At 62.2% G+C, this 57,671-nt stretch carries 48 protein-coding genes, 2 tRNA genes and 1 riboswitch (2 of these 51 running past the window's edge); of the genes, 25 read left to right on the top strand and 25 right to left on the bottom strand.

Annotated features, from left to right (window positions below):
- From GYH35_RS08675 to GYH35_RS08700, 6 genes are all read left to right on the top strand, one after another.
- Window positions 1-589, top strand: the 3' end of a protein-coding gene (locus GYH35_RS08675; protein WP_161828189.1) for an alpha-N-arabinofuranosidase. Its footprint begins 962 nt before the window's first position; the window shows 589 of its 1,551 coding nt (coding positions 963-1,551); its start codon lies beyond the left edge, outside the window; it ends in the stop codon at window positions 587-589.
- Window positions 590-592: 3 nt separating this feature from the next.
- Window positions 593-916 (top strand): L-rhamnose mutarotase, encoded by a 324-nt coding sequence (locus tag GYH35_RS08680; protein ID WP_161828190.1) that lies wholly within the window; start codon window positions 593-595, stop codon window positions 914-916.
- 12 nt (window positions 917-928) lie between these two features.
- Entirely contained in the window at window positions 929-2,035 is a 1,107-nt protein-coding gene (bglB, locus tag GYH35_RS08685; RefSeq protein WP_161814952.1) for a beta-galactosidase BglB, read from the top strand.
- A gap of 5 nt (window positions 2,036-2,040) precedes the next feature.
- A complete protein-coding gene (locus tag GYH35_RS08690; protein ID WP_161828191.1) occupies window positions 2,041-3,558 on the top strand; it encodes an MFS transporter in 1,518 nt (505 codons plus the stop codon).
- 64 nt (window positions 3,559-3,622) lie between these two features.
- Window positions 3,623-4,480 carry a MerR family transcriptional regulator gene (locus GYH35_RS08695; RefSeq protein WP_161828192.1) on the top strand — a complete coding sequence of 286 codons (858 nt, stop codon included), beginning with the start codon at window positions 3,623-3,625 and terminating at the stop codon, window positions 4,478-4,480.
- Complete coding sequence (locus GYH35_RS08700) at window positions 4,477-5,547, top strand: alpha/beta hydrolase (RefSeq protein WP_161828193.1); 1,071 nt, start codon at window positions 4,477-4,479, stop codon at window positions 5,545-5,547. The genes GYH35_RS08695 and GYH35_RS08700 overlap by 4 nt, the downstream gene beginning before the upstream one ends.
- 385 nt (window positions 5,548-5,932) lie before the next feature.
- On the opposite strand, the gene GYH35_RS08705 is transcribed toward GYH35_RS08700, so the two are convergent.
- The 9 genes from GYH35_RS08705 to GYH35_RS08745 all read right to left on the bottom strand — a co-directional run bounded on the left by GYH35_RS08705 (window position 5,933) and on the right by GYH35_RS08745 (window position 17,029).
- Window positions 5,933-6,006: transfer RNA gene (locus GYH35_RS08705), tRNA-Cys, on the bottom strand.
- A 91-nt stretch (window positions 6,007-6,097) separates the two neighbouring features.
- Window positions 6,098-6,173, bottom strand: a tRNA-Gly gene (locus tag GYH35_RS08710).
- A 90-nt stretch (window positions 6,174-6,263) separates the two neighbouring features.
- Entirely contained in the window at window positions 6,264-6,908 is a 645-nt protein-coding gene (gene pgsA / locus GYH35_RS08715) for a CDP-diacylglycerol--glycerol-3-phosphate 3-phosphatidyltransferase (protein WP_161815329.1), read from the bottom strand.
- A complete protein-coding gene (gene uvrC, locus GYH35_RS08720; RefSeq protein WP_161828194.1) occupies window positions 6,883-8,715 on the bottom strand; it encodes an excinuclease ABC subunit UvrC in 1,833 nt (610 codons plus the stop codon). Before uvrC ends, pgsA begins: the two co-directional genes overlap by 26 nt.
- A 56-nt stretch (window positions 8,716-8,771) precedes the next feature.
- Window positions 8,772-10,466, bottom strand: coding sequence for a carboxylesterase/lipase family protein (locus GYH35_RS08725; protein WP_161828195.1), 1,695 nt, complete (start codon window positions 10,464-10,466; stop codon window positions 8,772-8,774).
- Window positions 10,463-12,736: a beta-glucosidase gene (locus GYH35_RS08730; RefSeq protein WP_202624172.1), complete on the bottom strand. Its 2,274-nt coding sequence runs from the start codon at window positions 12,734-12,736 to the stop codon at window positions 10,463-10,465. Before GYH35_RS08730 ends, GYH35_RS08725 begins: the two co-directional genes overlap by 4 nt.
- A 3-nt stretch (window positions 12,737-12,739) precedes the next feature.
- A complete protein-coding gene (locus GYH35_RS08735) occupies window positions 12,740-13,414 on the bottom strand; it encodes a TetR/AcrR family transcriptional regulator (RefSeq protein WP_161814945.1) in 675 nt (224 codons plus the stop codon).
- Window positions 13,415-13,422: 8 nt separating this feature from the next.
- Window positions 13,423-14,733, bottom strand: coding sequence for a glycoside hydrolase family 1 protein (locus GYH35_RS08740; RefSeq protein ID WP_202624173.1), 1,311 nt, complete (start codon window positions 14,731-14,733; stop codon window positions 13,423-13,425).
- A gap of 10 nt (window positions 14,734-14,743) precedes the next feature.
- On the bottom strand, window positions 14,744-17,029 hold the full coding sequence (locus GYH35_RS08745; RefSeq protein ID WP_161814944.1) for a TonB-dependent receptor: 2,286 nt from the start codon (window positions 17,027-17,029) through the stop codon (window positions 14,744-14,746).
- 163 nt (window positions 17,030-17,192) lie between these two features.
- Here GYH35_RS08745 and GYH35_RS08750 point away from each other — a divergent pair, with 163 nt between their 5' ends.
- Window positions 17,193-20,144, top strand: a complete 2,952-nt coding sequence (locus tag GYH35_RS08750) for a family 20 glycosylhydrolase (protein WP_161814943.1) — start codon at window positions 17,193-17,195, stop codon at window positions 20,142-20,144.
- On the opposite strand, the gene GYH35_RS08755 is transcribed toward GYH35_RS08750, so the two are convergent.
- The 4 genes from GYH35_RS08755 to aceB all read right to left on the bottom strand — a co-directional run bounded on the left by GYH35_RS08755 (window position 20,128) and on the right by aceB (window position 24,861).
- Window positions 20,128-20,778 carry a uracil-DNA glycosylase gene (locus GYH35_RS08755; RefSeq protein ID WP_407700202.1) on the bottom strand — a complete coding sequence of 217 codons (651 nt, stop codon included), beginning with the start codon at window positions 20,776-20,778 and terminating at the stop codon, window positions 20,128-20,130. The genes GYH35_RS08750 and GYH35_RS08755 overlap by 17 nt on opposite strands.
- A 178-nt stretch (window positions 20,779-20,956) precedes the next feature.
- Window positions 20,957-21,751, bottom strand: coding sequence for a PEP-CTERM sorting domain-containing protein (locus tag GYH35_RS34555; protein WP_202624174.1), 795 nt, complete (start codon window positions 21,749-21,751; stop codon window positions 20,957-20,959).
- Between the two features lie 196 nt (window positions 21,752-21,947).
- Window positions 21,948-23,234, bottom strand: a complete 1,287-nt coding sequence (gene aceA / locus GYH35_RS08765; RefSeq protein ID WP_161814941.1) for an isocitrate lyase — start codon at window positions 23,232-23,234, stop codon at window positions 21,948-21,950.
- Between the two features lie 22 nt (window positions 23,235-23,256).
- Window positions 23,257-24,861 carry a malate synthase A gene (gene aceB / locus GYH35_RS08770; RefSeq protein ID WP_161828196.1) on the bottom strand — a complete coding sequence of 535 codons (1,605 nt, stop codon included), beginning with the start codon at window positions 24,859-24,861 and terminating at the stop codon, window positions 23,257-23,259.
- A 101-nt stretch (window positions 24,862-24,962) separates the two neighbouring features.
- On the opposite strand from aceB, the gene GYH35_RS08775 reads away from it, so the two are divergent.
- Window positions 24,963-25,877 carry a LysR substrate-binding domain-containing protein gene (locus GYH35_RS08775; protein ID WP_161814939.1) on the top strand — a complete coding sequence of 305 codons (915 nt, stop codon included), beginning with the start codon at window positions 24,963-24,965 and terminating at the stop codon, window positions 25,875-25,877.
- Window positions 25,810-26,496, top strand: a complete 687-nt coding sequence (locus GYH35_RS08780; protein ID WP_407700195.1) for a pseudouridine synthase — start codon at window positions 25,810-25,812, stop codon at window positions 26,494-26,496. Before GYH35_RS08775 ends, GYH35_RS08780 begins: the two co-directional genes overlap by 68 nt.
- A gap of 5 nt (window positions 26,497-26,501) precedes the next feature.
- Here GYH35_RS08780 and GYH35_RS08785 read toward each other — a convergent pair whose 3' ends face one another.
- The gene (locus tag GYH35_RS08785; protein ID WP_161814937.1) at window positions 26,502-27,413 is read right to left on the bottom strand and encodes a DMT family transporter; all 912 of its coding nucleotides are present in this window, start codon (window positions 27,411-27,413) and stop codon (window positions 26,502-26,504) included.
- 3 nt (window positions 27,414-27,416) lie between these two features.
- A complete protein-coding gene (locus GYH35_RS08790) occupies window positions 27,417-28,826 on the bottom strand; it encodes a leucyl aminopeptidase family protein (protein WP_202624175.1) in 1,410 nt (469 codons plus the stop codon).
- 394 nt (window positions 28,827-29,220) lie between these two features.
- Between GYH35_RS08790 and ilvC the strand changes: the two genes are divergently transcribed.
- The 5 genes from ilvC (at window position 29,221) to leuB (ending at window position 34,477) form a co-directional block, all read left to right on the top strand.
- Window positions 29,221-30,219 (top strand): ketol-acid reductoisomerase, encoded by a 999-nt coding sequence (gene ilvC, locus GYH35_RS08795; RefSeq protein WP_161814936.1) that lies wholly within the window; start codon window positions 29,221-29,223, stop codon window positions 30,217-30,219.
- A gap of 80 nt (window positions 30,220-30,299) precedes the next feature.
- Window positions 30,300-31,256, top strand: a complete 957-nt coding sequence (locus GYH35_RS08800; protein WP_161828198.1) for a branched-chain amino acid transaminase — start codon at window positions 30,300-30,302, stop codon at window positions 31,254-31,256.
- A 141-nt stretch (window positions 31,257-31,397) separates the two neighbouring features.
- Window positions 31,398-32,804 (top strand): 3-isopropylmalate dehydratase large subunit, encoded by a 1,407-nt coding sequence (gene leuC, locus GYH35_RS08805; protein WP_161814934.1) that lies wholly within the window; start codon window positions 31,398-31,400, stop codon window positions 32,802-32,804.
- Between the two features lie 10 nt (window positions 32,805-32,814).
- Window positions 32,815-33,393 carry a 3-isopropylmalate dehydratase small subunit gene (gene leuD / locus GYH35_RS08810; RefSeq protein ID WP_161814933.1) on the top strand — a complete coding sequence of 193 codons (579 nt, stop codon included), beginning with the start codon at window positions 32,815-32,817 and terminating at the stop codon, window positions 33,391-33,393.
- 19 nt (window positions 33,394-33,412) lie between these two features.
- The gene (gene leuB / locus GYH35_RS08815) at window positions 33,413-34,477 is read left to right on the top strand and encodes a 3-isopropylmalate dehydrogenase (RefSeq protein WP_161828199.1); all 1,065 of its coding nucleotides are present in this window, start codon (window positions 33,413-33,415) and stop codon (window positions 34,475-34,477) included.
- A 309-nt stretch (window positions 34,478-34,786) separates the two neighbouring features.
- On the opposite strand, the gene GYH35_RS08820 is transcribed toward leuB, so the two are convergent.
- The 4 genes from GYH35_RS08820 to metX all read right to left on the bottom strand — a co-directional run bounded on the left by GYH35_RS08820 (window position 34,787) and on the right by metX (window position 38,893).
- Window positions 34,787-35,674 carry a crotonase/enoyl-CoA hydratase family protein gene (locus GYH35_RS08820; protein WP_161828200.1) on the bottom strand — a complete coding sequence of 296 codons (888 nt, stop codon included), beginning with the start codon at window positions 35,672-35,674 and terminating at the stop codon, window positions 34,787-34,789.
- A 7-nt stretch (window positions 35,675-35,681) separates the two neighbouring features.
- A complete protein-coding gene (locus GYH35_RS08825; protein ID WP_161814931.1) occupies window positions 35,682-36,650 on the bottom strand; it encodes an NAD(P)H-dependent flavin oxidoreductase in 969 nt (322 codons plus the stop codon).
- Window positions 36,651-36,713: 63 nt separating this feature from the next.
- Window positions 36,714-37,880: a cystathionine gamma-synthase gene (gene metB, locus GYH35_RS08830; protein WP_161828201.1), complete on the bottom strand. Its 1,167-nt coding sequence runs from the start codon at window positions 37,878-37,880 to the stop codon at window positions 36,714-36,716.
- Complete coding sequence (gene metX / locus GYH35_RS08835) at window positions 37,877-38,893, bottom strand: homoserine O-succinyltransferase MetX (RefSeq protein ID WP_161814929.1); 1,017 nt, start codon at window positions 38,891-38,893, stop codon at window positions 37,877-37,879. Before metX ends, metB begins: the two co-directional genes overlap by 4 nt.
- Window positions 38,894-39,008: 115 nt before the next feature.
- Window positions 39,009-39,130: riboswitch (SAM riboswitch) on the bottom strand.
- A gap of 206 nt (window positions 39,131-39,336) precedes the next feature.
- Here metX and GYH35_RS08840 point away from each other — a divergent pair.
- Genes GYH35_RS08840 through hisIE form a run of 9 tightly spaced genes read left to right on the top strand, consistent with a single transcriptional unit; the run spans window position 39,337 to window position 46,803 of the window.
- Window positions 39,337-39,684 (top strand): YerC/YecD family TrpR-related protein, encoded by a 348-nt coding sequence (locus GYH35_RS08840; RefSeq protein ID WP_129648703.1) that lies wholly within the window; start codon window positions 39,337-39,339, stop codon window positions 39,682-39,684.
- Entirely contained in the window at window positions 39,684-40,583 is a 900-nt protein-coding gene (gene hisG / locus GYH35_RS08845) for an ATP phosphoribosyltransferase (protein ID WP_244319046.1), read from the top strand. The genes GYH35_RS08840 and hisG overlap by 1 nt, the downstream gene beginning before the upstream one ends.
- 40 nt (window positions 40,584-40,623) lie before the next feature.
- Entirely contained in the window at window positions 40,624-41,931 is a 1,308-nt protein-coding gene (hisD, locus tag GYH35_RS08850; RefSeq protein WP_161815325.1) for a histidinol dehydrogenase, read from the top strand.
- The gene (gene hisC / locus GYH35_RS08855) at window positions 41,928-43,004 is read left to right on the top strand and encodes a histidinol-phosphate transaminase (RefSeq protein WP_161814927.1); all 1,077 of its coding nucleotides are present in this window, start codon (window positions 41,928-41,930) and stop codon (window positions 43,002-43,004) included. The genes hisD and hisC overlap by 4 nt, the downstream gene beginning before the upstream one ends.
- Complete coding sequence (hisB, locus tag GYH35_RS08860; RefSeq protein WP_161814926.1) at window positions 43,001-44,077, top strand: bifunctional histidinol-phosphatase/imidazoleglycerol-phosphate dehydratase HisB; 1,077 nt, start codon at window positions 43,001-43,003, stop codon at window positions 44,075-44,077. The genes hisC and hisB overlap by 4 nt, the downstream gene beginning before the upstream one ends.
- The gene (gene hisH / locus GYH35_RS08865; protein ID WP_161814925.1) at window positions 44,077-44,682 is read left to right on the top strand and encodes an imidazole glycerol phosphate synthase subunit HisH; all 606 of its coding nucleotides are present in this window, start codon (window positions 44,077-44,079) and stop codon (window positions 44,680-44,682) included. The genes hisB and hisH overlap by 1 nt, the downstream gene beginning before the upstream one ends.
- A gap of 5 nt (window positions 44,683-44,687) precedes the next feature.
- Complete coding sequence (hisA, locus tag GYH35_RS08870) at window positions 44,688-45,446, top strand: 1-(5-phosphoribosyl)-5-[(5-phosphoribosylamino)methylideneamino]imidazole-4-carboxamide isomerase (protein ID WP_161814924.1); 759 nt, start codon at window positions 44,688-44,690, stop codon at window positions 45,444-45,446.
- Entirely contained in the window at window positions 45,410-46,177 is a 768-nt protein-coding gene (gene hisF, locus GYH35_RS08875; RefSeq protein WP_161815324.1) for an imidazole glycerol phosphate synthase subunit HisF, read from the top strand. The genes hisA and hisF overlap by 37 nt, the downstream gene beginning before the upstream one ends.
- Window positions 46,174-46,803: a bifunctional phosphoribosyl-AMP cyclohydrolase/phosphoribosyl-ATP diphosphatase HisIE gene (gene hisIE / locus GYH35_RS08880; protein ID WP_161814923.1), complete on the top strand. Its 630-nt coding sequence runs from the start codon at window positions 46,174-46,176 to the stop codon at window positions 46,801-46,803. Before hisF ends, hisIE begins: the two co-directional genes overlap by 4 nt.
- 40 nt (window positions 46,804-46,843) lie before the next feature.
- Here hisIE and GYH35_RS08885 read toward each other — a convergent pair whose 3' ends face one another.
- The 6 genes from GYH35_RS08885 to GYH35_RS08910 all read right to left on the bottom strand — a co-directional run bounded on the left by GYH35_RS08885 (window position 46,844) and on the right by GYH35_RS08910 (window position 54,411).
- Window positions 46,844-47,632 carry a DUF4198 domain-containing protein gene (locus GYH35_RS08885; protein ID WP_202624177.1) on the bottom strand — a complete coding sequence of 263 codons (789 nt, stop codon included), beginning with the start codon at window positions 47,630-47,632 and terminating at the stop codon, window positions 46,844-46,846.
- 73 nt (window positions 47,633-47,705) lie between these two features.
- Window positions 47,706-50,027 (bottom strand): TonB-dependent hemoglobin/transferrin/lactoferrin family receptor, encoded by a 2,322-nt coding sequence (locus GYH35_RS08890; protein WP_161828202.1) that lies wholly within the window; start codon window positions 50,025-50,027, stop codon window positions 47,706-47,708.
- A gap of 89 nt (window positions 50,028-50,116) precedes the next feature.
- The gene (locus GYH35_RS08895; protein ID WP_161828203.1) at window positions 50,117-51,061 is read right to left on the bottom strand and encodes a CREC-EF hand family protein; all 945 of its coding nucleotides are present in this window, start codon (window positions 51,059-51,061) and stop codon (window positions 50,117-50,119) included.
- A 184-nt stretch (window positions 51,062-51,245) separates the two neighbouring features.
- Entirely contained in the window at window positions 51,246-52,082 is an 837-nt protein-coding gene (locus GYH35_RS08900; protein ID WP_161828204.1) for a copper resistance protein B, read from the bottom strand.
- Entirely contained in the window at window positions 52,079-53,911 is a 1,833-nt protein-coding gene (locus tag GYH35_RS08905) for a copper resistance system multicopper oxidase (protein WP_308683782.1), read from the bottom strand. The genes GYH35_RS08900 and GYH35_RS08905 overlap by 4 nt, the downstream gene beginning before the upstream one ends.
- An 86-nt stretch (window positions 53,912-53,997) precedes the next feature.
- Window positions 53,998-54,411, bottom strand: a complete 414-nt coding sequence (locus tag GYH35_RS08910) for a CopL family metal-binding regulatory protein (RefSeq protein WP_161814919.1) — start codon at window positions 54,409-54,411, stop codon at window positions 53,998-54,000.
- A gap of 154 nt (window positions 54,412-54,565) precedes the next feature.
- Between GYH35_RS08910 and GYH35_RS08915 the strand changes: the two genes are divergently transcribed.
- Window positions 54,566-55,093 (top strand): EF-hand domain-containing protein, encoded by a 528-nt coding sequence (locus tag GYH35_RS08915; RefSeq protein ID WP_161814918.1) that lies wholly within the window; start codon window positions 54,566-54,568, stop codon window positions 55,091-55,093.
- Window positions 55,094-55,287: 194 nt separating this feature from the next.
- Window positions 55,288-57,671 carry the 5' portion of a serine/threonine-protein kinase gene (locus GYH35_RS08920; RefSeq protein WP_161828205.1) on the top strand. It continues 115 nt past the right edge of the window, so only the first 2,384 of its 2,499 coding nucleotides appear in the window; the start codon lies at window positions 55,288-55,290; its stop codon lies beyond the right edge, outside the window.

The following is a 57,671-nucleotide window of genomic DNA, read 5'->3' on the forward strand; positions in this document are numbered from 1 at the left end:
GGGCACCTGGTATGACGTCGAGCCCGGCACCAACGAGGGCTTCCTGTATCAGCAGAACAGCCTGCGCGACGCACTGGTCGCGGCGATCAACTTCAACATCTTCCATCGTCACGCGGCGCGCGTGCGCATGACGAACATCGCGCAGATGGTGAACGTGCTCCAGGCCATGATTCTCACCGACGGGCCGAAGATGGTGAAGACCGCGACTTATCACGCCTTCGCCCTGTACAAGCCATTCCGAGGTGCCACTCATGTTCCGGTGGAAGTATCGACGGCCGAGTACAAGCTTGACGCTGAGAGTGTTCCGGCCGTGCATGCCACAGCCGCGCGAGATCAAGCCGGTGCCCTGCATATCGCGCTCACGAATCTGGACCCTCATCGGGCCGCCACGGTCGAGCTGCGCTTGCCGGGCCAGACGATCAAGGCGCTACAAGGGCAGATCTTGACCGCCGCCAGCACCGATGCGATCAATACCTTCGAGGCGCCCGATGCCGTGCGCCCGGCTCCATTCAAAGTCCCACGGGCTCGCGGCGATCGGCTGCAGCTCGAGGTGCCCGCGAAAGCGCTGCTCGTATTGAGTCAGAGGTAACTCATGAGCAAACCCAATACCATCGCCTTCCGCATGCAGCTGAAGCCTGGCAGAGTCGACGAATACCGGCGGCGCCACGACGAGCTGTGGCCGGAGCTGGCCGAAACGCTGCGTGAGGCGGGGATCTACGACTATTCCATTTTCCTCGACCCGAAAACGCTGCAACTGTTCGCGGTGCTCAAGCTGCGCCCGGGGCATCGCCGTGAAGAGCTGCCCGAGCATCCCGTGATGAAACGCTGGTGGCTGTACATGGCGGAGCTGATGGAGACCGAGCCCGATCTGCGACCGCGCGAGTGGCCCCTCGTGCCCATGTTTCATTTGGATTGAAGGTAACGTTTCATGCCCGTTCAGCTTCGCGATTACGACACGGCACGCCTGCATCGCACCGTCCAGCTGCTGATTTCCAATCTGGTCGACCTGAAAGATTCCTCCGGCGAATTCCTGCTGCGGCTCGACGACGGCCGCGTCATCGACACCAAGGGCTGGAACGATTGGGAGTGGACGCACGGCATCGGGCTGTACGGCATTCAGCAGTATTTCCAGCTCACCGGCGAGCCGCGCTGCCTGCAAATCATCAAGGACTGGTTCCGCGATCGCTTCGCCGCCGGCACGCCGACCAAGAACGTCAACACCATGGCGCCGTTCCTGACGCTGGCCAATCTTTACGAGCAGTACCGCGATCCGACCTATGTGCCCTACCTGGACACCTGGGCCGAGTGGGTCATGCACGACATGCCTCGCACCGAAGAGGACGGTCTGCAACACATCGTTTTCAATTCCGAGAATCCGCAGCAGTTGTGGGATGACACGCTGATGATGTGCGTGCTGCCGCTGGCGCGCATCGGTCAGGTATTGGGTCGCCCTCAGTATCTGGAAGAAGCGCGCCGGCAGTTCCTGATCCACATCAAGTATCTTTACGATCGTCGCACGGGTTTGTGGTTTCACGGCTGGACGTTCGACGGCCGGCACAACTTCGCCGAGGCGCTGTGGGCGCGCGGCAATTGCTGGGTCACCATCGCGATTCCCGAGTTCATCGAGATGTTGAACCTGCAGCCGGGCGACGCGCTGCGCGAGTTCCTGATCGATACATTGAAAGCCCAAGTCCGCACGCTGCAGAAACATCAGGATGCGAGCGGGCTGTGGCACACGCTGATCGATGACCCCTCGTCTTACCTGGAAGCCTCCGCGACGGCCGGTTTCGCCTACGGCATTTTGAAAGCAGTCCGCCGGCGCTACCTGCCCGAGAAATATCTGGACACTGCCCTGCGCGCCGTCGCGGGCGTGCTCGAGAACATCAGCGATACCGGCGAGCTGCGCAATGTTTCTTTCGGCACCGCCATGGGCTCGGACCTGGACTTCTATCGCAAGATCCCGCTGACGCCCATGCCCTATGGCCAGGCCATGGCCATGCTGTGCCTGGGTGAATACCTGCGCACACGTATCTGATCGCCATGGCCACCCGCACGGTTCGATTCGGCCACTACCTCGCCTACGGGAGCAATGATTTCCTCGGCGCCGGGGCGATGTCGGTCATCAGTGGCTGGATCCTGTTCTTCTATACGACCTTTTGTGGCCTTACCGCCGTGCAAGCCGCCGCGATCTTCGCGATCGCGCGGCTCTTCGATGCCGTGGTCAGCCCGCTGATCGGCTACATCTCCGATCATTTCCATCGCACCGCCCTCGGCCGGCGCTTCGGCCGTCGGCGGTTCTTTGTCTTGCTGGCCGTGCCGCTGCTGCCGAGCTTCGCGCTGATGTGGATCGACGGCATGAGCTTCTGGTACTACCTCGTCACCTACGTGTTCTTCGAGGTCGTGTACGCGATGGAGCTGATTCCATACGAAACGCTGGCCGCGGAGATGTCGCCGGACTACAAGGTCAAAGCGAAATTCGCCGGCGCTCGCATTCTATGCGGCCAGGTTGCTGCGATCCTGGCTGGCGTTCTGCCCGGCCGCATCATCGAGGCGTTCGGCAAGAGCTCGGCCGAGACGTTCTTCTATCTCGGCGTGATCTTCTCGGTGATCTTCATGCTGGTCGCGCTGATCGTGTTCACGTTCACCTGGGAGCGGCCACGCGAGGAGATCGAAAGCATCGCTGTGGATCATGGCGATCAGTCGCCGCTGCGGCGGCTGACGCAGCTCTACTCCGATCTGATCGCCACGCTGCGGATTCGCGCGTTTCGGCTGCACCTCGGCATGTACCTCGGCGGCTACATCAGCCAGGACATCTTCAATGCCGTGTTCACCTACTTCATCGTGTTCGCCATCGGCGGCAGTGTCGTCATGGCGTCGAACATGATGGGAACGATGGCATTCGCCCAGTTGCTCGCCGTGGCCGTGTTCATTCCGATGTGCCTGCGGCTGCATCCGGCGCCGTCGTATCGGATCGCAGTCAGTTTGTACGCCGCCTCCGTGTTGGGTTTCGTCGCGCTCTATCAGATGCACCCCGTGCCGACGTGGTGGATTTACGCGCCCGTGTTGCTCGCGGGCTTGGGCCGCGGCGGGCTCAATTACATTCCCTGGAATACCTATAACTACATGGCCGATGTCGATGAGATCGTCACTGGCCGCCGTCGTGAAGGCGCGTTCGCAGGCGTCATGACGTTCATTCGCAAGACATCGCAGGCCGCGGCGGTCATGGGCGTCGGCTTCGTGCTGCAGGCCGGCGGATTCATTTCCGGGAACACGACTCAATCGGCTGAGGCCGTGCAGACCATCGTGCTGATGCTGGCCCTGGGGACGCTGACTCTGCTCGCGTTCGGTTGGATCGTGTCTCTGCGCTTCAGGCTCGATCGCGACACGCATGCGGTACTGATGCGGGAGATCGTCCGGTTCAAGCAGGAACCCGATCCTGTACCCGACGCCGAAAGCCGACGGATCGTCGAAGATCTCACCGGCTGGCGCTACGAGGAGCTTTGGGGGCGGCCGCGCAAAGGCGATGCGCAGCAGCCTGACGCGGCGGCCACGCTTTAGAAAACCGTTGACTCTCCTGCTACGTCAGGGTGCAAGCTAGCCGCCTGGCAGTTTCGAGGCGGTCATGTTCCGGATCGGCGATTTCTCGCGGCTGGCGCGGGTCACGATAAAGACCCTGCATCACTACGATGAGGCAGGGCTGTTGCAGCCGAGCCATGTGGACCGGCACAGCGGCTATCGCTACTACGACGCTTCGCAACTGCAGACGCTCCACCGCATCCTGCTGTTGAGGGATCTCGGCTTCTCCCTCGAGCAAATCCATGAACTGCTGCGCGCGGATGCCCGATCTTTGGCTGCGACGCTGGAGACGCGCCAGCAGGAACTTGCCGAGAGCATCGCCGCCGATCAGGCGCGTTTGCGTCGGCTGGAAGCCTTGCGGACGACGCTCGATCCACGAGGTCCTGCAAATCAACCGCCCGTGTTGCTGAGAGACTCACCGGCGATCGAAGTGTACTCGGTGCGCGAACGCGTTCCTCATTTCGGTGCGCCGATGCAGCGGCTGTTCGAAGAGGCCGAGTCCGTTGTAGCGGCCGAGCACGCGCGCGGCCCCGCCAGTCCGTTCACGATCTTTCATGACCCGGATTACCGTGAACAGGATGTAGACGTCGAGATCTGCATTCCGGTGAAGCACAGCGTCACAAAGCTCAGCACGCATCTGCTGCCGCGTTGTGAAGCAAGCGCGTCGGTCACCTATCACGGCCCTTATGAGCAGACGCCACTCGCCTATTCTCAGCTGCTCGAATGGATGAGCCGCAGCGGCATGCGCCTGGCTGGGCCGCTGCGCGAGATCTATCACCGCTACGGCGCGGACCAGATCGGCTACTCCCTGCCGGCTGCGGTGCTGGCGAAACGCAGCGCAGATTTCGTTACTGAGCTGCAGGCGCCCGTGGTGCCGAACTCATCACAGGAGACGCCGGTATGACCTGTCGAATCATTGCAGCACTGTTAGTCACCGCCGCGCTCCTGGCTCATCGGAGCGCAATCGCCGACGAGATGCGCGAGACGCATCCGAATATCGATACATCCTATGGAACGCTTACGCTCCGCGATGGCGTGAAGCTACAAACAATCGTCACGAAACCTGCGGCTGCGACCGGTCGGCTGCCTGCGATTCTGTTCGTGCAATGGCTCTCCTGCGACACCATCGCGATCTCGGACAACCCGCGCGACGGCTGGTCCGCCATGCTGAAAGAAGTCGTCCGGCGCTCGAATGCACTGGTGTGGAGAACGGAAAAGCGCGGCGTCGGCGCGAGTGAAGGCAATTGCGCAACGATGGATTACGACACGGAGCTCGACGATCATCGCCAAGCTCTGGAACAACTGCGACTGCGGGATGACGTCGATCCCAAACGCATCGTGATCTTCGGGGGCAGCATCGGCGGCACGTACGCCCCGCTCCTCGCCGCCAACCAACCTGTCGCCGGCGTGATGATCTGGGGCGCCGGCGCCACGACTTGGGCGGAGCGCATGTTGAAGTTCGAACGCAATGCGCTGGAGCTGAAGGGCTCGCCACCCGATCAGCTCGCGCGCGAGATGACGCTGCGTCTGCAGTTCTTCGATCGCTACCTGATTCATCGCCAGACACCCGCCCAGATCGCCGCTGCCGACGCGACGCTCGGCGCCGTCTGGCCTCGCATCGTCGGCACGACTGCGAACGATCACTACGGCCGCCCCTTCGCTTTCCACCAACAGGCTCAGCAGGCCGACTGGGCCGCCGCGTGGTCAAAGGTAGACGCGCCGGTACTCGCTCTCTACGGCGAATACGATTGGTTCGAATCTCGCGACGCTACCTTACTCATCGCACGCATCGCCAACGCAAAGTCACCAGGCCGTGGCACCTTCGCCGAGATCCCGCGCATGAACCATCACTTCGCGCAGTATCCGAACGCGACGGCGGCGTTTGCGGAAAAGGAGGGACAGGTGAATCCAGAGCCGGCGGTCAGTGTGATGCTGGAGTGGCTGAAGAAAATCCTGGGCTCGCCAAGCTAAGCGCCCCAAGAGAGCATTCGCTCAGTTAATCGATTCTCCGTGGTCATGCGCTCCATGCAGAGCCGTACACCGCCATAAGATGTCGCATACCAAGTCGAATTGCGTGCCTCAATCGAGCGAGGCCTGACTGATGCCAACGCTGGGCGCTTGATTCCAGTGGAAGATCCGATGAAGGAATTCGGTATCGAAGAATGAGGGTCTACTGGACCCCAGAAGCTCGAGCACGGCTACGCGAGGTTCACTGGTATGTCCCATCGTTGCCGCGGAAGTGACGGCGCGCACACTGCGTCGCTCACAGCAGCTTGCGACGGCTCCGCTGTTAGCGCGGGCGTCTACTGCCGGCGAAAGGTAGGCATCGATAGAAACTTACTTGGCGACAACGGATTGGAGGCTCGGGCCGGAATCGAACCGGCGTAGACGGCTTTGCAGGCCGCTGCATAACCACTTTGCTACCGAGCCGTAGGAGTGGGTAGGAGTGGTCAACCCTAGCTCCTGCCGGTGCCGCCGGACCCTTATTGGCGTTCTTAAGTTGCTGGCGGCACTGAAGAATTGGAGCGGGAAACGAGGCTCGAACTCGCGACCTTAACCTTGGCAAGGTTACGCTCTACCAACTGAGCTATTCCCGCGTCGCGCCCGGTGGACGTGGCCACCGGAGAGGCCGCTATTCTAGGGTCGAGTCCGAAACTGTCAAGGCAAGTTGTGCATTTCCCACAGAATTATTTCACGCCTGACCGCATCAAGTCCGGCCAGGCGGCGCGTAGGTAAACCACCATGGACCACAGCGTCAGCGCCGCGGCGGCCACGAGGCAGTAAAAGCCCAGCTCGAATGCGGGGATGAACCACACATCTTCCCGGAACAGCATCATCGACAGGCCGGTCATCTGGAAGATGGTCTTGACCTTGCCGATCGACGACACGGCCACCTTGCCTCGCGCGCCCACCTCCGCCATCCATTCTCGGAGCGCGGAAATGGTGATCTCGCGGCCGACGATCACCGCGGCAGTCAGCGTGATCAAGGTGTGCGGATCGAACTTGATGAACTCCAGCATCGGCGGGTCATAGCTGACCAGCAGGATCAGCGCGACCGCGACCATCAGCTTGTCCGCCACCGGATCGAGGAACGCGCCGAGCGCCGACATCTGGCCGAGCTTGCGCGCCAGATAGCCGTCGAGCGAATCGGTGACGGCCGCAAGGATGAAGATCCAACCCGTGGCCGCCTTGGCCCAGTGTTGGTCCATATAGAAGAGGACGACCACCAGCGGAATCATGATGATCCGCGCTACGGTCAGGATGTTCGCGATAGGAAAAGTCACTGGGGCGAATTGTAAGGACTTTTCAGCCGTTCGCGTGCAATGTGTCATAGATCGATTGCGCCAGTTTACGACCGATGCCGTGGACTTTGGCCAAATCGTCGATTCCCGCACGGCTCACCCCCTGCAGACCGCCAAATTGCCGCAGCAGTTCCCTACGTTTGCGCGGCCCCAACCCGGGAACGGTCTCTAGCACGGACTGGGTGCGCGCCTTGCCCCGGCGCGCCCGGTGGCCAGTGATGGCGAACCGATGCGCCTCATCGCGCACGCGCTGGATCAAGTGCAGCGCCGGCGAATCCGGCGGCAGCAGGGTCGGCAGCTCGTGCCCCGGCAGGAACAACCGTTCCTGTCCCGGCCTGCGGTCCGCACCCTTCGCGACGCCCGCGATCAACACATTATCGATCTCCAACTGCTGCAACACTTCCGTAGCCTGGGCAAGCTGCCCCGGTCCGCCGTCGATCAGCAGCACGTCGGGCGTCGGCGCCTCGCCCTTCTTGATGCGGGCATAGCGCCGCGACAGCGCCTGGCGCATGGCGCCGTAGTCGTCACCGCCCGCGATGCCTTCGATGTTGAAGCGCCGATAGTCGCTCTTGATCGGACCGTCCGGGCCGAACACGACGCACGAGGCCACGGTGCGCTCACCCATCGTGTGACTGATGTCGAAGCACTCTATACGCGCCGGCGGATTCGGCAGATTGAACACTTCCTGCATCGCTTGCAGTTGTTCGACACTCGTCGCCTCGGTGGCACGGCGCATCTTTACGCCCAACTCGGCATTGGTGCGCGCCATTTCAAGCCAGCGCGCGCGAACGCCCCGGACGTTCGGGCGGATGCGCACCGACCGCTCCATGCGCTCGCTCAACGCCTGCTCGAGCGTGTCCGCGTCTTCGATCTGTTCGTTGATCAGAATCTCGCCCGGCGCTTCGCGCCCCAGGTAGTACTGCGCCAGGAAGCCCGAGAGCAACTCCCCCGCTTCTGCAATGCCTGGCTTGGGAAAAAAGTTGCTGCTGCCGAGATTGCGCCCGCCGCGCACGAACACGATCGAGACGCAGTGATCGCTGCCGTGAGAGACGAGCGCGACGGCGTCGATGTCCTCGGTGGCATTGCGTGTGACCGACTGAGTCGAGTGAATGGCCTTGATGCCATTGATCTGATCGCGCAAGCGCGCCGCCTTTTCGAACTCCAGCTCCTGCGAGGCCTGTTCCATGCGCTGGGCCAGGTCGTCGATCAGCTCGGCGCCCTTGCCTTCCAGCACCTTGATCGCATCGTTCAGGTCCTGCCGGTACTCCTCCGGCGAGATCAGCCGCACGCACGGCCCCGAGCAGCGCTTGATCTGGTGTTGCAGGCACGGGCGCGAGCGATTGGCGAAGAACGAGTCGCTGCAGGGGCGCAGCAGGAACAACTTCTGCAATAGCAGAATCGTCTCGCGCGTCGCCCTTGCATTGGGATATGGGCCGAAGAAGCGGCCCGGCAGCTTGCGACTGCCCCGGTAGAAGCTGATGCGCGGATATTCGTCCTCGGTCGTGACGTAGAGGTACGGAAAGCTCTTGTCGTCGCGCAGAGTGACGTTGAAGCGCGGCCGATGGCGCTTGATCAAGTTGTACTCGAGCAGCAGCGCCTCGGTTTCCGACGCCGTCACCGTCACTTCGACATTGGCCACCTGCGAGACCATCGCCATGGTCTTGGCCGCCTGCGCCTTGCCCACGAAGTAGGTCGTGAGCCGATTCTTGAGATTGCGCGCCTTGCCGACGTACAGCACCTCGCCATCGGCGCCTATCATGCGATAGACGCCGGGGCGCTGGCTCACGTTGGCCAGGAACAGCTTGGAGTCGAAGGGGACGCTCGAAGGACCGGTCATGGCGCCATTTTAGTGGATGTACCCGGTCAACGCTGGTCAGGCATTGCCCCGCCGCTTCAGCGTGCGTTCAGTCGCTCCATCAGATCGAGCCGGGCTCGCCAGGGATCGGGGGCGGCGATCGGGGCGCCGCTCGATGAGAAGTCGAGGATGGCATCGGCCGCGGCGTTGTAGGCCGGCCAGGTCGGACGACTTGCGCCATTCGGATTGCCGGTTCGTGCAAAGGCTACCCAGTAATCGCACATCGCCGCGGCGATTCGTCCGTCCGCGGGCGAAACGATATCGCCATGGACTGCGCTCAGCAGATCGAAGGCATACGGAACGTCGGTCGCATGCTGAGCGCCATACGGAGAGCCGCTGCGCTTCGCTTCGAGCACATACGAGAATCGAAATGCGTAGACCCGGCGCAATTGGCTCATCGAGCGAGCGATGAAGCGCGCGGGCTCGACCATGGCTCGATCCGAGCCGATCGCGTTGTTGATTCGCTTCAGATCGCCGTCCCCGGTCGGATCGTAGGCCGAGCGAGCTGTGCCGGCATCCGCGCCGAAGATGGCGAACGCATCCTCGACACTCTTCGCATAGCTGAGACTGAGATCCGAACTGGTCGCGCCGACAATGAGGGGCACCGGATGTTGACGACCGGCTGCATAGGCCTCTTCCGGCGACTCGACGAACAGCTTCCCATCGATCACGGGACCGCTGAACAGCGCCCTGTCGGGCACCAGCAGGCCGACCATGTTGAGTCCGGACGTGACTGCGTCGGCGCTGAGCTCGCGCAATTTGGCGAGTGCGGCGGCATCGGCGCCCTCTATGCCTTTGCTCTTCGCGAACTTGATTCCGAGGGTCGCAGCGCTGACGGCGTCCGGCACATCCTTGGCCAGATCGCGTGTCCGCACGAGCTTGCGACCGCCGCCGGATTGGATGATCGCTCGATCGAACAAGCCACTCGTCGACGGCGACGTAAGCAGCATATTGATGGAGATGCCGCCCGCGGATTCACCGACGACCGTGATGTTGTTGGCGTCACCGCCAAAGCGATCGATGTTGTTCCGGACCCAGCGCAAGGCCGCGATCTGATCCATCAGTCCGTAGTTGCCTTTCGCTTCCTCGGCGTGCTCTGCACTCAATGCCGGGAGGGCAAAGAACCCGAAGCGGCCAAGCCGATAGTTGAAGCTCACGAAAACTGCGTCACGCGCGGCCACGCCTTCGCCCGTCGAATCGGGCGACGAAGATCCGCCATTGACGAAGCCGCCGCCGTGGATCCAGACCATCACCGGCAACTTGCGAGCGTCCGACGCGGGCCGCCAGATATTCAGATAGAGACAATCCTCGGCGACTGGATGGCGACCTTGCGTGGGTGTCGGCCCGAAGGGCGCTTGCATGCAATCGGCACTCAACCGCCTCGCATCGAGAACTTCCTTCCAAGGATCGACAGGCTGAGGTGCTCGCCAACGCAGGTCGCCGACCGGCGGCTTTGCGTAGGGAATGCCGCGAAATACCGCCAGGTTGTTTTCAATGACGCCCTGGACGACGCCACTTGCGGTGCTGATTCGCGTAACCGGCGCAACATCACTCGCATATGCGACGCTACTCAGCACGAGCAGGACGGCCAGCAAAATTGCACGGATGCCGACAACCGGCGTGCAACTCACGCGATGAACATGGCGATGCTGGTCGCCTGCATCGCCTGCCGGTATGCGGCGAGCAGGTGCGCATTGTGGTGCGAATGCGAGCCAGGTTGCGCGGCCGCTCATGACCTGCGCGTGTCCTCATTCACTGTCGAATGCTTCGGCTCGAGCTTGGCCTCGCCATGAATCGCGCGTTTTGCAGCCGATGGCCCCACGAACACGCGAAACTTTCCAGCTGCCCGATGCCAGCCTTTCTCGCGCTCATACGATGCGAGCAGCCGCGGATCCGCTTCGATGGTGACCGTCCGCGACTCGCCCGGCTGGAGCTCGACGCGGTGCCAGCCAACGAGACGATGCGTACGGCCTGGCGGCGCTGCATAGAGCTGAGCCGTTTCGATGCCAGGTCGAGATCCGGTGTTGGTCAGTTTGAAGGTGGCGCGCAATTCGGCGCCAACATTGAGGCGAAGATCGCGGTAAGTAAATGTGGTGTACGTCAGCCCGTGCCCGAAAGCGAACAACGGTTCGGCTTTCGCGCGTTCGAACCAGCGATAACCGACATCGCTGCCTTCCTCGAAGTGAATCGCGAACGGCTCGACCGGCGCACCCAATCCAAACGGAGTGCGGCGAGCGGGATCGAATCCGGGAATCGCCGGTCGCGGCAACTGATCGGCGCTGCGTGGGAAGGTCATCGGCAAGCGTCCCGAGGGCGACACGATGCCGGTCAGAATCTTTGCAATCGCTTGACCGCCTCGCTGTCCCGGATACCAGGCCTGCAGCACCGCGCCAACTTTGCTCAGCCACGGCATGCCGGTCGGATTGCCGGTCTCGAGCACGACGACGGCGTGCGGCTTGACGGAAGCGACGGCGTCGATCAAGGCGTCCTGCGCATGAGGCAGACTGAAATCCGCCGAGTCCATGCCCTCCTCTTCGGCCCTGGTCGCAAACACGATGGCAACGTCGACAGCGCGGGCAAGCTCTGCGGCACGCTTCGGATCGGCGCCGTCGTCAAACTCGAACTGCGTGTCCGAGCGCAACTCCTTCAGCGCTTGCAACGGCGAGGACAATCCATAAACCGGCGCAAGCAGCGCTGCGATTCCTTCACGGCCACGCTTATCGAGAAAGTGCCCGCCATACGGCATCACTTGCGACGATCCGCCACCGGAGAGCACGCCGCGATCGGCGAATCCGCCGATGACAGCAACGCGCTTCGCATTCTTCGCCAGCGGCAACACGCCATCGTTCTTCAGCAACACCATGCCGGACAAGGCGACGCGCTCGGCCACATCAGCGTGCGCCACCTGATCGATCGCACGGCCGGGCTGTGCTGGATTGTCGATCGCCCCAATCGCGAAGAAGCTGCGCACGATACGCTGAGCTGCCTCGGCGACGCGCTGCGCTGGAATCCCACCTTTGCCGACGGCTTCCTTCAAGCCGCCGAAATACGGCTCGTCTTGCGGCGATTCCTGATCGAGCCCGGCCGTGAGGGATGCCTGCAGGCTGTGCACCGCGCCCCAGTCGGACATGACCCAACCCGGGTACTGCCATTCGCCCTTCAACACCGTCTGGAGCAGAAACGAATTCTCACAGGCGTAAGCGCCATTGATCCGGTTGTATGCGCACATGACCGCACCCGGCTGGCCCTGCTCTATCGCAATCTGAAAAGCGAGCAGATCCGATTCGCGGAGCGCGGCCTCGTCGATCACGGCATCGTGAACGAAACGTCCGGTCTCCTGGCTGTTCAGCGCGAAATGTTTGGTCGTGGCAATCACATGCTGGCTTTGAATGCCCGCGATCTGCTCGCCGATGATGATTCCAGAGAGCAAAGGATCTTCGCCGGCATACTCGAAGTTGCGGCCATTGCGTGGCTCACGAGTGAGATTCACACCGCCAGCGAGCTGAACATTGAAGCCCTTCGCATGCGCCTCGGCGCCGACCATGCGGCCTGCCTCACGCGCCAGCGCCGGATCGAACGTCGCGGCCAATGCCAGGCTCGCAGGCAGCGACGTCGCCTCATCGCCTCGGCGCACGAATCCACCCAGATTCGCGACGCCCAGGCTCGCATCCGACATCTGCTGCGCCGGCATGCCGACGCGCGGAATGCCTGCGACGAATCCTGCCGAGCCGATCGCGCCCTTCGGCGTGTACTTGCGCATCGATTCCGGAACCGTGGGCGGCAACGGCACGCCCAACGACAACAATCCGAAACCCGATTCGGTGCGCAGCAGGGAAATCTGCTCATCGAGCGACATGGCATCGACCATGGAACGCGCACGCTCATCCGCAGGCAGCGAGCGATCTTCCCAGGCGCGCGCATTCGATGTTTCGGCCAGCGCCTCTGACAGCAGCGCACTTCCCATCAGCAGCACGCCGGTGAGCGTCTTCATTCCCGTGGACATGGATTACCTGGAGCTTCGTTTCTTCTTGGGTCGACCGGTTTCACCCGGCACCTGCAGCACTTCCGCGTCGAGGGCCGCTGTCAGCATCTGGCGCAGCAGTTCGATGGACTCATCGATCTCGGCTGGCTCATTCGTCAACACACGAGCGACCGACAAGCCACGCAGCGCCCATACAAACAATCGCGTGGCAGCGGCCGACGTGCGGCCATTGGCCGCGCCAATGATCGCGCCCGCCTGTCGAAAGGAGTCCTGCTCGATCTCTTTTTGCAGAGGCTTGAGCCGTGCCGAAAGCTCTGGATCGCTGCGCGACCCTTGCAACACCTCAAGCGCAGCCACGGCCGCGGGCCGGCGCAGCACTTCCCAAGCGACCTTCGGAAAGGCGAGCAGTCGCTCACGAGCATCGGCGAGCGGGCCGAGCGCTTTTTGATAGAGCGCTATGTCTTCCTCGTACACCACTTTCACGACGTACAGCATCAAGTCCACTTTGCTCGGGAACTGATGCAGCATGGCTCCGCGACTGACCCCCGACTCCTCACAAACGACCATCGTGGTCGTCGCGGCATAGCCTCGGGTGTGCAGCGAGTCGATCGCGGCTTCGAGCAACCGGGCGCGGGTGGCGGCGCTGCGGTCTTCCTGCGTACGTCGAATCGCTGGCTTGGTCGATTTGGCAGATTTCACTGTTGTTGTCATCCCGGTGGCGATCCCCGCCGCGCCATGCGGCCGAGATGATGAGCGCTGGGTTTGGCAGTACGGACGAACGTCGTGCGATCCACCGAGACCAGGCCGAACTTCGGCCCGAACCCGGCAACCCACTCCCAATTGTCCAGCAGCGACCAGTGAATGTAACCACGGACATCGATGCCGTCACAAAGACAAGCGGACACACCCGCGACGGCGCGATCGATGAAGGCAACCCGCCGAGTGTCGTCCTCGGTCGCGACGCCGTTCTCCGTGACGTAGATCGGCCGATTCGAATGGCGGGCCACGGCTCTGATGACACCCTCGAGCGCCTCGGGCGCGAAGGGATAACCCATCTGAGTGAGCTCGATCCCGCGCTCGGGTGGCAAGTCCGATTCGCCCTCGACCACGCTATAGGTGTAGTTCTGCACGCCGATATAGTCGCCGTTGGCGGCCAGCCACGGCAGCATGACTTCGCCCTGCTTTCGTGCGATGGCCTCCGCAGAGCCGCGTTCGTCGTTCAACGACAGCGTCACGCCCACCGGGAATCGCCCCGCCGAGGCTTGCTTGATCGCATCGTAGGCGCGGTTGTGTGCCTCGATCATGATGGGCTGTTGAATGCGGAAGTCGCTCAACATCGGCGGGCTCCATTTCGCCGCGCCGATGCTGGTGCGCGCCAGCTCGCGAGCCGCGACGATGTGGGGTCGTAGCGGACGAATGGCCGGCGACCAGCTGACCAGCGCGCCCAAGTTAGGCTCGTTGAACGTCGCCGCGATGCCGATCAGATCGCCGAGCTCTCGCGCGATGAGAGAACAGTAATTTACGAAAGGCTCGATACCGTCCCTGGTCTCGAAACCGCCGGCTGCGGCGAACCAGCGCGGCGTCGTGAAATGATTGAATGTCACGAACGGCGTCATGCCGTGCTTGCGGATCGTCTCGAGCACGCGCCGGTAATAAGCGATCGCGGCGTTGGAAATCCGCCCCCGCTCCGGCTCGATGCGCGACCACTCGATCGAGAATCGGTGCGTGTTGAAGCCGAGCGACGCCGCGAGAGCGATGTCTTCATTCACCCGGTTATAGGCATCGACTGCATCGCCGGAAGGGTCCTTGAAGATCGACGGCTTCGTGTGCTCCATCACCCAGAGATCGCTGGCGTAGTTGCCGCCTTCGATCTGATAGGCCGCACCAGCGCTGCCCCAGAGGAATTTCTCCGCCTTCGTTTGCTTGCTCGTGGCCGCGGCGCCGGACGACGCGGCACCGGCCAACAACGATCCGCCTACCAGCAGCAACGCGGAGCGGCGATCCATCTTCATGGTCATACCGACTCGCTCAGAACTTCGCCGTGACGTTGACGCCGACCGTCCGGAACGCGTCCGGGCTCATGATTCGATAGTAGCCGCCGGGATTCAATGTGCCCGAGGCGTACGGCGCATAGAAATGTTCGTCCAGCAGGTTGCGTGCATAGACACCGATGCGCCAGGCGCCATTGTCCTTGCCGAAGCCCAGGTTGGCGTTGAGGATGCCGTAGTCCTCGATGCGTGCCCGAGGATCGGCGATCGTCGCCTGTGCCTCGCTGCGCCACGACCAGTTCACGCTCGCATCGAAGGCGTATTCGCTGCCGATCGAATGCGTATAGGCGCCACGTAACAGATACGTCCACTCCGGCGCATTCGGCAGCTCCTCGCCCTCGTAGTTCGCTACTTGCAAGCCGCTGACCGGATCGACATAGCAACCCTGACCGACCACGCCCGATACCGGCTGCCCGGCATAGCATGCAGCGGAGTAGTCTTCGAACTTCGCATCGTTGTAGGTAACGGCGGCGGAAACATCGAAGCCCGGCGTGACGCGCACGGTCGATTCCAGCTCCACGCCGCGCGAGCGCATCAACCCTGCATTCGACAGCGCGAACGCGGGCGGAGAAACATTGAGATCGAGCGTCTGGGCCTGGAAGTCCTCGAAGTCCGACCAATACAACGCGGCGTTCAGCGTCATCCGGCCGTCCAGCAGCGTCGATTTCATGCCGGCTTCGTAGCTTTTCACCGTTTCGGGCTCGATTTCGCGCGCGATGCCGCCGGTGCCATCGATGGCCGGGCCCTTGTAGCCGGTGGCGTAAGTCACATACAGCATCAGGTCGGAGTTGGGTTGATACTGCAGGCCGACGCGGCCAGAAACATTCTCGTCGCTCACTTTGCCGTCATAGGGCAGCAGCACACCGAGCGGCACTGCCGGATACGGCAGCGGCGAGATCACCATCTTGCCTTCGACTTCATCGTGCGTGTATCGCAGACCCGCAATCAGCTTCAGCGTATCGGTGAAGTCGAAGCCGATCTGACCGAAGCCCGCGATGCTCTGATTCGAGCCGGTTTGATCGCGCCGGCCGCCGCCGAGCACGACCGGGCGGCCAAACAAGCCATAGTAGTTGCCGACCTGAGATGCCCAGCCACTGAGATCGGTGTCGAAGTAGTACGCGCCGATCACGTACTCGAAGCGTCGATCGGTCGGCGAAGTCAAACGCACTTCCTGCGTGAACTGACTGTTATCGACGCCGCCGTCGCTGTTGTTGAAAATATTCACCGGCGCAGCGTCGATGTCGCTGAGCTGCGTGGTCTGCACTTCACGATAGGCGCTGATCGAGGTCAGTGTGTGATCGCCGATCTGATACTCGAGCTTGAGCGAGCCGGCGTCCACCGAGGTATCGGCAGTCCAGTCGCCATCCTGATAGCTCTTGTACACGCCGTGACCCGGGCGCACATCGAACGAAGCGAACTGCGAGTTGAACAACGCGCTGGTGCCGAGCGACTCGATGGTATGAGCGTCGCGCGCGAAGCCTTCCTGATGCTCGCCACTGAGCAGCACGGACAGCCGGTCGGTCGCCCACCACAGCAATTTGGCTCGAACGCCGCTGTTCTCACGATCGCCGATGTCGCCGTCGCGACGCAGGTATGGAATGGCGCCATCCTGGGCCTGGTAATAACCCGATACGCGAAACGCAGCAGTTTCCCCGATCGGCAGATTCAGGTTGCCGCGAGCGATCTGCTCCTCGCGCTCGCCATATGAAAGACTCAGATCGCCCGAGAGGTCCTGCAGCTTCGGATCCTTGGTCACGATCTGGATCACACCGGCCGATGAGTTCTTGCCGAACAAGGTTCCCTGCGGGCCGCGCAACACCTCGACGCGCTCCACATCGCTGAAGCCGGTCGCGCCGGGATCGCGCGATGTGCCGATGACGACGCCATCGACCACCAGACCGACGGTCTGTTCGACGCCGCTATCGTAGGTTTGCGTGCCGACGCCACGGATTTGATATCCGCCGCCGTTCGAGACCGGGTTCGTGGAGGAGAATGTGACGTTGGGCGCGAGGTACTGCAGGTCCGTGACTTCGCGGAAGTTCGACTGCGCCAGCACGTCTCCCGACACTGCGGTGACCGCAACCGGCACGTCCTGGAGTCCCTCTTCGCGACGGGTCGCCGTCACGATGATGGTTTCGAGGCGGTACTGCTCTTGCGGCGCCGGCGCGGAGTCCTGAGCCAGAGCTGCATTCGAAGATATTGCCGCCGCGCTCGCCGCGGACAGGCACAGGGCCGCGCGCACCGATCTGGAAACTACCCCGCTCATGGTCTCCCCCTTTTGTAGTGTTGAGTGCCCGGCTCCGCCGCCGCGGAAGGCTCGTGACGGTTCCAGTCAATCATGACTAGTATTTCTAGTCAATACTGACCAGAAGTTGAGAGTGCCGCGGCGATTCGTTACATTCTGGCCATCAGGGGGAGCGGTGCATCCGATGAAGTCATTGCGTCATGCGGTCCTGGGGCTCGCGACCGTCGCGTTGTTTGCTATCTCAATCGCGGGTGAAGCCGCGCCTGTGTTGATGCCGGCGCCGGCGTCGATCAGTACGAATGCCGGACAACTCCCGCTCACTGGGACATGGTCGGTTGAGTGGTCGACGTGCAGCGGCCCTGTGTTGGAGCGTGCCTTCAAACGATTCGAACAGGATTATTTCCGCCGCACCGGCGTACCTGCCAGCAGCGAGAATGCGATAAGCGTTGCTGTTCAGTGCAACGCCGCCGACAGGGCAATCGAAGCGATGCAGGCGGAGGCGTACTCACTGACTGTCACGAACGATGGCGTGCGAATCGACGCCGACGGCCCAACCGGTGTGTTGCGAGCACTCGCGACCTTGCGACAACTGATCAGTCTGGACAGCGGCCAACCTCAACTGCCGTTTGTTTCGATCAACGACACGCCTCGCTTCACCTGGCGCGGCGTCATGCTCGATCCGGCGCGGCACTTCCTGAAAGTCGATACGTTAAAGCGTCAGATCGATGCGATGGAGCGCGTGAAGCTCAACGTGCTCCATCTGCATTTGAGCGATGACGAAGGCTTTCGCGTCGAGAGCAAGCGCTTCCCACGCCTGCACGAGGTGGCGAGCCACGGCGAGTTCTATACCCAAGACGAGATACGCGCGCTTCTCGCCTACGCTGCGGATCGTGGCGTGCTCATCGTTCCGGAATTCGATGTCCCCGGCCACACTCGTGCAATCGTCGCTGCCTATCCCAAGCTCGGTGCGACGGCCGCGAAAGCACGCCCACCCTTTCCTCCGGATGTCGCTCTGAATCCGTCATCGCCGGAGGTCTACCGTTTTCTCAACGAACTGATCGAGGAGATGTCGCAGCTATTTCCCGGTCCGTATCTGCACATTGGCGGGGATGAAGTCAGCGATGCGGTCTGGGCCGACAACGCCGAGATCAAAGCATGGATGCAGCGTGAGAAGCTCGGCTCGAAGCAGGATGTCGAAGGCTACTTCGCACGGCGAGTGATCGCGATGGTGCAACGGGCGGGGAAGACGCCGATCGGCTGGGAGGAGATCGCGACCACCGAGATCCCGACGGACACCATCGTTGAAAGCTGGCAGACCTCAAATGCCACGGCGGCGGCCACTGCAAAGGGTCATCGGACGATCGTGTCGGCTGGCTACTATCTGGATCTGCTGATGCCGGCGGACTTTCACTACGCAGTGGATCCGCTCGCCTCCTCCGCGGCCGGCTTCACACCCGCGGAGGCGGAGCGCGTTCGCAAACTCCATCCGCTGTTCGCGCAATTGCTTCCAGATGCAAAGGTCGCCAAGCCCATGCCACCGTTGACGGCTGACCAGGAACGCTTGGTGTTGGGCGGCGAGGCGCCGCTCTGGGGCGAGATCGTTACCGATGAAATGGTGGATCACCACTTGTGGCCGCGGGCTGCGGCGCTAGCTGAGCGCTTCTGGTCGCCTGCCACGGTTCGGGATGCCGCCGACATGTATCGCAGGCTCGCGGTCATTCACGATCAGCTTACGATCGGTGGACTGATGGGCGACAACACTCGCCGTCTCATGGCCTCGCGCATGGTTCCGGGCGATGCGGATCCCGTGCACACGCTACTCGATATCGTCACGCCCGTGAGAAACATGGCCCACGACCATCGCATCCTCGCGGCCGTCCGTGGCCAGCGAATCGTTCAACCTCTCAACGCTCTCGCCGACGCGGCGCCGGCAGACAGTTTGGTTGCGCAAGCTTTTGTGAGCTCGGCTCGACAGTACATTGGAGGAGATGCGTCGTTAGAGCCGGTGCTGCGAGCACAGCTCAGCACCTGGCGCGAGAATGATGCGCGCTTCACCGCCATCGCGCGCGGTAACGCGATGTTGGAGCCGGCGATTCCAACGTCGGCGAGCATCGCGTCCCTCGCCAAGGCGGCACTTCAGGCCATCGATGTTATTTCGAAACGCGTGGTCACGCAGGGTCAGTCGTGGGACGAGATCGAAAAAACCCTTGCCCAAGCCGAGGCTCACGATGCAGCTTCCCGTCTGCCTCTTGCCAGTTTTCTTGGCAAACATCCGCCCGCGGATCTCATCATTGCCCTCACACCGGGCATTCGCGCACTGGTCGACAAAGCGCGTAGCGTCGCTCCGCCTTCCGCTGCGATCGGAATGACAGATCAGCCCTGCCCGCCTTCGCTGCCAATGCCCGACTCCGTAAAGGAATTCAACGCGCTGTTTCTCGAACCCGGCACACCCAACGTTCTTCGCCTGCTGGCGCTGAGCAAACAGCCAGAGTTCGTGGCATACAACGACGCAAAGAAGCAGCGCGAAGCGCAAGACTGGGCGGGCCTGTGTCGCTATCGAGCGGACAATGCGGCCGTCATCGCCAGCAAACAACGACCCGATGTGGTCTTTCTCGGCGACTCCATCACCGAAAGCTGGGTGCCAGGCGACCCGACGTTGTTCTCGAGCGAACGGATCGGCCGAGGCATCAGCGGCCAGACGACAGCTCAGATGCTCGTACGCTTTCCGGCGGACGTGATCGCCCTGCGCCCACACGCCGTACACATCATGGCAGGCACAAATGATGTGGCCGGCAACGGAGGACCGACGAGCGAGCGCGCATTCCAGGACAACATTCAGGCAATGGTCGCTTTGGCTCGCGCCCACAACATTCGTGTCGTCCTGGCAAGCATTCTACCGGCGGCGAAGTTCAACTGGCGCCCGGAGGTTCAGCCGGCAAAGCAGATCGTCAAACTGAATGAGTGGCTGAGGACGTATGCGAAGCGAGAGGGTCTTCGATATGTTGACTACTACACTCCCCTCGCAACTGCGGACGGTGCACTCAAGCCCGGGCTCAGCATCGATGGCGTTCATCCGAACCGTGAGGGATATGCGGTAATGCGTGAGCTTGCGAAGTCCGTCAGGTTCCCGCAATAAGCTGCTTCGCCCGAGCAAACACCGCCTCGAACATCGCTTCGGTCAACCGCCGCGTGTTGGTGTTGTAGCGGCTGCAGTGGTACGAGTCGATCAACCACTGCCCTCCAGGAAGCTTGAACTCCGCGCCGTGCCCGAACTTATAGTCGCTCGCTCTCAGGCCGAGCGTGCGCAAGACGGCGTTGTGACCGATCGAGCCCAACGCTAGCAGCACGACATTCTTTGGCGCCGTCGCGAGCTCGGCTTGCAGGTAGTGATTGCAGGTCGTGATCTCGATCGGCAGCGGCTTGTTATCCGGCGGGACGCATTTCACTGCGTTGGAGATCCGGGCATCGATCAATTTCAAGCCGTCGTTGCGATGAACGGACTCCGGCTGGCTCGCGAAGCCGAACTTGTGCAGCGTTTGATAGAGCAGCACACCGGCGTAGTCACCCGTGAACGGGCGCCCTGTCGCGTTCGCGCCGTGAAAGCCGGGCGCGAGGCCGATGATGATCAGGTGCGCCTTGCGATCGCCAAAGGGTGCGACCGGCGCGCAGTAGTAGTCGGGATATTGCTTGCGCCCCTCCTCCAGAAATTCCGCCAGGCGTGGGCAATCGGTGCAGGTACGGTCGAAAACTTCGCCGTCCGAAGGCCACAGGCCATTGCCCGGCTTGTCGTCGGTCAGCGCGAGCTGTTTGAGCGGCGCGCTCTTGTGAGTGCGGGGAATCGAGATCGGCTCGGCACGTTTTGCCGAGGTTTTAGCGGGCTTCGCGGGAGATTTGCGGGCGGATGGCTTGCTCATCCGCCCATTGTACTTGGCCTGGGCGCCGCGGAGGTCAGCTCGCCTTGCGGCGACGGACCAAACCGCTGCCGAGCAGCCCGATGCCGAACAGCGCCAGCGTGCCAGGCTCGGGAACGTTCGCCGTGGAAACGGTGAGCGAGTTGATCGAAAAATCCGTGTCCGAAATCGTGAGGGTCGAGCACCCAGTGTCGTCGCAGTACATCCGTTCCTGTGTGTAATACGCACGGGGCAGCAATCCCGTGAGCAGCGGTAGCACGTCCAGCGGCTGTAAGCCGTTGCTCAGATCGACCAGATCCAGGGGATTCGCCGGATCGGTCCATTGCAACCCAAACTGGCGATACTGATATTCCCCGGGCGCCGGGCGCGGGCCGCCGAGTGCCTCGTTATACCAATACTCCATGGAGACATCCGACACGTCGAAGAGATCCGGACCGGCCCCTGGCACACCACTGCTGTCAATGCCCCAAAGATGGCCCGTGTCCCCGGAATAGGCGCCGACGTCGTACATGACGCCACCGATGAACAACTCGCTGGTGATTTGCTCAGGGGGATCGAAGAGGTAATCCAGGAGGGACTGCGACGAGCCAAACTGATTGGTGTACGTGCGTACCGCCAAGCCATCGGTCTCGACGACGATGCGACCGGTGACGGTCTGCCCACTGAGCGAGTAGTCCAGAGCGAGGAGGTTTCCGACAGCGTCGTGGATTCGCGTTTCCCCCACCGTCCCCGCGAATTCGAACACGATCGGCACGGCTTGCGCCGCTCCCGCGGCCAGGCCAAGACTTGCGGCGAGCGCCGCGCGAGCGAGAACTGAGTGTGTACCGTTCATCCAACGCTCCTGTCCGTAGGTCATTAGAAGGAGCGGAGTCTATCGAGACGAAACAGGTAACAGAAGCACACTCGACATAAAGGTGAGTGTGCACGTTTGTTTGTAAATTTATTCGACGCGAGGTCTGCAGGCTTCCCTCCACTTCCTGCTCTCTCTGTGGCCTAGAGCGGGAGGGAAGCCGCAGTGGATCAAATCATCAAGACGCTTTGTGGAACTGCTCTTCTTCCGTGGAGCCCTTCATCGCCGTCACTGACGACTGGCCAGCCGTGACCGTCTGGGTCACGTCATCGAAGTAGCCCGCGCCCACTTCGCGCTGATGCTTGGTGGCGGTGTAGCCATCCTTCTCCGACGCGAACTCCTGCTCCTGCAGTTGCACGTACGCCGCCATCTGCGTTGCCTTGTAGCCCCTGGCGAGCTGGAACATCGAGTAGTTCAGTGCGTGGAAGCCGGCCAGCGTGATGAACTGGAACTTGTAGCCCATCGCGCCGAGCTCGCGCTGGAACTTCGCGATCGTGGCGTCGTCGAGCTTCTTCTTCCAGTTGAACGACGGCGAGCAGTTATACGACAGCAGCTTGCCGGGGAAGTGCTTGTGGATGCCCTCGGCGAACAGCTTCGCTTCGTGCAGATCGGGCTTGCCGGTCTCGCACCAGATCATGTCGCAGTAAGGCGCGTACGCGAGGCCGCGGGCGATCGCCTGCTCGAGGCCGGCGTTCACGTAGAAGAAGCCTTCGCTGGTGCGCTCCTTCGACTTGATGAACGGACGATCGCGCTCGTCCACATCCGCCGTCAGCAGGTTCGCCGATTCGGCATCGGTGCGAGCGACGAGCACGGTCGGCACGCCGGCTGTATCGGCGGCAAGGCGCGCGGAGACCAGCTTGCTGATCGCTTCAGCCGTCGGCACCAGCACCTTGCCACCCATGTGACCGCACTTCTTCGCCGACGACAGCTGATCTTCGAAGTGCACGCCGGCGGCGCCCGCTTCGATCATGGCCTTCATGAGCTCGAACGCATTCAGCACGCCACCGAAACCGGCTTCGGCGTCGGCGACGATGGGCTTGAGCCAGTCGACCGACTTATCGCCTTCCGCCGTCGTGATCTGATCGGCACGCACCAGCGTGTTGTTGATGCGCTTGACGACCTGCGGCACCGAGTTCGCGGGATACAGCGACTGGTCCGGATACATTTCACCCGCGAGGTTCGCGTCACCGGCGACCTGCCAGCCCGACAGATAGATCGCGTCCAGGCCCGCCTTCACCTGCTGCATGGCCTGATTGCCCGTCAGCGCGCCGAGCGCGTTGACGAACGGCTTTTCATTCACGTACTTCCAGAGCTTCTCGGCGCCCAAGCGAGCCAGCGAGTGCTCGATGTGCACGGAGCCGCGCAGACGCACCACATCCTCGGCTTTGTAGGGGCGCTCGACTCCCTTCCAGCGCGGGTTGGTTTCCCAGTCTTTGCGAAGTTGTTCGGCGGAAGGGAGTGTCATAGGAACCTCGATGTGAGAACAATTAATGAATGACCCGGTAGGCGGGCAAAGTAATGAAGGTTTCGAATTCCGGCGCCGTCGTGATCTCATCGATCAACGCAGCCGCGCGCTCGAAGTTGCCTGCGGCGAAGGCTTTTTCTCCCACCGCGGCGCGCAACTTGCCCAGCTCTTCCCGCGTGATCGCACGAAACAACTCGGCCGTGACCTTGCGCCCGTCCTCGAGCACGCCGCCAGGATGTTTGATCCACTGCCAGATCTGCGCGCGAGAAATTTCCGCAGTCGCTGCGTCTTCCATTAAGTTGTTGATGGGCACGCAACCCAACCCCCCGAGCCATGCAGCGAGATATTGAATCGACACGCTCACGTTGCCGCGTAACCCGGCTTCGGTGATCGTGCCCTGCGGAATCTGCAACAAATCTTTGGCGGTAACGTCGACGTCCGGAATCTTGCCGAGCTGATTCGGGGTCGGCATCAAGCGGTCGAACACTTCCATCGCCACCGCCACGAGGCCCGGATGCGCGACCCACGTGCCGTCGTGCCCGTCGCCTGCCTCGCGCTCCTTGTCGGCGCGCACCTTGGCGATGGCTTCTTCATTCGCTTTGGGATCGTTCTTGATCGGAATCTGCGCCGCCATGCCGCCCATGGCAAACGCGCCGCGGCGATGGCAAGTGCGGATTGCAAGCTTCGAATACGAGCGCAGGAAGTGCGTGGTCATCGTCACCTGCTGCCGATCCGGCAGCACGAAATCGGGCCGATGCGCGAACTTCTTGATGAAGCTGAAAATGTAGTCCCAGCGGCCGCAGTTGAGCGCGACGATGAAGGCCTTCAGCTCGAACAGGATCTCGTCCATCTCGAATGCTGCGAGAATGGTCTCGATCAGCACGGTCACCTTGATGGTCTGCGAGGCGAGGCCGAGCTTGTCTTCGGCGTAGCGGAACACATCGGCCCACAGACGCGCTTCGAGATGACTCTCGAGCTTCGGCAAATAGAAATACGGACCGGTGCCACGCGCCTGCAACGCGGCGTGGTTATGGAACAGATACAGGCCGAAGTCGACAAACGCCCCCGGCGCGCGGCGCCCGTCCACATAGATATGTTTCTCGAACAGGTGCCAGCCGCGGGGCCGCACGATCAGCGTCGCGATCTGCGGATTGAGCTTGTACTGCTTGCCATCGGGATTGGTGAAGGAGATCGAGCGGTTCACCGCATCGCGCAGATTGATCTGACCCTGCACGACGTTGTCCCAGGTCGGGGTCATCGAGTCTTCGCAGTCGGCCATGAAGACTTTCGCGCCCGAGTTGAGCGCATTGATGATCATCTTGCGATCGGTCGGACCCGTGATCTCGACGCGACGGTCCTGCAGATCGGCCGGAATCGAAGTCACGCGCCAATTGCCTTCGCGAACGCTGCGCGTCTCGGCAAGGAAGTCCGGCAAAGCGCCGCTATCCAGCTGACGCTGACGAGCGGCGCGCGCATCGAGAAGAGCGGTCACGCGATCTCCGAAGCGTCGCGTCAGGTCGGCGACGAACTCCAGCGCGGCGGGGGTCAGAATCGAGTCGTACCCGGGCTGCATCGCCCCACGGATCTCGATGCCCATCGTCGGGTTCACCGCCGGATTGGTCGCCATTGCCTCTCCCCACTTGCGAAAGTGAGAGAACCTTAGCGATTTCCTGCCTGTGGGTAAAATATATGGTGAGTTAGAAACCGATATCTGATACATATCTCAACATGGAACTGAGACATTTGCGCTACTTCATTGCTGTAGCTGAAGAAAAGCACATGACCCGAGCGGCCGAACGGCTCGGCATTCAGCAGCCTCCGCTCTCCATGCAGATCCGGGCGTTGGAACAGGAGCTGGACGCCCAGCTATTCCGCCGCCAGCCGCGCGGGGTCGAATTGACCGATGCCGGCCTGGCCTTCTTCGATCGGGCCCGCGCCATCCTGGATCAGGTGGATCGGGCGGTCGCGACCACCCGGCGAACGGCCCGCGGTGAAGAAGGTCGAGTGGTCGTGGGCTTCACCAGTTCGGCGCCCTTTCATCCGTTTGTGCCCCGGGTGTTGCGGGCTTTCCGTGAAGCCGCTCCGCTGGTGTCTCTGGTGCTCGAGGAAAGTGGCAGTAGCGAGCTTGTGCAGGGACTGCACAACGAAGAGATCGACGCGGCGTTCATTCGCTCGCCGGTGGCCGACGTCGTCGGGCTCACCGTGCGACCGTTGTTGGAAGAGAAAATGCTCGTCGCCTTGCCGACCGGTCACATCTTCGCTCGCCGCAGCAGTTTCAGTCGCAGCGTGCTGCTGCCGCTGGCCGAGCTCGCTAAAGAAACATTCGTGCTGTACAAGCGGCCCGGCGGCCCAGGCCTGTACGACACCATCATCGCCGCGTGCAAAAGCGCCGGCTTCAGTCCACGCGTCGGTCAGGAAGCGCCGCGAATCATTTCGACGTTGAATCTCGTGGCCGCCGGCATCGGCGTGTCGATCGTGCCTGCCTCGTTGCAGCGATTGCAGATGGATGGCATCGTCTATCGCAAGCTCGAAGACATGCCGCAGCTGACCGCGCCGCTGATTCTCGCTTGCCGTCATGGCGAAAACGCCGCCGCCGTGCAACGCTTCCTCGATCTGGTGCGCACCAGCGCCGAAAGTATTTGATCGTCCGATGGATTCGCCCGCCCTGCTGCTGCTCAACAAGCCGTTTCGCGTGCTCACTCAGTTCACGAGCGAGGACGGCAAAGCCACGTTGCGCGATTTCGTACACGCGCCCGGCATGCGGCCGGCCGGGCGACTCGACTACGACAGCGAAGGCTTGGTCCTGCTGACCGACTCCGGAGCGTTACAAACAAAGCTCGCCGACCCGCGCTGGAAACAAGAGAAGACTTACTTCGTGCAGGTGGAAGGCGAGATCAACGATGACGCCCTCGCCCAGCTGCGTCGTGGCGTGAAGTTGAATGATGGAGTCACGCTGCCGGCCGGCGCCGAGCGCATGGATGAGCCCGAATGGCTCTGGCCGCGCGATCCGCCGATCCGGTTTCGCAAAGCCATTCCAACGAGCTGGTTGAAGCTCACGATTCGCGAAGGTCGCAATCGCCAGGTGCGTCGCATGACGGCGGCCGTGAACTTGCCGACGCTGCGATTGATTCGTTGGTCGGTGGGACCGTGGACGCTGCAAGGACTCGCACCCGGCGAGTCCCGCGCGATCGATCCGAAAGAGATCGCAGCTTTCATGAAGCCCGCGGCTGGATCGACACGATCCAGCGGACGACGCAGATAGTCGACTTACGTCCCCGTATCGACCAGCCTCTTCTCGCGCATCACGACGATGAACACGCCGATCAGCGTCACGGCGCCACCGATCAGCATGCGCGTCGTCAACTGATCGTTCAGCAGAGTAACGCCGAAGAAAATACCGAACAGCGGCGACAGCAGCGTGATCGGCGACAGGCTGGTCACCGGATATTTGCTGACCAGGTAGTACCACGCTGTGTGCGCCAGCAAGCTACTCATCAAGGTCGTGAACGCCAAAGCCGTCCAGGCCTTCCAATCGGCCGCCTGAATGGCTTCCCACTGACCTTGCTCGAACAGCAGGCTGAGCAGCATCAGCATCGAACCGCCGGCAACCGCGATCCACGCCTGCAATTGCAGCGCTTTGATGTTGTGTAAGCGCTTCACGAAGATCAAACCGAGCGAGGCGAAGAACGTCGATGCGACCACCAGCGCCAATCCTTCCCAGTACGCGAACACGCGCGGATCGAAGCTGATGATCAACATGCCGCCGAACGCGAGTGCGATGCCCAGCGTACGACGCCACCGAATGGTCTCGCCCAGCAGCCAGATCGATAGCAGTGTCGAGATCGGCACGCCCATCTGACTGGCGATCGCGACGGTCGCCGCATCTTCGGCGTAGTACACGCCGAGGAACAGCAACGAGAACGCCGCCGGCCCGGTCAGCATCGCGGCCAGGAACAAATTACCCATCTGGCCGCGATGGATTTTCAATAACGGCAACAGAAACAGCGCCAACGATCCAAAGCGCAGCGCCGTGAACAGAATGGGCGGAAATTGCGCGACGCCGATTTTGGACGCAATTAGGTTCAAGCCCCACACCAGGTTCATCAGAACCAGCAGGACCAGGTGCCGGGGCGAGATCGAGGTGGCGTCGGCGACGCCGGTGGTGGAACTTGCAACCATCAATCAACGCACATATCGCTGCTTGAGGAATGCATATAACGCACGAACCGTCTGCGGTTCCGCGCCCACCGGCCGGCCCGGGCGTTCCTTGCCATTCCATGCATACAGATCGATGTGCACCCAGGCGCGGGCATTGCTCACGAAGCGGCGCAGGAACAAGCCCGCGATGATGGAGCCCGAGAAGCCCGAAGTGGATACGTTGTTCACGTCGGCTATTTTGCTCGACAGCTCATCGTCGTAACCCGCCCACAAAGGCAGTCGCCACAGCGGATCGGATTCGGCGGCGGCCGCGCGTAACAGTTCTTCGGCCGCCGAGTCGTCGTTGCTGTACAACGCCGGCAATTCCGGCCCGAGCGCCACTCGCGCCGCGCCCGTCAATGTCGCCGTATCGATCAGCAGGTCCGGTTGCTCTTCATCGGCGAGCGTCAATGCGTCGCATAGAATCAATCGCCCTTCGGCATCCGTGTTGCCGACTTCCACCGTCAGGCCTTTGCGCGTGCCCAACACGTCGCCAGGACGGAACGCATTGCCCGCGATCGAGTTCTCGACCATCGGCAGGATCACGCGCAATCGCACCGGCAGCTTCGCATCCATGATGGTCTGCGCCAGCGCCAGCGCGACCGCGGCGCCGCCCATGTCTTTTTTCATCAGCAACATCGAAGCGCCCGGCTTGATGTCGAGGCCGCCGGTGTCGAAACAGACGCCCTTGCCGACCAAAGTCACTTTCGGCTTCGAGGCATCGCCCCATTCGATATCGACCAGTCTCGGCGCGACGGCCGCCGCACGGCCGACCGCGTGCACGGCGGGCAATCGTTCTTTCAGCAAGTCATCGCCGATGATGACCCGATGGCGCGCTCCATAACGGCGAGCGACTTCCACGGCCGCCTGCGCCAGCGCTTCGGGCGACATGTCGTTGGCGGGCGTATTGATCAGATCGCGCGCGAGCGAGCTCGCGGACTTCAATCTTTCCACCTCGGAGGCATCCGCTCCCTCAGGCAGGCGCAACTGAACAGAGCGTTGCGGGCCGCCGCGCTTGTAACGTTCGAAGCGATATTGTCCGTACGCCCAGCCGGCGGCGAACTGAGTCGCAGCGCGTGCCGGCAACGAGGTCGCGAGATGATACTGGCCGTCTGGCAGCCGATCGGCCAGGCCCGCACCGATCCAGTAGCTCTGCTCTTCGCGCGGGTTCTGCTTGCCGACGCCGACGATGGCGGCCACCGGCCGGCCCTGCGGGCCCGGCAGCAACAGCACTTTGTTTCGTTCCGCCTTGAAGCTGTGAGTCGCGGCCCAGTTGCGCACCGGCTCGTCTTGAGCTGTCCGCCACTGCTCGAACTCATCTTCGTGGAGCAGGTGCAAAGGAATGGAAATGGTGGTCACGACGGTGCCGATCGATAGCGGGTGAGCTTTGTTCACAGGCTGGTCACAGCGTGACGCAGCGCTCACAAGAGTAGCGCAGCTTGACAAGTTACGCAGCCGTATGGTGCCATTTGCAGGCTTTAACGCATCAATTCAGACGCACGCACCGTTTTTACCGTCGTTACAAGTTAGGCCATGCCCGCTGTCACACACGCCTCCGCCGAGATTGTCGGCCTCGCAACGATCGCCACGATCGTTGTAGTAGAGCGTGTAGTCGTCTCCGGCCTGCTGCGGCGGGTCGAGTGCGGGACCGGCGTCTGATCACCACAGGATAGAGATTCGCCACACGAACCCCGCACCGGCCAGCCCGAGGCGGGGTTCGCTCGTTTTTGAGATACAGATTTCTTTCAACACACACACGCTTTTTAGCTTGTTTTATTCGGAGAGCGACATGCCGCAGATCTACTCGCAGAAGGACGTTAACAAGAAGGCCTTGGCCAAGGCCCGTATCGCCATCCTCGGCTATGGCAGCCAGGGTCGTGCGCATGCGCTCAACCTGAAGGACAGCGGCTATGACGTCGTCGTCGGCGTACGCAAGTCCGGCGAAAGCTTCGCCAAGGCGAAGAAGGACGGCCTGGAAGTGGCCGAGCCGACCGAGGCCGTGAAGAACGCCGACCTGATCGCCTTCCTCACGCCGGATCTGACCCAGAAAGATCTGTACAAGGACGTGATCGGCAACATCAAACAGGGCGCCACCATCCTGTTCGCCCACGGCTTCAACATCCACTTCAAGCAGATCAAGCCGCGTAAGGATCTGAACGTGGTGCTGATCGCGCCGAAGGGCCCGGGCGGCCTGGTGCGTCGTCAGTATCAGCAGGGTCGCGGCGTGCCGTCGCTGCTGGCTGTGTATCAGGACGTGAACAAGCAGGCGAAAGCCATTGCCCTCGCCTACGCCGATGGCATCGGCGGCACTCGCGGCGGCGTGTTGACCACGACCTTCGCCGAAGAAACCGAGACCGATCTGTTCGGCGAACAGGCGGTGCTGTGCGGCGGCGCGACCGAGCTGGTCGTGAAGGGCTTCGAAACGCTGGTGGAAGCCGGCTACCAGCCTGAAGTCGCCTACTACGAGTGCTTGCACGAGCTGAAGCTGATCGTCGACCTGCTGCACGAAGGCGGCCTGACCAAGATGCATCAGTTCATTTCCGAGACCGCCAAGTACGGCGATCTGACGCGCGGCCCGCGCGTGGTCAACAAGTCGACCAAGAAGGAAATGAAGAAGATCCTCACGGAAATTCAGGACGGCAAGTTCGCGCGTCAGTGGATCGCCGAGAACAAGGGCGGCCGCAAGAAGTACAACAAGATGATGAAGGCCGACTTCAACCACAAGATCGAGAAGGTCGGCGCCAAGCTGCGCGAGCGCATGCCTTGGTTGCAGGAAGAGAAAGCGTAATTTTTCGAACGTTCGTCTCTGGAAACGGCGCCTTCGGGCGCCGTTTTCGGCTGCGGACCTCGCCACAGGAGAACCCGACGATGCCCATCAATGCAGCGAAACACATCTGGTACAACGGCAAGCTCGTGCCCTGGGAAAAAGCCACAGTACACGTACTGGCCCACGCGCTGCATTACGGCTCGACGGTATTCGAAGGCGAGCGCGCTTATCCGACGCCGAACGGCCCGGTGATTTTTCGTTTGAAGGATCACACCCGGCGGCTGTTCGACTCGGCGAAGATCTATTCCATCGAGATCCCCTACACGCCCGAGCAGATCAGCGCGGCGTGCAAGGAGATCATCAACGCCAACGGCCTCACCCAGGGTGCGTACCTGCGGCCGTTCGCGTTTCGCAGCTACGGCGAAATCGGCGTCGCGCCGAAGATTTCCCCACCCATCGACACCGTGGTCGCGGCCTTCGAATGGGGCTCGTATCTCGGCTCCGAAGGGTTGGAGAACGGCGTCGATGTGATGGTGTCGTCATGGCAGCGCCTGGCGCCGAACACGATTCCGGCGCTGGGCAAGGCCGCTGGCAACTACCTCTCGAGCCAGCTGATCAGCATGGAAGCGAAGCGGCTTGGTTTTGCCGAAGGCATCGGCCTCGGCGTCGACGGCACGGTGAGCGAAGGCGCCGGCGAGAATCTGTTCGTGATCCGCGATGGCGTGATTTACACGCCGGGTCTCGCGAACTCGATTCTCCAGGGCATCACGCGCGACAGCATCATCACGCTGGCGCGTGCCCATGGGTTCGAAGTCCGAGAACAACCCCTGCCGCGTGAATTCCTCTACCTCGCGGACGAGATCTTCATGACCGGCACGGCGGCTGAGATCACGCCGGTACGCTCGGTGGACAAGATCACCGTCGGCGCCGGCAAGCGCGGCCCGATCACCGAAGCGCTCCAGACGGCCTTCTTCGGTTTGTTCACGGGCAAGACCGCGGACAAATGGGGCTGGCTGGAGCTTTGCGAGGACGGTTCCAAGCAGGCGGTAGGCGCCTAAGCGTTTGATTCGGAGGGGCGCCGCTGCAATGGCGGCGCTCCATCTCCGCTGACGATGGCCCCTTCGGCAATCGTCAGCCCTGCTCACACCCCGCCCTGGCATCCTTGCAGCTTCACCATTTCCGTCAAATGGTCTAGCTCCATGTCCGCCAAGACCCTGTTCGAAAAAGTCTGGGAACAGCACCAGGTCGTGCCCGAATCCGCCGACACGCCGGCGGTGCTGTACATCGATCTGCACCTCGTTCACGAGGTCACCTCGCCCCAAGCTTTCTCCGTGCTGCGTGCCGAAAACCTGAAAGTGCGTCGGCCCGATCGCGTGCTGGCGACCATGGATCACTCCACGCCCACCGATCCCGATGAAGTGTTCGGTCGCGTGCCGATCAAGGTCGAATCCGCCGCGCGTCAGGTGAAGGAGCTCGAGAAGAACTGCCGCGAGTTCGGCATCGAGCTGCATGGCCTCGATCGAGACACTCGCGGCATCGTGCACGTGATCGGCCCCGAGCTGGGCGCGACTCAGCCCGGTAAGACCATCGTGTGCGGCGACAGCCACACGGCCACGCACGGTGCGTTCGGCGCCCTCGCCTTCGGCATCGGCACCACGGAAGTGGGCCACGTGCTCGCGACGCAATGTTTGTTACAGCGCCGCCCGAAGACGCTCGCCATCGAAGTCACTGGCAAGCTGCGTCCCGGTGTAACCGCGAAAGATCTCATCCTCGCCATCATCGGCGAGATCGGCGTGTCCGGCGGCACCGGCTACGTCATCGAGTATCGCGGCTCGGCCATCGAAGCTTTGTCGATGGAAGAGCGCATGACCGTTTGCAACATGTCCATCGAAGCCGGTGCGCGCGCCGGCATGATCGCGCCGGACGAAACAACGTTCGCGTATTTGAAGGGCCGTCGCTTCGCGCCCCAAGGCAAAGCCTGGGACGAAGCTGTCGCGCGCTGGCGCGAATTGAAGAGCGATCCCGGGGCGAAGTTCGATCGTGTCGTCAGCATCGACGCAAGCAAGCTCGAGCCCATGATCAGCTACGGCACGCATCCGGGCATGGTCGTTCCCATCAGCGGCAAAGTGCCCGATGTCGCCAACGATCCCGTGCATGCGAAGGCGCTGAACTACATGGGCCTGAACGGCGGTGAGCCGATGGTCGGCAAACCGATCCAGGTGGTGTTCATCGGCAGCTGCACGAACGGGCGCCTGTCGGATCTCGAGCTCGCAGCGGGCGTGCTGAAAGGCCGCAAGGTCGCAAGCGGCGTTCGCATGCTCGTGGTGCCGGGCTCACAACAGGTGAAGCGCGAAGCCGAGCGTCTCGGTCTCGACAAGATCTTTACCGACGCCGGCGCGCAATGGCGTGAGTCCGGTTGCTCGATGTGCATCGGCATGAATGGCGACACCGCCGCTCGTGGTGAGTACGCCGTGAGCACGAGCAATCGCAACTTCGAAGGTCGTCAAGGCGCGGGCGCACGCACGTTGCTCGCAAGCCCCGCGACAGCAGCTGCCGCAGCGATCGCCGGCAAGATCGCCGATCCTCGCGCCTATCTCCCTCACTGAGCGCCCGACCATGCAACCCATCCGCACGATCGAGTCTCGCACCGTCGTCATTCCGGTGACGAACATCGACACCGACCAGATCATTCCCGCACGTTTCCTCACCACGACGACGCGCGAGGGCCTGGGCAAACAAGCTTTCGCCGATTGGCGTTACGACGCGAACGGCGCCGTGAAGAGCGATTTCATCCTGAACAAGCCGGAAGTCGCCGGCTGCGGCGTCCTGGTCGCGGGCCGCAACTTCGGCTGTGGCTCATCGCGCGAGCACGCGCCGTGGGCGCTGCTGGACTACGGTTTTCGCGCCGTCATCAGCACCGAGATCGCCGACATCTTCCGCAACAACTCGCTGAAGAACGGCCTGCTGCCCATCGTCGTCGATGACCAGACGCACGGGTGGTTGATGAACAATCCCGGTGCAAACGTCAAGATCGACCTGGAAACGACCACACTCACCTTGCCGACCTGCGCCACCGCGAAGTTCCCCATCGAAGGCTTCGCGCGCGTGTGCTTGATGAACGGCGTCGACGAGCTCGGCTTCCTGCTGCAACAAGCGCCGGCGATCGAGCGTTACGAAGCCGCTCGCACCTACTGATCTTCGCAAGACAAGTTCTATGACCAAAGCAAGCATCGTGGTTCTGGGCGGCGACGGCATCGGCCCTGAAGTCACTCAACAGGGCGTGCGTGTGCTGGAAGCGATTGCCAGCCGCTATGGACACGATTTCCAGTTCGCCCACCATTTGATCGGTGGCGCCGCGATCGACGCGACTCACAGCGCTCTGCCCTCGCAAACGACGTCGGCGTGCGGCACTGCTGATGCCGTACTGCTGGGCGCGGTGGGCGGTCCCAAGTGGTCCGACCCGAACGCGAAGATCCGTCCCGAACAAGGCTTGCTCGCGTTGCGTAAGGCGCTTGGCTTGTTCGCAAACCTGCGGCCGGTCTCGCTGCACACCGAACTGCTCGACGCGTCACCGCTCAAGCCTGAGGTCCTCAAGGGCACCGACATCATGGTCGTGCGTGAGCTCACGGGCGGCATCTACTTCGGTGAGAAGACACGCACAGAGAATTCGGCAAGCGACCTGTGCACCTACTCCGTCGAAGAGATCACTCGCGTGACTCGCGTTGCCGGCAATCTCGCGCGTGGCCGACGCAAATTCATCACGTCGGTCGACAAAGCGAACGTGTTGGAAACATCGCGGCTGTGGCGGAGCACGGTCGAGAAAGTGCTCAATGAAGAATTTCCGGACGTGAAGTACGAGCATCAGCTGGTCGACTCGGCGGCGATGCTGTTGATCCGCAAGCCCGCGCACTTCGACGTCGTGCTGACCGAAAATATGTTTGGCGACATTCTCACCGACGAAGCATCGATGCTCGCAGGCTCGCTCGGCTTGTTGCCATCCGCTTCGCTCGGCGCCGGCAAGCTCGGCTTGTATGAGCCCATCCATGGCTCGGCGCCCGATATCGCGGGCAAAGGCATCGCGAATCCGTACGGCACCCTCCTCAGCGTTGCGATGCTTCTGCGTCACTCGCTCGACCTGCCGAAGGAAGCCGCGGCGATCGAAAAGGCGGTCGCCGAGGTCATTTCGGAGGGCGTCCGGACGGCCGATATTGCCGCCGGCTCGCAGCCGGCAAGCACCGTTCAGGCGGGTGACGCGGTGCTGGCCAAACTCATGAAGTAGGCCGTTAAGTTATTGATTTTATTGGCACGAAAAAGTTTTCAGCCGGTCGCAGAATAATCTTGACCACAATCCGGGCGAACCGGTTATGATCTGTCCCAAGCGACGGATTCGATCTCTTCCGCCGCTTCCGCCTTCGGGCAAATCTCCATGTCTCGGCCACTACGGTCGAGGTGTCTTTGGTGGAAACGGGACTCGTGTCGGGTTAGTCCCCAAGGTCGGTATCGGCTCAAACCGATGCCGCCACGACGTAAGTCTTAAGTTGCCACATCCCAGGCCGGCCTAGCGCCGGCCTGTTTTTATCCACAGCCTTCACGGCCCCGACACCCACTCCTTATAAAAGAGTGGCAGGTCGGTACTGACGCGGCTCTGGAACTCGGGCGCCCGCTTCTCCAGGAAAGCCCGGACCCCTTCCTTGCCGTCCGCAATACTCGTGTAAAACATACCCAGTGAGTCGATCCGGTGTGCTTCGACCGGGTGCGGCTCGGCGGCGTTGCGGTAAAGCATCTGCCGGGCCAGGGCCAGCGCCACCGGCGATCGATTGTCGACAATCTTGTGGGCCAATTTGCGCGCCTCGTCCAAGAGCTGTTCCGCTGGATGGACCGACCTGACCAGCCGGCCACGCAAAGCTTCCTGAGCATCGAAAATATCCGCGGTGTAGACCCATTCCAGCGCCTGCTGGATTCCGACGATCCGCGGCAGGAACCAGGAGGAACAGGCTTCCGGGACGATGCCGATTTTCCCGAAGACAAACCCGATCCGGGCCTTCTCCGACGCCAACCGGATATCCATGGCCAGGGTCATGGTCGCGCCAATGCCGACCGCAGCGCCGTTGATCGCGCAGATCACCGGCTTGGTGCACTCGTAAATCGCCAGGGTGACCCGGCCGCCGGTATCGCGAATGCCCTGCACGACGGCCGGATCATCGAGGCGCTCGTGCATGTCCTCGAGCGTCGGCCGCAGCGACTCGTCCAATCCAAACACATTGCCAGGCGCCGACAAATCCATGCCGGCGCAGAACGCTTTGCCTGCGCCGGTGACGATGATGGCGCGGACCGTATCATCCCCACTCGCGCGCTGGAACGCATCGATCAATTCATTCGCCATCTCCGGCGTGAATGCATTCATCTGCTCCGGACGATGCAGTGTGAGCGTGAGAATGCCTTCGCTCACCTCGTAACGAATTGTTTGATAGCTCACGTCGACCTCAGACAGCCACGAGCGCCGCGGCGGAACGCAGATGCTCGCGGCATTCGGCGACGATGCGCTCGACGAGCTCGGCGCAGCTCGGCACGTCGTCGATCAATCCAATCACCATGCCGGCGCTGATGACGCCGCCGTCGATGTTTCCTTCCCTGAGCGCCTGCTTGCCGCGCACGCCCGCCACCAGCGGCCGCACCTCTTCGAACTTCGCGCCCTTCTTCTCCATCGAGACCACTTCGTTCGAGATCGCGTTCTTGAACACGCGCGCGGTGTTGTGCATCGTGCGAAAGATCAGGTTCGTGTCGCGCTCGCCGGCCTTGGCCAACGCTTGTTTGATGTTGTCGTGAATCGGCGCTTCCTTCGTGACCATGAAGCGCGTGCCCATGTTGATGCCGTGAGCGCCGAGCGCAAACGCCGCGGCCATGCCGCGCCCATCGCCGATTCCGCCGGACGCAATCACTGGAATCTTCAGTGCGCGCACGGCGGCAGGAATCAGGATCAAATTGGGAATGTCATCTTCACCGGGATGACCGGCGCATTCGAAGCCATCGATGCTGACGGCATCGACGCCGGCCCGCTCTGCGGACAATGCATGACGCACCGACGTGCACTTGTGCACGACCTTGATGCCGCGCTCCTTGAGCTTGCCGATGAAATCTTTGGGATTGTTGCCAGCGGTCTCGACGATCTTCACGCCGCTGTCCATGATCACCTGCAGATATTCCGCGTACGGCGGCGGCGTGATCGCCGGCAGAATCGTGAGATTCACGCCGAAGGGCTGATCGGTCATCGTCCGGCAGCGCTCGATTTCCTTGCGTAGATCTTCGGGTGTCGGCTGCGTGAGCGCGGTGAGGATGCCGAGCGCGCCTGCATTGGAGACCGCCGATGCCAGTTCCGCAGTGCCGACCCACTGCATGCCGCCTTGAATGATGGGATAGCGCGTGCCGAGCAGCTCGGTGACTCTGGTTCTCATGCGAAACTTGGCCCTGTCTGGCGAGAGGGCCAAGAGTACCGAGGTTGTGCCGTGGATGTTCGTCTATTTGACGGCGGCCGCGCGATCCAATCCGGCACGCAGATCTTGCACCAGATCTTCGACGGCTTCGATGCCCACTGAGAGTCGCAGCAGCGTCTCGCCGATGCCAGCCGCGCGCTGAGCGTCAGCATCCATTGCCGCGTGCGTCATCGACGAAGGATGCGCGACCAGACTTTCCACGCCACCCAACGATTCCGCGAGCGAGAATGTTTGCAGACCTTCGAGGAACGCGCACACGTTCGCAGTCCCGCCACGCAGTTCAAAGCTCACCATCGCGCCGAAGCCGGTCTGCTGACGCTTGGCCAGCTCGTGCTGAGGATGCGACGGCAACCCCGGGTAATACACTTTCTTCACGGCCGGATGATCGTTCAAGACATTCGCAATCTCGAGCGCGTTGTCACCGTGCACCTTCAAGCGAGCATGCAGCGTGCGAATGCCTCGCAACGTCATGAAGCTGTCGAACGGCGCGCCGGTGACGCCGATACAGTTCGCCCACCACACCATGCGCTCGTGCAGCTCGGACGTGGAGGAAACAATCGCGCCGCCGACCACGTCGCTGTGGCCGTTCAGATATTTGGTAGTCGAGTGCAGCACGAAATCGGCGCCCAGCGACAGCGGCTGCTGCCACACCGGCGACAGGAACGTGTTATCCACGAGCAGCCACGCGCCGATCGCATGGGCCTTATCGGCGAGCTTGCGAATGTCGACGATACGCAGCAGCGGATTGCTCGGCGTTTCGACCCAAACGAGCTTGGGCTTACGGGCCAGAGCCGCCGTCAGCGCCGCCTCGTCGGTCTGATCGACGAATTCAACTCGCAACTGTCCGCGACGAGCGAGATTGCTGAACAGGCGATGCGTGCCGCCATAACAGTCATGCGGAGCAATCAACAGGTCGTCGTGCGACAGCAGCTGACACGCAAGATGAACGGCCGACATGCCCGAAGCGGTAACCACCGCACCGGCGCCCCCTTCGAGCGATGCGATGGCTTCGCCCAGCGCATCGCGCGTCGGATTGCCCGAGCGCGAATAGTCATACGTGCGCTTCTCGCCAAAACACTTGAACGAGAACGTCGACGTGAGATGCAGCGGCGGCACCACCGCGCCGTGCTGAGGATCGGAATCGAGAGCGGCGCGGACTGCGCGAGTCGCGGCCGAGGGAGCCCAAGTCATTTCACATCTCCGGTAGTCGACAACGCGCGGGTGAACACCTCACGCAGTGCCTGCGTCTCTTTCAGAAAGGCATCGTGGCCATACAGCGACGAGAGCTCGACGAGCTGCACCGGGCCGCTCACCGACTGTTTGAGCAGTCGCATGTCGGACAGCGGCACCAGCTGATCCTCGATGACCGCCACCAGCCAGGTGGCCACGCGAATCTTCGCCGGATCGACCTGATGCAGATCGATGGACTCCGACAGGCACACGAACGCTTCGGGAATATAGGTGGCCGCGTAGGCGTCGCCCCGCGACAGCAAATAAGACTCGACCGGGAATTGGAACCGTCCATCGACCCGCGTCGCCGGGCCGGCAAAGCGCTGCTCGAATTCATTGGCGCTGCGATACGTCGCCATCGCAAGCGCGCGCGCCAGCCGCAGGCCTTCCGCGCCCTGCCCGTTCTGAGCGGCATATCGAACGATTGAACGCTGCACGCTGCGCCACGCGGTTGCCATGGGATGAGGTCGATGCGCAGCGCTGATGACGATGATGCGATTCACCAGCTCGGGCCAACGCTCCGCGAACGCGAGCGCCACCATACCGCCATAAGAAGCGCCGACGATCGCCTCCAATCGCGCGAGCTGCAGATGCTCGGCGACTCGACGCAGAATTTCGGCCTGGTCCTGGGAGGCGATCGATGGGAAATCGTTCTGGCCGGCACTTGGACCGGTGCTCGCGCCGCTGCCGCCGAGGAAGTCGATGCCAAGGATGCGGTAGCTGCTGCTATCGAGCGCTCGACCGGGCCCGATGATGTCGCTCCACCAGCCCTTTTCCTTGGCGGTGTCGATGACGGCCCGGCCGGCGGAGATCCCGCCCAGCGCCACAATCACGGGCGCGGCGGGATTGCCGACCAGCCGCCAGGCGACTCGGACGTCACGCAGCTCGCCGCCAAAATGCAGCGGCAACGGCTCTTGAAGCTCCAGCACGCCCTCGTGAACAGCCACGGGGGTGGGCTCGGGCACAGCATTCATGAATCGAACACTCCGGTAGGAGACAGGTTTCGCTCATCGCAGAAACCCCACGGAGGTCCGTAGAGGCGGGTCGCCGTGACCGACCGTCCAGGCATTGCCTGGACAGCTACACAGCAACTCATCTGTCGGGGCTCCAAATGGAGACTCCCCGCAGGAGTTGGCACCTTTTCGAGATGGTTAGTCTCGACGGTTGCCCCGGCTTCAAAGGGCCTGACCCTCAGCCGGTCTCGATGAGTAGCGCGCAGTCTAGGGTCAACGGCCGGATTCGGTCAAGAAAAGCCGCGCCAGTTGCCGACCGGCGTCACGAAAAAACTACCGCAATTTCTTCGTCTTAGCGATCGGGCGCTGGTTCGGGCCTTGCCCCAAGCCGCATTAATGTATTAACGTGCTAATACACTAGTACGGCATCTCCTCGCACCGGCCTCCATTCACTTCGGGGCATCATGAAAGAGCATCGGGCATTGACGCCGCGCCAGGAGGCGCTCGCGGAACGAGCGCTGTTTGGCGCCATCCTGACCTTACGCAGCGTTGAAGAATGCCGCGCGTTCTTTCGCGACCTGTGTACGCCGGCGGAGCTGCAGGCCCTGGCCGATCGCTGGGCCGTGGTGGCCCTGCTCCAGCAAGGAGTGCCGTACCGGGAAATTCACAAGCAGACTGGCGTCAGCGTGACCACCATCGGCCGCGTCGCGCGCTACCTGCTCAACGGCAATGGCGGATACACATTGGCCGCCGAACGCATGAAAGATTCCACCGACTCCCGTTCACCCGACTCAGGGCGCGTCCGACCATGATGGACAAAGCAACCCGTCTCAAAGTAGCCCTGCAGAAATCCGGGCGACTCACCGACAACTCGCTGGACCTGATGGTCCGCTGCGGCTTGAAGTACAGCCGCGGCAAAGACCAGCTGATGTGCTACGGCGAGAACATGCCGCTCGATCTGCTGTTCGTCCGCGACGACGACATTCCCGATCTGGTGCAGCAGGATGTCTGCGACTTGGGCATCGTCGGCTTGAACGTGATCGAAGAGAAGCGCCTCGCCTTCCAGGCGAAAGGTGTGCAGCCGTTGTTCGACCAGTTGATGACGCTCGACTACGGCAAGTGCCGGCTGTCGATCGCTGTACCCGATGGCGTCGAATACAAAGACGCGCGCTCTCTGCACGGAAAGCGCATCGCCACGACTTATCCAAACATTCTCGCCCGCTACCTGCGTCAGCGCGATGTGCAGGCTGAGATCGTCACCTTGTCCGGCGCCGTGGAAATCGCGCCGCGCCTGGGTCGCGCCGATTTCATTTGTGACCTGGTGTCGACGGGCTCGACCTTGCTTGCCAACCATCTGTGGGAGGCCGAGACCATTCTCGAAAGTCAGGCTGCCATCATCACGACGCCGGTGCCGGTGTCGGCGGAAAAGCAGGATTGGATCCACCGCCTGACGATGCGCATCGACGGCGTGCAGCAGGTGAAGGAAAGCAAATACATCATGCTGCACGCACCGCGCTCCAAGCTTGCCGACATTCGCAAGCTCCTGCCCGGCAGCGAATCGCCGACCATCGTGCCGCTCGACGGCAATGGCGACAAAGTCGCGGTGCATGCGGTGTGTCGCGAGAACGTGTTCTGGGAGACGCTCGAGAGCCTGAAAGGCGCCGGCGCGAGCGCGATCCTGGTGTTGCCGGTTGAGAAAATGTTGGCCTAGCCCAACGAATCATTCCAAATCAGAGAGGTTGATCGTGAGTCTGTCGTTGCTTGAGTGGTCGAGTCTTTCCGCGGATGAACGGCGGGCTGCCTTGCGGCGCCCGGCGCAGGCGGATACCGACGGCTTGCATCGACGCGTTCGCGAAATCATCGACGAAGTCCGTGCCCGCGGCGACCAGGCGCTGCTCGATTTCACCGAACGATTCGACGGCGTGAAGTTGAAATCGCTCGAAGTCGACGCCGCTGAATTTGCTGCTGCCGAGCAGGCACTGAGCGCCGATCAGCGCGCAGCGCTCGAGCGTGCGATCGGTAACGTGCGCCGTTTCCATGAAGCACAGCTCAGCAACCCGCTGCAAATCGAAACGTCGCCGGGCGTGATCTGCGAACGTCACTTTCGAGCGATCGATGCCGTAGGTTTGTATGTACCCGCTGGCGTCGCTCCCCTGCCCTCGACCGCCGTCATGCTCGCCGTGCCAGCGAACATCGCAGGCTGTCCGACGCGCATCATCTGCACACCGCCTCGCAAAGACGGCACCGCCGATCCTGCAGTGTTGCTCGTCGCCAAACTGTGCGGCATCACGCGGGTGTTCAAGATCGGTGGCGCTCAGGCCGTCGCCGCGATGGCTTATGGCACCGAGAGTGTCCCCAAGGTCGACAAGGTCTTCGGCCCGGGCAACTCCTGGGTCACCGCGGCAAAGATCATCGCGGCCAACGACCCGGAGGGCGCGGCGCTCGACTTGCCGGCCGGCCCTTCCGAAGTGCTGGTGATCGCGGACCAGGACGCCAACGCTAGCTTCGTCGCCGCCGACCTGCTCGCACAGGCCGAGCACAGCGCTGACGCTCAATCCATTCTTGTCACGACATCACGCGTACTCGCCGAAGCAACCATCGAGCAGCTGGAAGCGCAGATGCGCCGACTCGGGCGCGAGAGCACGCTGCGCGAATCCATCAATCATGCGCGGTTGTTCATCGTCGACTCGTTGCAGGCCGCATTTGATCTGAGCAACGCCTACGCACCCGAGCACTTGATCGTGCAGGTTGCGAAAGCGCGCGACTGGTTGCCCAGCATTCGGAATGCAGGCTCCGTGTTCCTCGGTGCATGGACGCCCGAAACGATGGGCGACTACTGCAGCGGGACCAACCACGTGTTGCCGACCTATGGCTTTGCCCGCGCTTACAGCGGACTGTCACTGGTCGATTTCCAGAAGCGCATGACGGTGCAGGAACTGAGCGCCGACGGCTTGCGCGATCTCGGCCCGACCGCCGTCACCATCGCCGGCCTCGAAGGCCTCGACGCACACGCCAACGCAGTCCAAGTGCGCCTGCGCCAACTCGCGAATCCCTCATGAACCCGATCCTGAATCTCGCCAGGCCCGACATCCTGTCGCTGCAGCCCTATCAACACGCGGCGTGGGAGCCGACGCTCGAGCGCATGCATGCCAATGAAATGCCGTGGCGTGCGCAAGGCGATGCGTCGAATGCTGGCCTCAATCGTTATCCCGAGCCGCAGCCCGACGAGCTGATCGAACACCTCGCCAATCTTTACGGCACCTCGCCAAAGAATGTGATCGCCGGACGCGGCAGCGACGAAGGCATCGACCTGCTCGTGCGCGCCTTCTGTCGCGCGGGCGAAGACAGCGTGCTGATCTGCCCGCCGACCTTCGGCATGTACAAGGTCTCGGCGCGCATTCAGGGCGCTGGCGTCATCGAAGTGCCGCTGGTCAAAGAGCGCGGCTTCGAGTTGGACGTGCAATCCGTGCTCGCCGCATGGCGCGAGAACGTCAAGCTCATCTTCATCTGCACGCCGAACAATCCCACCGGCAATCTGCTCGACCGCGCCTCCATTGAAGTGCTGTGTGCGCAGCTGAGTGACAAGGCGCTGGTCGTTGTCGACGAGGCCTATATCGAATTCGCCAATGCGGCCAGCATGGTGCAGGAGCTGGAGCGCTTCCCGAATCTCGTGATCCTGCGCACCTTGTCGAAGGCGTACGCGTTGGCGGGTGCCCGCTGTGGCGCTCTGATCGCGCACGAAGACATCATCAGCCTGCTCGCTCGCGTGATTACGCCGTACGCGTTGCCGACGCACACCATCGACTCCGTGCTGCATTTGACGGACGAGGAGCATGTCGCCGAATCGAAGCAGCGTATCGAGCTGATCTTGACGGAGCGAGCGCGTGTCTCTGAGGCCCTTGCCTCGCTCCCATTGGTTCGCGAGGTGTGGCCCAGCGATTCGAACTTCATCCTGGTCGACTGCAAGGATGCAGATGCGGTGCTGCGTGCGGCCCTCTCGGCAGGGTTGATCATTCGCGATCCACGCTCGCAGCCCGGCCTCGGCAGCAGCCTGCGTATTTCCATCGGCACGCCCGATCAGAACGACCGGCTCATTCGAGGTGTCGAACAGGCTTCCGGAGATCTCGCATGAGCGGCCAGCGCGTTCTATTCATCGATCGCGACGGCACGATCATCGCCGAGCCTGCCGACAAACAGATCGACAGCCTGCAGAAGTTCCGGCTGGTGCCGGACGTGATTGCAGGGCTGCAGCGTCTGCGCGATGCCGGCTACACGCTCGTGATGGTGAGCAATCAAGACGGCCTCGGCACCGAGAGCTTCCCCGAGCGCACCTTCCGCGAGCCCCACGAGTTCCTTCGCGAGCTGCTGAAATCACAAGGCATCACGTTTGCCGAGGAATTCATTTGTCCGCACAAGCCGGCGGACAACTGCCATTGCCGCAAGCCGAAGACCGGGTTGCTCGATGATTACTTGAAGAGCCACCCTCTGGATCGCGAGCATAGCTATGTCATCGGCGACCGGGAAACCGATCTGCAGCTCGCGCAGAATCTCGGGATTCAAGGCATCCGTGTGCGCACGGAAGAAACACCAGGCGATACCTGGCCGGAGATCGCCGCTCGCCTGACTGCGCGGGCGCGCGTCGCGAGCGTGGTTCGCAAGACGAAAGAAACGGACATCAAGGTCGACGTCGATCTGGACCGAGAATCCCCCATCCACATCGAGACGGGCCTCGGTTTCTTCGACCACATGCTCGAGCAGATTGCGAAGCACGGCGGCTTCTCGCTGCAGCTCACCTGCAAGGGCGACCTGCACATCGATGAGCACCACACCGTCGAGGATTGCGCGCTCGCGCTGGGTCAGGCGTTGAAACAAGCGCTCGGCGACAAGCGCGGCATTCATCGCTACGGCTTCCTGTTGCCCATGGACGAAGCTCTCGCCCAGGTCGCCATCGATCTGTCGGGCCGTCCCTACTTCGTGTTCGAAGGTCAGTTCGGCCGCGACACGGTCGGCCAGCTGCCCACGGAGCTCGTGCCGCACTTCTTCCGCTCGCTCGCCGAAACCTTGGGCGCGGCGATCAATCTGAAGGTTCAGGGCGAGAACACTCATCACATGATCGAGGCCTGCTTCAAAGGCGTCGGTCGTACATTGCGCCAGGCGTTTCGTATCACGGACACGGAACTGCCGAGCACCAAGGGCACGTTGTAATGCAGCTCGCGATCATCGACAGTGGCGGCGCCAATATCGCCTCCCTCCGCTACGCCATCGATCGACTCGGCGTGGCGTCGGAGCTCACAACCGATCCGGCCAAGGTGCGGGCCGCCTCGCACGTGATTCTGCCCGGCGTCGGCGCCGCGGCCGATTGCATGAGCCGCCTGCAGAAGACTCCCGGCCTGGTCGATACCATTCGCAAGCTGCGACAGCCCATGCTCGGCATCTGCGTCGGCATGCAGCTGTTGTTCGAATCCTCAGAGGAAGGCGAAGTGCCCTGCCTCGGCCTGCTGCCCGGACGCGTGCGTCGCTTCGCCGATCGCGACGATCTGCCCGTGCCGCACATGGGCTGGAACCAGCTGGAGTTCGAGCCCGGCTCGCCGCTGCTCAAGGACATCCAGCCCGGCGATCATGTTTATTTCGTGCACAGCTATTCGGCGCCGGTCAGCCCGCTGACGGTCGCATCCGCGACCTACGGCGAGCAATTCTCTGCACTGGTCCAGAGCGGCAACGTGTTCGGCGCGCAGTTCCATCCGGAACGCTCGGCACGCATCGGCTCGTTGCTGCTGCGTAATTTCCTGCAATTGCAACAGACTCAATAAGCACCATGGAGCTGATTCCCGCCATCGATCTCAAGGACGGCCGTTGCGTCCGCCTGTTCAAGGGCGACTTCGCCGCCGAGACGGTGTATTCGAACGATCCGGCCGAAATTCTGGCCCGCTATCGCGCCTTCGGCGCGCGACGCATCCACGTCGTCGATCTCGACGGTGCGAAGGATGGCACGCAAGCGAACCGCGATGTCATCGTGAAGTTTGCCGGCGACCGCTCGCTCAAGCTGCAAGTCGGCGGCGGTCTGCGCTCGCTGGAGCGCGTCAAAGCGCTGTTGGATGCCGGCGTGGAACGCGCCGTCATCGGCAGCGTTGCCATCAATTCGCCCGATGTCGTGATTTCCTGGCTATCGGAAGTCGACCCGACGCGTATCGTGCTGGCATTGGACGTGCGACTGGACGACTCCGGCATGCCGATGCTCACGACCCACGGGTGGCAGCAAACGAGCAGCGTCAATCTGTGGAGCCTGGTCGAGCGTTTCGTGCGCTCCGGCATCGCTCACGTACTGTGCACCGATGTCGCCCGAGACGGCGCGCTGACCGGCCCGAACTTCGAGCTGTACGCGGATGCGGTGCGAAGATTTCCCGAGCTGCAGTGGCAGGCATCCGGCGGTGTCGCCACCGCGCGTGACCTGATCGCCCTGCGCGAATGCGGCGTCGCTGCCGTGATCAGCGGCAAAGCGCTGCTGGAAAACAAGATTTCACCTGAGGAGTTGCGGCCATTCTTGCCAAACGCATCATCCCCTGTCTCGATGTAAGAGACGGGCAGGTCGTCAAGGGCGTGCGCTTCCGCGACCACGTGGTCGTGGGCGACATCCTCGAGCTGGCGCAACGCTATCGTGACGAAGGCGCCGACGAGCTGGTGTTCTACGACATCACCGCGAGCCCGGATGGGCGCACGGTGGATCGCAGCTGGATCCGTCGCATCGCGCGCATTCTGGATATTCCTTTTTGCGTGGCCGGCGGCATTCGCAGCGTCGCCGACGCCGAAGAAGTTTTGGGCGAAGGCGCGGAAAAGGTGTCGATCAACTCTCCTGCCCTGGCCGATCCTGAATTGATCAGCCGGCTCAGCGCGCGTTTTGGCGCGCAGTGTGTAGTCGTGGGCATCGATAGCCAGACGGTCGAAGGCGTTTATCAGGTCTATCAATTCACGGGCGATCCGGAACGCACTCGTAACACCGCACGCAAGACGTTGGATTGGGTGCGCGAGGTGCAGGACCGTGGCGCGGGCGAGATCGTGCTCAACTGCATGGCGAGCGATGGCGTGCGCAAGGGCTATGACATCGCTCAGCTCAGCGCCGTGCGAGCCCAGTGTCGCGTACCGTTGATTGCATCGGGTGGCGCGGGCGCGAAGGAACATTTCGCCAGTGTGTTCAATGAAGCGCGAGTCGATGGCGCGCTGGCGGCGAGCGTGTTCCATACTGGCGTGCTGCCGATTCCCGACCTGAAGAGCTACTTGCGCGATACCGCCATCGAGGTCCGGCCATGAAGCTCGACCAGATCGAGTCATTCGACTGGAGCAAAGGCGACGGCCTGCTGCCTGCCGTCGTGCAGGACGCGGGCAACGGCAAAGTGCTGATGCTCGGCTACATGAATCGCGAGGCGCTGCGTAAAACGCTCGGCGAGAAGCGCGTGACGTTTTACAGCCGGAGCAAGCAGCGGCTGTGGACCAAGGGCGAGACCTCCAGCAACTTCCTGCACCTGGTCGATGCCGCCATCGACTGCGACAACGATACGCTATTGATAACGGCCCGGCCCGATGGCCCGACGTGTCACAACGGCACGGATAGTTGTTTTGGAGATGACATCGGCACGACGGCCACTCGCCTCGCCTTCCTCGCCCGGCTCGAGTCGGTGATCGAGAAACGCGTGAGCGAGCGGCCAGAAGGCAGCTATACCGCGCGTTTGTGGGCGGACGGGCCAACGCGCATGGCGCAGAAGGTAGGCGAAGAAGGTGTCGAGGTTGCACTCGCAGCGGTGACCCAGAGCAACGACAAGCTCGTCGGAGAAGCCGCCGACCTGCTGTTTCATCTGACGCTGCTATTGAAAAGCCGCCAGCTGTCCTTGGGCCACGTGGTCGCGGAGCTGGAACGGCGCCACGCGGCCAAGAAGTAAGTCGAAACTCCCGCCCGGACGTGGATCCGGGCGTAGTCATCTATTCCGTTGCCTCCAAGACCACCGAATACGTGTAGCTCACGCCCCGCTGGCCATCCTGCGCCGGCGTCGGCCGATGACGCGACATCGCGAGATACACGCCCGGCTCGCTCGGCTTGAAGCTGAATCGACCTTCTTTATCCGTCGTCACTTCGGCCAACGGCTTCTGATCCGCCGAGAGCGCCTTGCCACCGAAGATCGACACGGCATGACCGGCGAGCGGCTTGCCGTCGAACAGCACCTCGAACTTCACATCCGATCCGACGAACGTCGAGTTCGGATGCGACAGGGCCCGATATTCGAGCCCCGTGTTGCGTGGCGCGAGCGCCTGCTCGGTCGGCTTGCCTTGGGTCACATACACTTCGGCCATCGTGATGCTGGTGACTTCGTAGGTCTTCGCGCCGACCGGCGCTGCTTCCTTGGGCCCGAGGAATTTCCAATCCCCATCGACCCACGCTGCCTTCGCCGTCCGGCCGCCACGCTTGCCGGTCGAGATGCGGTAGGTGCCCGCCTCTTTCGTGTCCGCCTCGACGATCGCCAGGTCACGCGCGTACACGGGCGTCAACGGCACCTTGGCGCCCGCGGGCGTGACGACGTGATAGTCGTCCGACTTCATCACCACGTCCGGTGAGAAGAACTCTTCGGTAAAGCTTCCCTGCGCGGTGACGTGATCGCGCTTGCCAAGATCGAACAGGTTCGGCAGCAGGTACGGCGAATGCGCCTGCGCAGAGCCGACGGCCAGCAACGCAGCACTCAACGACAGAACCCGCACCATGCTCGGCTTATTCATATAATCCATCTCCAATACTCAACGGATCAGAACGACGACGCAGAGCGTGCCGGAGCACGCCCGCGAGGCTTGATTAGAACTGCCACGACAGCGAAACACGGAAATTGCGACCCGGCTCGCTGTAGCGTCCGATGCCGTCTCCGGTGACGTAGCCGTACAGAGTGTTCGTGCCTTCGTTCACGAAGCGCACTCGCGGCCATAAGTAATACTTCGCGTCGAACACGTTGTAGACGCCGGCGTTCAAGCGCAGATCTTTCGTGATGTTGATGTCGCCGAACAGATCCAGCACGGTGTACGCATCGCTCAAGTAGTCAGGTACGAGCGAGGTGAAGAAATCGCTGGTTTCGGACAGCGTCGCGTCCTTGAGCTTCTTCGCTTCGGCGTGCGTCACATTGCCAGTCAGCGACCAGCGCTGCGTCGGCGACTGGTAGCGCAGCCCAAGCACGCCGCTGGCGGGCAGGATGCTCGGCAGCGGATCGCCGTTCTCTTTCTCGCCTTCGCTATACGACGCAGCGAGCCGCACCGACCATTGCTGAGAGATCGACCAACGCCCTTCGACTTCGACGCCTTTGACCGTCACCTCGCCCACGTTCGCGGCCATCGAATATTCCTTGCCCAACGTGACGGTGCAGGTATTGCCGGAGCAGCTTTGGTATTGCGTGCCGGGGTCCTGGATGAAATCGTTGATCTCGATGAAGTTGGTGTACTTGTCCCGAAACGCGGACAGACCGATCTGCACGCTCTCGGTCTGCCAGCGATAACCCAGCTCCGTGTTCAAGCTTTCTTCCGCTTCCAGATCCGGGTTCGACGCCGAATCCCACAACGACACCTGCTGGCCTGTCGCCACTTCGGTAACGATGGAGCTCGACGTCGGCGCGTACAGCTCGCCGACCGTCGGTGCGCGGAAGCCACGCCCGACCTGGGCCCAAACGGAATGTTCATCGGTGAACTTGAAATCGAGGCCGGCCTGCCACGTGGGCGCGGAGAATTCCACGTCGTGAATGGAGCCGGTCGGATCGACGAACTGAGCATCCAGAGTCGGCGAGTATTCGGTACGGTCGTAACGCACACCGGCATGCAGCGTGAGCCGATCGTTGAGCAGATACAGGCTGTCGCGCAGATAAGCGCTGTACGTCGTCACATCGGTGTTGGGAACTTGATCGGGATCGACCGTGATGGAGCTCGTGTCGCTGGTCCTGCCGACATACCGAGTATCCACGGCGGCAAAGTCGACCTCACGCTGCTGCCAGGCCAGTCCGTAAACGAGATCGTGACCGACACTGCCAGTCCGCCAAGCCTTGCTGAAATCCAGTGCCGTCCGATCGAGCACCTGCTCCGTCGCACGATCCTCACTGCGCACGCATGGCACGACGTTCTGCGGCACGCAGCCGGTGCCGGCGAGAATTGTCGTCAATGCGCGGCTCTTGGTCTCGACCCGATCCGCCGTCCATTCGAGACTGTCGAAGAACGTGCTCGCGGCGTCCCAGGAATAGCGCAAGCCGTAGCGATCGCGATCGTTGTCGTCATCGGCACGGCGCGTGAGATAGCCGGGGCCGCCGACACGCGAGAGATTGTTTATCTCATTCGTCGCGCGGCTGTATTCGCCCACCAGGCCGAAGCGCTGGCTGTCCCCGATCAGGAAATCGAGCTTCGCAAGCACCTCGTCGCTCTCGCGATCGATGGGATCGGGCGTGCGCCGGCCCGAGCCAGTCTCGATCGGCGATGAGTCGTACCACGAGTCCGCTTCGTGACCGCGACGCCGCGTGTACAGCACCATCGACTCCACTCTCCCGGTGCGATTGGCCAGCGTTGCCGTGGTCATCAGCTCATCGGTGTTGCTGGTATAGCCGGTCTTGACCCGAAAATAGCTGTCGTTGCCGCCCGGCTTCAGATAGTCGTAGGGATCCTTGGTCGTGAACATGATCGCGCCGCCGAGCGCCCCGCTGCCGGCCGCGATGGAGTCGGCCCCTTTGACGACCTCGATGGCCTTGACGGAGTCGATATCGATGCTGCCGCGGCTCGCACGGAAGAACTCGTAGGCCGGCGTCGTTTCGACCGACTCGGCGAATGACAATCCGTCGACGGTCAGCGCGACCCGATCGCCTTCGAGGCCGCGGATATTGAAACCGTTTTCGCCAAAGCGTCCCAAATCGACGATGCTCACGCCCGGAATGTAGCGAATCGCGTCCTCGAAGTTCTGTGCCTGCTCCGCTTCGAGGTCGGTGACGCCGACCACCTGGACGTTGCCAACGGTCGAGCGGCCTTCCTCCTCGGCGGTGACCTTGATCTTGTTCAGTTGTTGGGCCCGGTCCCGTTCGGCGGCAAGGCTGGGACGGAACGCCGCCAACAAGGTCGCGGCAACAGCCAGGGACAGGACGGCACTCGAGGTACGCATGGAAAACTCCAGACAAAATGCATTTGAAGCGATGCCTGGTTGGCGTCCTGCGCTGACTGGGCGTTATTCGACGTCTTTGATTTAACGCATCAAGGCGTTTGGACCTGGCTGGTAACAGCCTGCTCGTCCTGGCGAGGCTCACGCACCGGCGGCGGATCGTCCTGCGTGACGACGCCATCTTTGTTCGTATCCGCACGGTCGTACATGCGCGTGCTCATCGCGAAGTATTCATCGCTGCTGATGCCGCCGTTCTCGTTGGCATCGATCGCCTTGAAGCGCACGCGTCCCTGCTTGAGCTGGGCCTGGCGACGGTCGTCGATCTGCTGGCTCAGGCGCGCGTTGAACTCGTTCACGTACTCATCGTGATCGAGCTTGCCGTCCTTGTTCGCATCCGTGGCGGCGAATGCTTTGGCCCGGTGTGCGTCGAATTGCTCGCGTGTGAGCACATCATCGCCATCGTCGTCGTAAATCTCGAGCATGCCGGCGAGATTATGAGATGTCGGCATGCCGATGATGGAACGGCGACGCGATGTTTCCTTCGCCGCGGGGTCGGCGTCATCGTTCGTAATGCGGCCGTCCTTGTTCCGATCCAGATGCACGAACGCGCGATCGCCGGAACCATCGTATTCGCCGCGGCTGATGAACTTGTCCTGGTCCTTGTCGAGCGCTTCGAAGCGCGTGTCGGTTTGTTTCAAGGATGCGTTGCGCTCATCGGCGATGTCACGGTCCAGGCGCACGGCATATTCGTTCACATACTCTTCGATGGTGAGCGAACCGTTGCTGTCGCCGTCCGTCGTGGCGAATCGGGTCTTACGGACCGTGTCATATTCGGTACGCGTGACCTTGCCGTCGCCGTCGTCATCCCAGGTGCCGATGAAGGCGTTGCCCGTGTGTCCGCCGGTGGGCATGGCCTTGCCAGCTTCCGTCGTCTCAGCGCCTTGAGCTGCGGCAAATGAAAGCACGGCGGCCAGGCTGCAAATGCGCAAGGCACGACGACCCATCAGCGATGCTGATGCGCGAGAGGAAACGGACATGATTGAGACTCCCTTGTTATCGGACGCACGAATCGAGTCCAAAACGTCGGGAGCGGTGCCAGATCACTCGCAGCTCTCGTCCGTGGCGGACTGTTATTGGCTGGCCCGAGAGCTGGCGGCTCGCCGGAGAACCCAGCGAGCGCCAGAGATGATAACGATTCTCAACTTGTTGGCAAGTGCCTCGTTAGAACCAGGCGCGCAAGCCCGCGACGATTTGGAATTCATCCGTATCGTCACCGTGCTCGCGCGCGAGGTCGGCGGTGTCGCCAAACTTCCGTGACCACACCACGCCAAGGTATGGCGCGAACTCACGACGGATCTCATATCGCAGCCGCAATCCGAGCTCCGCGTCGCTGAAGCCTGAAGCTATGCCATTGGCCGGATCGTCCTTGCCGTAGAGCTGCAGCTCCACCTTGGGCTGCAAGATCCAGCGCTGAGTCAGAAACATTTCGTACTCGGCGGAGAAGTTGGCCGCGGTCCGGCCCTCCTCGCCCACGTACGCCAATGCCTCGACTTCGAACCAGTACGGCGCCAGACCTTGCACGCCGAATGCCGCCCAGGTTCGCGATGGACCTTCGCCGAAATCGTGCGCGACGCCGCCTTGCAGGCTCCACCAACGCGAGATCACGTGATCCCAGAGCAGCTCGGCCGATCCTTCATAGTCGCCGTCGAAGCGCTCGCCTTCGGTCTTGAGCAGCGCCTTGTCGTAGTCGTTGCCGAACCAGGCTCGACCATCCCAGAAGAGCGCATCGCCGCCGTCCGTGTCGCGCCACTCCAATTGATCGAACGCCACCATTCCGAATGGCGCGGTGTCGTCCATGTCCATCATCTCCGCCATTTCCTCTTCCGACATGTCGCCCATCGGATGTTGCGGCGGGTCCGGTGGAATGTGCGCGCGCTCGCTCTGCGTGCGCTCATCGGAATGATGCTCGTGGTGTTGATGCTCTTCCTGAGCAGCAGCGGCTGTGACAACGGCGCCAACCAACGCCAGCGCGACATGGAGTTTGATCAAAGCACTCATGAATGATCTCCATGACCGCTGTGATCCGCCATGCCATCTGCTGGCTCGACATGTACCTCGCGGAACATGCCTGCCTCCATGTGATACAGCAGATGACAGTGATATGCCCAACGTCCCAACGCATCCGCCGTGACGGCATAACTCAGCTTCTGCGCCGGCTGCACATTCACGGTGTGCTTGCGCACCTGGAAGTTGCCCGAGGCGTCTTCGAGCTCGCTCCACATGCCGTGCAGGTGGATGGGATGCGTCATCATGGAATCGTTCACGAGCGTGATGCGCAGCCGCTCGCCCAGCTGGAACTTCAGCGGTTTGGCTTCGGAGAACTTCTGGCCGTTGAACGACCAGACAAACCTTTCCATATGGCCGGTGAGATGCAGCTGGATCTCGCGCCCGGGCTGACGGCGATCGATCGGACCGCCGATGGTGTGCAGATCCGCGTAAGTCAGCACGCGTCGCCCGTTGTTTCTCAAGCCAACGCCGGGATCGTCGAGGCCGGTGTTCGGCCGATTCACCTGCATGTCGAGCAACGGTGTTTGCTCGGTCGGCGGGTGTTCGAGCGTCGTCGACGGCGCGCCGGCTCCATGCCCGGCGTGCGGATTCGCCGGCGCATGATTCATCTGGCTGTGGTCCATCTGACCGTGGTCCATCTGACTGTGCTCCATGGGCGTTGCACTCGACGATTCATGCCCGCCGTGCCCCATGTCAGTCATCGTCAGCAACGGCCGTGGATCGAGTGGGGGAATTTCCGCTTCCAACCCGAGACTCGGCGCCAATGTGCCGCGCGCGTAGCCGGAACGATCCATCGCCTGCGCAAAGATTGTGTAAGCGCGATCGTCCTTCGGCTCGACAATGACATCGTAGGTTTCCGCCGCGCCAATGCGGAACTCATCCACCGACACCGGCTCGACATCCACGCCATCGGTCGCAACGACGGTGAGCTTCAACCCGGGAATACGCACATCGAAGAACGACATCGATGAGCCGTTGATGAAACGCAGCCGCACTTTTTCACCGCGCGAGAACAGACCGGTCCAGTTGCCGGTCGGCGTCACTCCATTCATCAAGGACGTGTATGCGTAGCCCGACACATCGAGCATGTCGGTGGGATTCATGCGCATCTCGCCCCACATGCGCCGATCGGCGAGCGTCCGGCTCAACCCGTTCTTGCGCACATCGGCAAAGAAATCGCCCGCGGTGCGACGGCCGAAGTTGTAATAGTCGCTGTGCTTCTTGAGCACCGAGAAAATCCGCTCCGGATCGAGGTCGGTCCAGTCGGACAGCATCACCACGTAGTCGCGCTCGGTCGGAAAGCGCTCGCCGCCGCGACGCTCGATCACGATCGGCCCGTAGAGGCCGGTTTGTTCCTGGAAGCGCGAATGCGCGTGATACCAGTAAGTGCCGTGCTGATTCACCTTGAAGCGGTACAAATACTCGCCGCCGCTGGGAATGCCGGCGAAGCTCAGGCCCGGCACCCCATCCATATCCGCCGGCAGGATCATGCCGTGCCAATGGATGGAGCTGCGCGCGGCGAGCCGATTCGACACGCGCAACGTGACCGTGTCGCCCTCGCGCCAACGAAGCAACGGCCCGGGAATCTGTCCGTTCACCACGGTCCCGATGCGTTTGTGACCCGTGAAATTGAACGGCGCCTCGCCGATCTGCAAATCGAAATGACTGCCGGTCAGCACCGTCTGCGTCTGGCTTTGCGCCCAGACGTCGGCGCCTCGATTGGCGCCCAGCACGAACAGCCCGGCGCCTGCCGCCTGCAAGAAACTCCTGCGCGAGAGCTGCGGCCTGCGCGCTCGCGGTGACTGAATCATCGATGACATGAAACTCTCTCGAACTAAAGCGTCGACGTGCGCACACGGACGGCCATCGCCATCAGCGAGCGCTCAGCAAACATCGATCGAGAGAGTCAGGCGGGAGGTCGGAACAATCCGGAGGGACGCGCAGCAGGAACGGTCTCTGCGCCATAGGGAACGCGCAGCAACGCGACCGAGACAGGATTCAGGATGACCGCACCGAGCGCTGCGCAGGGCACATGCAGGCACGGACACTCGCAGTCACCGGTTTTGCAGCAATCGTGCTCGCCACCGGAATCGTCGGAATGATGGGCTTTCGGCGCCTCGTGCTCGGCACAGGCAGGCTCGCCAGCCATTTCGGACGTCGCTGACTGCAGCGGCGCCATCGCCGCCACCGGCATCGCATGACCCAGCTCGCCGACGACCAGACGGGCCATCAGCAGGAAAATCAGCGTCCAGCGTTGCCAGCAGAACTTACGCACGGCGCGAGAGTACAGGCCGGCGCGGCAGCGCGCAACGACGCGCACATTAACTCCCGGTCATGCCACGGCAGGCCTTCTGACAATGCGTCGGAGGTGCCTGAAAAACAGCCCCGGCGGGCGCTTACGCAGCCCGTGACCGCGCTGGAACTTGCCTATCTGTACTACGTTGAGTGAGTACCCGAGGCTTGGGAGCTTCACCATGAAATCATTCTCTGCACGACTCATTCCCGTCGCGATCGCCAGCATCCTATGTGGGGTAGCGGTTGCCGGCGGTGGCAAAGACGATCACATGAAAATGATGGACAAGGACGGCGACGGCAAGATCACGGCCGCCGAGCACGCGGCGGGCGTCAAGGAAATGTTCTCCAAGATGGACGCCGACAAGGACGGTCAGGTCACCGCATCCGAAATGGACGCGATGCATGACTCGATGAAAGACAAGGCTCATGCCACGGCCCGGACCGAGGGCGGCGCGAACGAGCAAAAGATGGCCGACAAGAAGGCCTATGACGAGACCGGCACGGGCAAGAGCATGCCGAAGCAGATGTCCTCCGAGCAGAAGATCGCGAAGATGGACACCAATAACGACGGCAAGCTGAGCGCGGCCGAGTACAACGCCGGCGCCAAGCAGATGTTCGGCAAGATGGACAAGGACGGTGACGGAGCATTGACGGCGCAGGAGATGCGCGAAGGTGAACGTAAGGAGATGACGGCGAGCGACGAATAGCTCGCTGTAGGAAATATCCAACGTTGGGTCGACCGGGCGCCGGAGCGCCCGGCCCGCCCAATTCCCAGCTGGCCCCCGCGCCCGCTGATCTGTGAGCTTGCCCGTATCCGCCGGCGCCGGGATTGTTACAATCCGCCGATAACGATTCTCCGCCCCTGCGCTGAACAACACGGAAACGACTTCCGGGCTCGCTCTTGCAACTCGAACGCTGGCACCAGATCAAGGATCTCTTTTCCGCGGCATTGGAACACCCCACTGCCGATCGATCGACCTTTCTCGACCGGACCTGCGGCAACGATATCGAGCTGCTGGCCCAGGTACGTTCGCTGCTCGATGCCCACGAAAGCAGTCTCGGCTTCATCGAGCGTCCCGCCGTAGAGCGCGCCGGCTTCGCCCAAGCGTTCGAGCCGTGGGACTGGCAGGGTCGGCGTTTGGGCAACTATCGCATCGTCAGCGAGCTCGGTCGCGGCGGCATGAGCCATGTCTACAAGGCGGTGCGCGACGACGATCAGTACTACAAGGAAGTGGCCATCAAGCTGCTGCGCCCGGGCCTCGACACGCAGGGCCTGTTGCAACGGTTGCGCGACGAGCGCCAGATGCTCGCCGAGTTGAGCCATCCGAACATCGCTCAATTGCTCGATGGCGGCGTCACCGAGACCGGCGCGCCATATCTGGTCATGGAGTACATCGAAGGCCAGCCCATCGATGAGTATTGCGAAGAGCGCGGACTGAACATCGCGGCACGCCTCGATCTGGTGCGCACCCTGTGTGGCACCGTCCACTACGTCCATCAGCACTTGATGGTTCACGGCGATTTGAAGGGCGGCAACATCCTCGTGACCAAGGATGGCGTGCTGAAGTTGCTGGACTTCGGCATCGCCAAACTGCTGAACGCCTCCGCCGACGCGTCCCAAACCATCGTCAACAACGTCGTGGCGATGACGCCGGCGTACGCGAGCCCCGAACAGATCCGCGGCGAATCCATCACCACCGCAAGCGACGTGTACTCGCTTGGGGTGCTGCTTTATAAATTGCTGGCAGGCGCGTTGCCGTTCGAAATGCCGGGCGAGCTGTTCGGTTGGGAAAGCGCCGCGGCGCTGGGGGATCGCCCCCCTCGCCCGCCCAGCGTCGCCGCCAGGCACGGAAACATCGCGTTTTATAGTCGGATCGCGATGCGTCTGCGCGGCGATCTCGATGCCATCGTGATGAAGGCCCTGGCCAAGGAGCCCGACGATCGTTACGGCTCCGCCGAACACCTTTCCGAAGACCTGCATCGCTATCAGCGCGGACTTCAAGTGCACGCGCATCCCGGCAGCCCGTTATATCGCACCCGAAAACTGGTGAGGCGCCACAAAGCCGCCACGGTTGCGACCATTTTGTTTGCCGTCGCGATCGTAGCCGGCGTCGTCGCGACGGCATGGCAGGCACATGTCGCGAGCAACGAGCGCGCACGCGCCGAGCGACACCTGGCGGAGGTGCGGAAGCTGACCAGCACCTATTTGCGAGATGTCTACGATGCGGCCGTGAACCTGCCGGGCGCCACCGAAGTACGCAAGCTGCTGGTGGAGACCTCCCTGAAACACATTGCTGCGCTGGAGAGCGAGTCCCAGGATTCGCTCGATTTCAAGCGCGAGCTTGCCCAGGCCTATCAGCGCTTCGGGGATGTGCAGGGAGACTATCTCGGCGCCAATCTCAACAATACCGAAGGCGCCGTGCAGAGCTATCGTCGCGCCCTGCACTTGCGCGAGCAGATCGCCGAGCTCAGCCCCACCCTGGCCGACCTGTCCCAGCTGCTCCAAAGTTACATCGCATTGAGCGAGCTGCTGGCGGCGCAAAGCAAGCTGGACGAGGCGATTCCGTTGGCCGAGTCGGCCAATACCATTGGCGCCAGGCTCCTCACCATGCCGGGCGCGGGCGACACCGAGCAGCGTATCGTGGCGAAGGCCCACGTTCTGCTCGGAACAAATCTTTGCACGATCGATCTACCTCGATCGCTCGCAGCCCTCGCCAAAGCGCGCCAGATCTACGAGCAGCAGCTGTCGAAGTACCCGAGCGCCGCCGACGCCCGCGGCGATATGGTCTTGATCCACGGCCGCATCGGGTACGCCTATGCGCTCAACGGCGACTACCGATCGGCACTCCTGCATTATTCGCAGGCATCGCAATTTGCCGAGCCGCTCGTGCGCGACTTTCCGGCGGATGCCGGCGCACTGCGCAGCGCGGCGTTCGCGCTGGTGGCGATCGGAGAGAACCAGAACCGTCTCGGCCGGCCCGATGAGGGACTCGGCAAGATCGAGCTTGCCCGGAAGCGCCTGGAACATCTCCAGCGCACGGATCCCGCCAATGAACAGGCGTCGATGGCCGTCGCTTATACACTCAATCAACTCGGCGAGAGCTACTTACTGAAGAAGCAACCGGACACGGCGCTGATCCATCTGAATCGAGCGCTGCAGCTGGTGACCGAAGCCGGGCCCACCAAACCGACGGACATTGCCGAGATCCGCATGCTCCCCGGCGAGACCAACTTCCGGATCGGCAAGGCGCACGCACAGCTGAACAATCAGGCCGATGCCGCCGC

Source organism: Steroidobacter agaridevorans (genome assembly GCF_009932555.1).
GTDB classification, from domain to species: Bacteria; Pseudomonadota; Gammaproteobacteria; order Steroidobacterales; family Steroidobacteraceae; genus Steroidobacter; species Steroidobacter agaridevorans.

What these genes read in the sequence shown, in the direction of transcription:
- GYH35_RS08785 (WP_161814937.1), bottom strand. Translation starts at nt 27,413, where the DNA reads ATGGTTGCAAGTTCCACCACCGGCGTCGCCGACGCCACCTCGATCTCG.
- GYH35_RS08780 (WP_407700195.1), top strand. Translation starts at nt 25,810, where the DNA reads ATGGCGAAAACGCCGCCGCCGTGCAACGCTTCCTCGATCTGGTGCGCA.
- GYH35_RS08740 (WP_202624173.1), bottom strand. Translation starts at nt 14,733, where the DNA reads ATGACCATGAAGATGGATCGCCGCTCCGCGTTGCTGCTGGTAGGCGGA.
- GYH35_RS34555 (WP_202624174.1), bottom strand. Translation starts at nt 21,751, where the DNA reads ATGAACGGTACACACTCAGTTCTCGCTCGCGCGGCGCTCGCCGCAAGT.
- GYH35_RS08700 (WP_161828193.1), top strand. Translation starts at nt 4,477, where the DNA reads ATGACCTGTCGAATCATTGCAGCACTGTTAGTCACCGCCGCGCTCCTG.
- GYH35_RS08900 (WP_161828204.1), bottom strand. Translation starts at nt 52,082, where the DNA reads ATGAGTGCTTTGATCAAACTCCATGTCGCGCTGGCGTTGGTTGGCGCC.
- hisH (WP_161814925.1), top strand. Translation starts at nt 44,077, where the DNA reads ATGCAGCTCGCGATCATCGACAGTGGCGGCGCCAATATCGCCTCCCTC.
- GYH35_RS08915 (WP_161814918.1), top strand. Translation starts at nt 54,566, where the DNA reads ATGAAATCATTCTCTGCACGACTCATTCCCGTCGCGATCGCCAGCATC.
- GYH35_RS08895 (WP_161828203.1), bottom strand. Translation starts at nt 51,061, where the DNA reads ATGTCCGTTTCCTCTCGCGCATCAGCATCGCTGATGGGTCGTCGTGCC.
- hisA (WP_161814924.1), top strand. Translation starts at nt 44,688, where the DNA reads ATGGAGCTGATTCCCGCCATCGATCTCAAGGACGGCCGTTGCGTCCGC.
- GYH35_RS08800 (WP_161828198.1), top strand. Translation starts at nt 30,300, where the DNA reads ATGCCCATCAATGCAGCGAAACACATCTGGTACAACGGCAAGCTCGTG.
- leuB (WP_161828199.1), top strand. Translation starts at nt 33,413, where the DNA reads ATGACCAAAGCAAGCATCGTGGTTCTGGGCGGCGACGGCATCGGCCCT.
- hisG (WP_244319046.1), top strand. Translation starts at nt 39,684, where the DNA reads ATGGACAAAGCAACCCGTCTCAAAGTAGCCCTGCAGAAATCCGGGCGA.
- aceA (WP_161814941.1), bottom strand. Translation starts at nt 23,234, where the DNA reads ATGACACTCCCTTCCGCCGAACAACTTCGCAAAGACTGGGAAACCAAC.
- leuC (WP_161814934.1), top strand. Translation starts at nt 31,398, where the DNA reads ATGTCCGCCAAGACCCTGTTCGAAAAAGTCTGGGAACAGCACCAGGTC.
- hisB (WP_161814926.1), top strand. Translation starts at nt 43,001, where the DNA reads ATGAGCGGCCAGCGCGTTCTATTCATCGATCGCGACGGCACGATCATC.
- hisIE (WP_161814923.1), top strand. Translation starts at nt 46,174, where the DNA reads ATGAAGCTCGACCAGATCGAGTCATTCGACTGGAGCAAAGGCGACGGC.
- GYH35_RS08775 (WP_161814939.1), top strand. Translation starts at nt 24,963, where the DNA reads ATGGAACTGAGACATTTGCGCTACTTCATTGCTGTAGCTGAAGAAAAG.
- GYH35_RS08680 (WP_161828190.1), top strand. Translation starts at nt 593, where the DNA reads ATGAGCAAACCCAATACCATCGCCTTCCGCATGCAGCTGAAGCCTGGC.
- GYH35_RS08725 (WP_161828195.1), bottom strand. Translation starts at nt 10,466, where the DNA reads ATGAGCGGCCGCGCAACCTGGCTCGCATTCGCACCACAATGCGCACCT.
- uvrC (WP_161828194.1), bottom strand. Translation starts at nt 8,715, where the DNA reads ATGACCGGTCCTTCGAGCGTCCCCTTCGACTCCAAGCTGTTCCTGGCC.
- GYH35_RS08745 (WP_161814944.1), bottom strand. Translation starts at nt 17,029, where the DNA reads ATGAGCGGGGTAGTTTCCAGATCGGTGCGCGCGGCCCTGTGCCTGTCC.
- pgsA (WP_161815329.1), bottom strand. Translation starts at nt 6,908, where the DNA reads ATGACACATTGCACGCGAACGGCTGAAAAGTCCTTACAATTCGCCCCA.
- bglB (WP_161814952.1), top strand. Translation starts at nt 929, where the DNA reads ATGCCCGTTCAGCTTCGCGATTACGACACGGCACGCCTGCATCGCACC.
- GYH35_RS08890 (WP_161828202.1), bottom strand. Translation starts at nt 50,027, where the DNA reads ATGCGTACCTCGAGTGCCGTCCTGTCCCTGGCTGTTGCCGCGACCTTG.
- metB (WP_161828201.1), bottom strand. Translation starts at nt 37,880, where the DNA reads ATGACTTGGGCTCCCTCGGCCGCGACTCGCGCAGTCCGCGCCGCTCTC.
- ilvC (WP_161814936.1), top strand. Translation starts at nt 29,221, where the DNA reads ATGCCGCAGATCTACTCGCAGAAGGACGTTAACAAGAAGGCCTTGGCC.
- GYH35_RS08885 (WP_202624177.1), bottom strand. Translation starts at nt 47,632, where the DNA reads ATGAATAAGCCGAGCATGGTGCGGGTTCTGTCGTTGAGTGCTGCGTTG.
- aceB (WP_161828196.1), bottom strand. Translation starts at nt 24,861, where the DNA reads ATGGCGACCAATCCGGCGGTGAACCCGACGATGGGCATCGAGATCCGT.
- GYH35_RS08750 (WP_161814943.1), top strand. Translation starts at nt 17,193, where the DNA reads ATGAAGTCATTGCGTCATGCGGTCCTGGGGCTCGCGACCGTCGCGTTG.
- GYH35_RS08840 (WP_129648703.1), top strand. Translation starts at nt 39,337, where the DNA reads ATGAAAGAGCATCGGGCATTGACGCCGCGCCAGGAGGCGCTCGCGGAA.
- GYH35_RS08730 (WP_202624172.1), bottom strand. Translation starts at nt 12,736, where the DNA reads ATGTCCACGGGAATGAAGACGCTCACCGGCGTGCTGCTGATGGGAAGT.
- hisC (WP_161814927.1), top strand. Translation starts at nt 41,928, where the DNA reads ATGAACCCGATCCTGAATCTCGCCAGGCCCGACATCCTGTCGCTGCAG.
- metX (WP_161814929.1), bottom strand. Translation starts at nt 38,893, where the DNA reads ATGAATGCTGTGCCCGAGCCCACCCCCGTGGCTGTTCACGAGGGCGTG.
- GYH35_RS08825 (WP_161814931.1), bottom strand. Translation starts at nt 36,650, where the DNA reads ATGAGAACCAGAGTCACCGAGCTGCTCGGCACGCGCTATCCCATCATT.
- GYH35_RS08695 (WP_161828192.1), top strand. Translation starts at nt 3,623, where the DNA reads ATGTTCCGGATCGGCGATTTCTCGCGGCTGGCGCGGGTCACGATAAAG.
- GYH35_RS08690 (WP_161828191.1), top strand. Translation starts at nt 2,041, where the DNA reads ATGGCCACCCGCACGGTTCGATTCGGCCACTACCTCGCCTACGGGAGC.
- leuD (WP_161814933.1), top strand. Translation starts at nt 32,815, where the DNA reads ATGCAACCCATCCGCACGATCGAGTCTCGCACCGTCGTCATTCCGGTG.
- GYH35_RS08905 (WP_308683782.1), bottom strand. Translation starts at nt 53,911, where the DNA reads ATGTCATCGATGATTCAGTCACCGCGAGCGCGCAGGCCGCAGCTCTCG.